Annotated in this window: 50 protein-coding genes and 2 tRNA genes (2 of these 52 running past the window's edge); 45 read left to right on the top strand and 7 right to left on the bottom strand. The window is 50.4% G+C overall.

Annotated features, from left to right (window positions below; all coding sequences use genetic code 11):
• From citZ to IEW11_RS20940, 7 genes are all read left to right on the top strand, one after another.
• On the top strand, positions 1–613 hold the 3' portion of the coding sequence (citZ, locus tag IEW11_RS20970; RefSeq protein WP_188533033.1) for a citrate synthase. The gene continues 500 nt to the left of window position 1, outside the view; the window shows 613 of its 1,113 coding nt (coding positions 501–1,113); its start codon lies beyond the left edge, outside the window; it ends in the stop codon at positions 611–613.
• 156 nt (positions 614–769) lie between these two features.
• The gene (icd, locus tag IEW11_RS20965) at positions 770–2,065 is read left to right on the top strand and encodes an NADP-dependent isocitrate dehydrogenase (protein ID WP_188533032.1); all 1,296 of its coding nucleotides are present in this window, start codon (positions 770–772) and stop codon (positions 2,063–2,065) included.
• 211 nt (positions 2,066–2,276) lie between these two features.
• Entirely contained in the window at positions 2,277–3,218 is a 942-nt protein-coding gene (gene mdh / locus IEW11_RS20960) for a malate dehydrogenase (RefSeq protein ID WP_188533031.1), read from the top strand.
• Between the two features lie 87 nt (positions 3,219–3,305).
• A complete protein-coding gene (recQ, locus tag IEW11_RS20955; RefSeq protein WP_188533030.1) occupies positions 3,306–5,447 on the top strand; it encodes a DNA helicase RecQ in 2,142 nt (713 codons plus the stop codon).
• 72 nt (positions 5,448–5,519) lie between these two features.
• A complete protein-coding gene (locus IEW11_RS20950) occupies positions 5,520–5,954 on the top strand; it encodes a hypothetical protein (protein WP_188533029.1) in 435 nt (144 codons plus the stop codon).
• 51 nt (positions 5,955–6,005) lie between these two features.
• On the top strand, positions 6,006–6,962 hold the full coding sequence (locus IEW11_RS20945) for a sugar kinase (protein WP_188533028.1): 957 nt from the start codon (positions 6,006–6,008) through the stop codon (positions 6,960–6,962).
• Position 6,963: 1 nt separating this feature from the next.
• Positions 6,964–7,752: a DeoR/GlpR family DNA-binding transcription regulator gene (locus tag IEW11_RS20940; protein WP_188533027.1), complete on the top strand. Its 789-nt coding sequence runs from the start codon at positions 6,964–6,966 to the stop codon at positions 7,750–7,752.
• A gap of 37 nt (positions 7,753–7,789) precedes the next feature.
• Here the strand turns inward: IEW11_RS20940 and nagA are convergent, their stop codons facing one another.
• Both nagA and nagB read right to left on the bottom strand, forming a co-directional pair.
• Complete coding sequence (nagA, locus tag IEW11_RS20935; protein WP_188533026.1) at positions 7,790–8,968, bottom strand: N-acetylglucosamine-6-phosphate deacetylase; 1,179 nt, start codon at positions 8,966–8,968, stop codon at positions 7,790–7,792.
• Positions 8,937–9,695, bottom strand: coding sequence for a glucosamine-6-phosphate deaminase (gene nagB / locus IEW11_RS20930; RefSeq protein WP_188533025.1), 759 nt, complete (start codon positions 9,693–9,695; stop codon positions 8,937–8,939). The genes nagA and nagB overlap by 32 nt, the downstream gene beginning before the upstream one ends.
• 206 nt (positions 9,696–9,901) lie before the next feature.
• Here nagB and IEW11_RS20925 point away from each other — a divergent pair, with 206 nt between their 5' ends.
• From IEW11_RS20925 to IEW11_RS20880, 10 genes are all read left to right on the top strand, one after another.
• A complete protein-coding gene (locus IEW11_RS20925; protein ID WP_188533024.1) occupies positions 9,902–11,470 on the top strand; it encodes a phytoene desaturase family protein in 1,569 nt (522 codons plus the stop codon).
• The gene (locus IEW11_RS20920; protein WP_188533023.1) at positions 11,467–13,011 is read left to right on the top strand and encodes a phytoene desaturase family protein; all 1,545 of its coding nucleotides are present in this window, start codon (positions 11,467–11,469) and stop codon (positions 13,009–13,011) included. The genes IEW11_RS20925 and IEW11_RS20920 overlap by 4 nt, the downstream gene beginning before the upstream one ends.
• Positions 12,996–13,880 carry a phytoene/squalene synthase family protein gene (locus tag IEW11_RS20915; RefSeq protein WP_188533022.1) on the top strand — a complete coding sequence of 295 codons (885 nt, stop codon included), beginning with the start codon at positions 12,996–12,998 and terminating at the stop codon, positions 13,878–13,880. Before IEW11_RS20920 ends, IEW11_RS20915 begins: the two co-directional genes overlap by 16 nt.
• Positions 13,877–14,692, top strand: a complete 816-nt coding sequence (locus tag IEW11_RS20910; RefSeq protein WP_188533021.1) for a carotenoid biosynthesis protein — start codon at positions 13,877–13,879, stop codon at positions 14,690–14,692. The genes IEW11_RS20915 and IEW11_RS20910 overlap by 4 nt, the downstream gene beginning before the upstream one ends.
• Positions 14,661–15,413 (top strand): lysophospholipid acyltransferase family protein, encoded by a 753-nt coding sequence (locus IEW11_RS20905; protein ID WP_188533020.1) that lies wholly within the window; start codon positions 14,661–14,663, stop codon positions 15,411–15,413. Before IEW11_RS20910 ends, IEW11_RS20905 begins: the two co-directional genes overlap by 32 nt.
• On the top strand, positions 15,386–16,531 hold the full coding sequence (locus tag IEW11_RS20900) for a glycosyltransferase family 2 protein (RefSeq protein ID WP_188533019.1): 1,146 nt from the start codon (positions 15,386–15,388) through the stop codon (positions 16,529–16,531). The genes IEW11_RS20905 and IEW11_RS20900 overlap by 28 nt, the downstream gene beginning before the upstream one ends.
• Complete coding sequence (locus IEW11_RS20895; RefSeq protein ID WP_229725531.1) at positions 16,528–18,021, top strand: phytoene desaturase family protein; 1,494 nt, start codon at positions 16,528–16,530, stop codon at positions 18,019–18,021. Before IEW11_RS20900 ends, IEW11_RS20895 begins: the two co-directional genes overlap by 4 nt.
• Positions 18,022–18,070: 49 nt before the next feature.
• Complete coding sequence (fni, locus tag IEW11_RS20890; RefSeq protein WP_188533018.1) at positions 18,071–19,156, top strand: type 2 isopentenyl-diphosphate Delta-isomerase; 1,086 nt, start codon at positions 18,071–18,073, stop codon at positions 19,154–19,156.
• A 95-nt stretch (positions 19,157–19,251) separates the two neighbouring features.
• Positions 19,252–19,995, top strand: coding sequence for a class I SAM-dependent methyltransferase (locus IEW11_RS20885; RefSeq protein WP_188533017.1), 744 nt, complete (start codon positions 19,252–19,254; stop codon positions 19,993–19,995).
• Positions 19,992–21,008 carry an MBL fold metallo-hydrolase gene (locus tag IEW11_RS20880; RefSeq protein ID WP_188533016.1) on the top strand — a complete coding sequence of 339 codons (1,017 nt, stop codon included), beginning with the start codon at positions 19,992–19,994 and terminating at the stop codon, positions 21,006–21,008. The genes IEW11_RS20885 and IEW11_RS20880 overlap by 4 nt, the downstream gene beginning before the upstream one ends.
• A gap of 163 nt (positions 21,009–21,171) precedes the next feature.
• On the opposite strand, the gene IEW11_RS20875 is transcribed toward IEW11_RS20880, so the two are convergent.
• Positions 21,172–21,711 (bottom strand): phosphatidylglycerophosphatase A family protein, encoded by a 540-nt coding sequence (locus IEW11_RS20875; RefSeq protein WP_188533015.1) that lies wholly within the window; start codon positions 21,709–21,711, stop codon positions 21,172–21,174.
• 129 nt (positions 21,712–21,840) lie between these two features.
• Here IEW11_RS20875 and IEW11_RS20870 point away from each other — a divergent pair, with 129 nt between their 5' ends.
• From IEW11_RS20870 to IEW11_RS20860, 3 genes are all read left to right on the top strand, one after another.
• Positions 21,841–22,896, top strand: coding sequence for a GerMN domain-containing protein (locus IEW11_RS20870; protein WP_188533014.1), 1,056 nt, complete (start codon positions 21,841–21,843; stop codon positions 22,894–22,896).
• A gap of 81 nt (positions 22,897–22,977) precedes the next feature.
• Positions 22,978–23,718 carry a ribonuclease PH gene (rph, locus tag IEW11_RS20865; RefSeq protein ID WP_188533013.1) on the top strand — a complete coding sequence of 247 codons (741 nt, stop codon included), beginning with the start codon at positions 22,978–22,980 and terminating at the stop codon, positions 23,716–23,718.
• 2 nt (positions 23,719–23,720) lie between these two features.
• On the top strand, positions 23,721–24,365 hold the full coding sequence (locus IEW11_RS20860) for an XTP/dITP diphosphatase (RefSeq protein ID WP_188533012.1): 645 nt from the start codon (positions 23,721–23,723) through the stop codon (positions 24,363–24,365).
• A gap of 53 nt (positions 24,366–24,418) precedes the next feature.
• On the opposite strand, the gene asnB is transcribed toward IEW11_RS20860, so the two are convergent.
• Entirely contained in the window at positions 24,419–26,263 is a 1,845-nt protein-coding gene (gene asnB / locus IEW11_RS20855; protein WP_188533050.1) for an asparagine synthase (glutamine-hydrolyzing), read from the bottom strand.
• Positions 26,264–26,442: 179 nt separating this feature from the next.
• Here asnB and IEW11_RS20850 point away from each other — a divergent pair, with 179 nt between their 5' ends.
• Positions 26,443–26,784 (top strand): hypothetical protein, encoded by a 342-nt coding sequence (locus IEW11_RS20850; protein WP_188533011.1) that lies wholly within the window; start codon positions 26,443–26,445, stop codon positions 26,782–26,784.
• 37 nt (positions 26,785–26,821) lie between these two features.
• Positions 26,822–26,953 carry a hypothetical protein gene (locus IEW11_RS25170; protein WP_268237428.1) on the top strand — a complete coding sequence of 44 codons (132 nt, stop codon included), beginning with the start codon at positions 26,822–26,824 and terminating at the stop codon, positions 26,951–26,953.
• Between the two features lie 74 nt (positions 26,954–27,027).
• Here IEW11_RS25170 and IEW11_RS20845 read toward each other — a convergent pair whose 3' ends face one another.
• On the bottom strand, positions 27,028–27,921 hold the full coding sequence (locus IEW11_RS20845) for a YihY/virulence factor BrkB family protein (protein WP_188533010.1): 894 nt from the start codon (positions 27,919–27,921) through the stop codon (positions 27,028–27,030).
• A gap of 529 nt (positions 27,922–28,450) precedes the next feature.
• Here IEW11_RS20845 and IEW11_RS20840 point away from each other — a divergent pair.
• A complete protein-coding gene (locus IEW11_RS20840) occupies positions 28,451–29,917 on the top strand; it encodes a sensor domain-containing diguanylate cyclase (protein ID WP_188533009.1) in 1,467 nt (488 codons plus the stop codon).
• 121 nt (positions 29,918–30,038) lie between these two features.
• On the opposite strand, the gene IEW11_RS20835 is transcribed toward IEW11_RS20840, so the two are convergent.
• Both IEW11_RS20835 and IEW11_RS20830 read right to left on the bottom strand, forming a co-directional pair.
• Positions 30,039–30,115, bottom strand: a tRNA-Arg gene (locus tag IEW11_RS20835).
• A 97-nt stretch (positions 30,116–30,212) separates the two neighbouring features.
• Positions 30,213–30,286: transfer RNA gene (locus IEW11_RS20830), tRNA-Gly, on the bottom strand.
• Between the two features lie 212 nt (positions 30,287–30,498).
• Between IEW11_RS20830 and IEW11_RS20825 the strand changes: the two genes are divergently transcribed.
• The 22 genes from IEW11_RS20825 to murC form a co-directional block, all read left to right on the top strand.
• Entirely contained in the window at positions 30,499–31,368 is an 870-nt protein-coding gene (locus tag IEW11_RS20825) for a hypothetical protein (RefSeq protein ID WP_188533008.1), read from the top strand.
• Positions 31,369–31,454: 86 nt separating this feature from the next.
• A complete protein-coding gene (gene tig / locus IEW11_RS20820; protein ID WP_188533007.1) occupies positions 31,455–32,756 on the top strand; it encodes a trigger factor in 1,302 nt (433 codons plus the stop codon).
• 220 nt (positions 32,757–32,976) lie between these two features.
• Positions 32,977–33,564, top strand: coding sequence for an ATP-dependent Clp endopeptidase proteolytic subunit ClpP (gene clpP, locus IEW11_RS20815; protein ID WP_188533006.1), 588 nt, complete (start codon positions 32,977–32,979; stop codon positions 33,562–33,564).
• Between the two features lie 25 nt (positions 33,565–33,589).
• The gene (gene clpX / locus IEW11_RS20810) at positions 33,590–34,846 is read left to right on the top strand and encodes an ATP-dependent protease ATP-binding subunit ClpX (RefSeq protein WP_188533005.1); all 1,257 of its coding nucleotides are present in this window, start codon (positions 33,590–33,592) and stop codon (positions 34,844–34,846) included.
• Between the two features lie 95 nt (positions 34,847–34,941).
• Positions 34,942–36,048 carry a flavodoxin-dependent (E)-4-hydroxy-3-methylbut-2-enyl-diphosphate synthase gene (gene ispG, locus IEW11_RS20805; protein WP_188533004.1) on the top strand — a complete coding sequence of 369 codons (1,107 nt, stop codon included), beginning with the start codon at positions 34,942–34,944 and terminating at the stop codon, positions 36,046–36,048.
• 131 nt (positions 36,049–36,179) lie between these two features.
• Complete coding sequence (lonB, locus tag IEW11_RS20800; protein ID WP_188533003.1) at positions 36,180–37,886, top strand: ATP-dependent protease LonB; 1,707 nt, start codon at positions 36,180–36,182, stop codon at positions 37,884–37,886.
• A 36-nt stretch (positions 37,887–37,922) separates the two neighbouring features.
• Positions 37,923–40,262, top strand: a complete 2,340-nt coding sequence (gene lon / locus IEW11_RS20795; protein ID WP_188533002.1) for an endopeptidase La — start codon at positions 37,923–37,925, stop codon at positions 40,260–40,262.
• A 20-nt stretch (positions 40,263–40,282) separates the two neighbouring features.
• Entirely contained in the window at positions 40,283–40,885 is a 603-nt protein-coding gene (gene yihA, locus IEW11_RS20790) for a ribosome biogenesis GTP-binding protein YihA/YsxC (protein ID WP_188533001.1), read from the top strand.
• Between the two features lie 184 nt (positions 40,886–41,069).
• Entirely contained in the window at positions 41,070–41,660 is a 591-nt protein-coding gene (locus IEW11_RS20785) for a non-ribosomal peptide synthetase module (protein ID WP_188533000.1), read from the top strand.
• Positions 41,661–41,986: 326 nt separating this feature from the next.
• Positions 41,987–42,385, top strand: a complete 399-nt coding sequence (gene speD, locus IEW11_RS20780; protein WP_188532999.1) for an adenosylmethionine decarboxylase — start codon at positions 41,987–41,989, stop codon at positions 42,383–42,385.
• Between the two features lie 216 nt (positions 42,386–42,601).
• Positions 42,602–44,011 (top strand): glutamyl-tRNA reductase, encoded by a 1,410-nt coding sequence (gene hemA / locus IEW11_RS20775; protein WP_188532998.1) that lies wholly within the window; start codon positions 42,602–42,604, stop codon positions 44,009–44,011.
• A 103-nt stretch (positions 44,012–44,114) separates the two neighbouring features.
• On the top strand, positions 44,115–44,942 hold the full coding sequence (ccsA, locus tag IEW11_RS20770) for a cytochrome c biogenesis protein CcsA (RefSeq protein ID WP_188532997.1): 828 nt from the start codon (positions 44,115–44,117) through the stop codon (positions 44,940–44,942).
• A gap of 21 nt (positions 44,943–44,963) precedes the next feature.
• Positions 44,964–45,617: a precorrin-2 dehydrogenase/sirohydrochlorin ferrochelatase family protein gene (locus tag IEW11_RS20765; protein ID WP_188532996.1), complete on the top strand. Its 654-nt coding sequence runs from the start codon at positions 44,964–44,966 to the stop codon at positions 45,615–45,617.
• Positions 45,617–46,561 (top strand): hydroxymethylbilane synthase, encoded by a 945-nt coding sequence (gene hemC, locus IEW11_RS20760; RefSeq protein ID WP_188532995.1) that lies wholly within the window; start codon positions 45,617–45,619, stop codon positions 46,559–46,561. Before IEW11_RS20765 ends, hemC begins: the two co-directional genes overlap by 1 nt.
• Positions 46,562–46,565: 4 nt before the next feature.
• Positions 46,566–48,128 (top strand): uroporphyrinogen-III C-methyltransferase, encoded by a 1,563-nt coding sequence (gene cobA, locus IEW11_RS20755; protein ID WP_188533049.1) that lies wholly within the window; start codon positions 46,566–46,568, stop codon positions 48,126–48,128.
• Entirely contained in the window at positions 48,125–49,114 is a 990-nt protein-coding gene (gene hemB / locus IEW11_RS20750) for a porphobilinogen synthase (RefSeq protein ID WP_188532994.1), read from the top strand. Before cobA ends, hemB begins: the two co-directional genes overlap by 4 nt.
• 22 nt (positions 49,115–49,136) lie before the next feature.
• A complete protein-coding gene (hemL, locus tag IEW11_RS20745; RefSeq protein ID WP_373289359.1) occupies positions 49,137–50,423 on the top strand; it encodes a glutamate-1-semialdehyde 2,1-aminomutase in 1,287 nt (428 codons plus the stop codon).
• A gap of 19 nt (positions 50,424–50,442) precedes the next feature.
• Entirely contained in the window at positions 50,443–51,387 is a 945-nt protein-coding gene (locus IEW11_RS20740) for an RluA family pseudouridine synthase (protein WP_188532992.1), read from the top strand.
• 93 nt (positions 51,388–51,480) lie between these two features.
• A complete protein-coding gene (locus IEW11_RS20735) occupies positions 51,481–52,749 on the top strand; it encodes a LysM peptidoglycan-binding domain-containing protein (RefSeq protein WP_188532991.1) in 1,269 nt (422 codons plus the stop codon).
• A gap of 676 nt (positions 52,750–53,425) precedes the next feature.
• A complete protein-coding gene (locus tag IEW11_RS20730) occupies positions 53,426–56,086 on the top strand; it encodes a valine--tRNA ligase (RefSeq protein WP_188532990.1) in 2,661 nt (886 codons plus the stop codon).
• 24 nt (positions 56,087–56,110) lie between these two features.
• Entirely contained in the window at positions 56,111–57,478 is a 1,368-nt protein-coding gene (locus IEW11_RS20725) for a bifunctional folylpolyglutamate synthase/dihydrofolate synthase (RefSeq protein ID WP_188532989.1), read from the top strand.
• 7 nt (positions 57,479–57,485) lie between these two features.
• Positions 57,486–57,671, top strand: partial view of a UDP-N-acetylmuramate--L-alanine ligase gene (gene murC / locus IEW11_RS20720; protein ID WP_188532988.1) — the 5' end (the start) only. 1,215 nt of this gene lie beyond the right edge of the window; only the first 186 of its 1,401 coding nucleotides appear in the window; it begins with the start codon at positions 57,486–57,488; its stop codon lies off the right edge, out of view.

Raw genomic sequence — 57,671 nt, 5'->3', positions numbered from 1 at the left:
CGCGGTGAAAGCGCTTGACCAGGCACTCGTTCTGCATGCCGACCATGAGCTCAACGCATCCACCTTTGCTGCTCGTGTAACCGTGGCTACACTTTCCGATATTTATTCCGGAGTCACTTCGGCAATCGGCGCACTCAAAGGACCTTTGCACGGCGGCGCTAATGAAGCTGTTATGGTTATGCTGGAAGAAATCGGTTCGTTTGAAAACGTCGAGTCTTACATCAATGATAAATTAAACAATAAAGAAAAAATTATGGGCTTCGGGCATCGCGTATATAAAAACGGCGACCCGCGTGCAAAACATTTGCAAAAGATGTCCCGTGAACTGGGCAAATTGACCGGTAACATGGAACTGTACGAAATGTCCGTAAAAATCGAAGAGCTCGTTACCGGCCAAAAAGGCTTGAAGCCGAATGTGGATTTCTATTCCGCGTCCGTTTATACAACCTTGAAGATTCCGCGTGATTTGTTTACACCGATCTTCGCGATCAGCCGTCTGTCCGGATGGACCGCGCATATCCTGGAGCAGTATGAGAATAATCGTCTCATTCGTCCGCGCGCTGAATACACCGGACCAGCCAGCCAAAGCTATGTTCCGATTAATGAGCGCTAATTTTTACCAAAACACAACTCGGCGGAACGGTCTTCCAAGCACCATTAATGCCGAACTATGACGGGTTGCCGGGCAGCGTGATCACGACCGTTCCCTTGGCTCCCGTCAAACTATGTAATTAGGTTATATTATTGAATACGAGGAGGATTATCATCTATGTCAACATTTGAAAAGTTCGCAATGCCAACCGAAGGTGAAAAAATCACGATTGAGAACGGTCAGCTGCAGGTTCCAAGCAACCCGGTTATTCCGTTTATCGAGGGAGACGGTACAGGCCGCGATATCTGGCGCGCTTCCAAACGCGTATTGGACGCAGCGGTGGAGAAAGCTTATAAAGGCGAGAAGAAAATTGCGTGGTATGAAGTATTTGCCGGCGAAAAAGCATTCAACGAATATGGAGAGTGGCTGCCTGCTGATACATTGACAGCAATTCGCGAGTACATCGTAGCTATCAAAGGACCTTTGACTACGCCAATCGGCGGCGGGATCCGTTCCTTGAACGTGGCCCTTCGTCAAGAGCTTGACCTGTATGTTTGCCTGCGTCCGGTTCGTTACTTTGACGGCGTGCCTTCCCCGGTAAAACGCCCTGAACTGGTCGATATGGTTATTTTCCGTGAGAATACGGAGGATATCTATGCAGGTATCGAGTATCAAGAAGGTTCTGCAGAAGTGAAGAAAGTGCTCGAATTCCTGCAAAAGGAAATGGGCGTAAACAAAATCCGCTTCCCTGAAACATCCGGTATCGGCATTAAGCCAGTATCCGCTGAAGGATCCAAGCGTTTGGCCCGCGCGGCAATCGAGTATGCGATCCAGCACGGCCGCAAGTCGGTTACTTTGGTACACAAAGGCAACATCATGAAGTTCACAGAAGGTGCATTCAAAAACTGGGGTTACGAAGTGGCTGAGCAGGAATATGCCGACAAAACCTTTACATGGGGCCAATACGACCGCATTAAAGACGCAGAAGGCGTAGATGCGGCTAACCAGGCGCAGAAGGATGCAGAAGCAGCAGGCAAGATTATCGTTAAAGATGCGATCGCTGATATCGCGCTGCAGCAAGTATTGACCCGTCCAACTGATTTTGACGTTATCGCAACATTGAACCTGAACGGTGACTACTTGTCCGACGCACTGGCTGCTCAAGTCGGCGGTATCGGTATTGCTCCAGGCGCGAACATCAACTACCTGACTGGACATGCGATCTTTGAAGCAACACATGGCACAGCGCCTAAATATGCCGACAAAGACGTTGTTAACCCAGGTTCGGTTATCCTCTCCGGCGTTATGATGCTTGAGCATCTTGGCTGGTTGGAGGCTGCTGAGCTGATCTATAAAGGAATGGAAACTTCCATTAACAATAAAACCGTTACTTACGACTTTGCCCGCCTGATGGAAGGCGCGACCGAAGTAAAATGCTCGGCATTCGCTGACGAAATCATCAAAAACATGTAGTTTATGAAAGTTTACTCTGATTGAATTTGGAACTGCGAGTCGGAAAGCTGCTTCCACCTGCTCTTGAACTCGTATCCTTTGATTGAAATTACGGTTGCGATACGAGTTCAAAGGCAGGACGTAAACTTTTCAGCAGCTTTTCCGCTCTCCGTTCCGTTTATCAGAGTTACCTGTTTTTCAACACATATCAGTTGGGAGGCAAGGAATCAAAATGGCTATCAAACGGCATAAAATTACTGTAGTAGGCGCTGGATTTACAGGGGCGACAACAGCGCTGATGCTTGCGCAAAAAGAACTTGGCGACGTTGTACTCGTCGATATCCCGCAGCTCGAGAATCCTACAAAAGGTAAAGCGCTGGACATGATGGAATCCACTCCGGTACAAGGTATTGATTCCAGAATTACCGGCACTTCCGATTACGCTGATACGAAAGATTCCGACGTTGTCATCATTACGGCCGGTATTGCACGCAAACCGGGCATGAGCCGCGATGATCTCGTGAACACCAATGCGGGCATCGTGAAATCCGTATGTGAAAACATTAAAGCGACAAGCCCTAACTCGTATGTTATCATCTTGAGCAATCCGGTAGATGCAATGACTTACGTTGCCAATGAGACCCTTGGCTTTCCGAAAAACCGCGTTATCGGGCAATCCGGCGTATTGGATACGGCCCGTTACTGCACATTCATCGCGCAAGAGTTGAATGTTTCCGTTGAAGACGTTCGCGGCTTCGTACTTGGCGGACATGGCGATGACATGGTACCGCTTGTGCGTTACTCCAACGTTGGCGGCATTCCGATCGAGAAGCTCATTCCGGCTGACCGGATCGAAGCGATTGTACAGCGCACACGCGTTGGCGGCGGCGAGATCGTTAATTTGCTCGGCAACGGCAGTGCATACTACGCACCGGCTGCATCGCTTGTGCAGATGACAGAAGCGATCTTGAAAGACAAAAAACGGATTATTCCTGTTATCGCCTTGCTGCAAGGTGAATATGGTTACGATAACCTGTTTATGGGCGTTCCGGTTATTCTGGGCGGCGACGGCATCGAGAAGGTTTTCGAGCTGGAGCTGACGGAAGATGAGAAAGCCGCACTGGAAAAATCCGCTCAATCGGTTCGCAATGTCATTAAAGTTATTACTGGCTAATACAGTTTACTGAAAAAAAGCTTAGAGCGAGACCCTGACATACGCTGCCAGGGTCTTCGTTTTTTGTGAATGGAGAAAGGGGAACCTATGCTTGAACAGGCAAAACAACTGCTAAAACGCGTTTACGGTTACGACGCCTTCCGAAAAGGCCAAGAGGAGATCATATTGGGATTATTGGAAAGCAGAGATACGTTGGCCATTCTGCCGACAGGCGGAGGAAAATCGATATGTTACCAGATTCCCGCGATGCTGCTGGAAGGTACGACATTAGTCGTTTCTCCGCTTATTTCCTTGATGAAGGACCAGGTTGACGCTTTGGACAGGTTAGGCATTCCGGCGGCTTTTTTGAACAGCTCCCTAGGGGCCGCCCAGTACCGTGAGGTGATGCGAAAAGCGGCGGCAGGAGATTACAAGCTTCTTTACATTGCACCGGAGCGGCTGGATGCACCGATGTTTACCTTGCTGATGGATCAAATGCGAATCCCGCTCATTGCGATCGATGAAGCACACTGTGTATCCCAATGGGGACATGATTTTCGCCCCAGCTACAGGCAGCTTGCAGGCTGGATCGGCAGGCTGCAAGACCGGCCGATGGTCGCGGGTTTTACTGCGACGGCGACGCCGGAAGTGGCCCGTGATATATCCGGCATGCTGGCACTCCGTTCGCCGAATGTTTTCGTTACCGGCTTTGCCCGTTCCAATCTTGCATTATCTGTGGTCACCGGTGTGGATAAGAAACGGTTCCTGCGGGATTTTCTGGCTGAGAGGCCTGACCAATCCGGCATTGTCTATGCTGCGACACGCAAGGAGGTGGATCAGGTATGCGCGGAACTGCAGCGTCAGGGTGTGGCGGCCGTTAAGTATCACGGCGGTCTGAGCGATGATGAACGGATCGAGGCGCAGGAGCGCTTCCGCTTTGATGAGGTGCGCGTGATTGTCGCGACGAATGCGTTTGGCATGGGAATTGATAAACCGAACGTCCGGTTCGTCATCCATTGGCAAATGCCAGGCGACATTGAATCGTACTATCAGGAAGCCGGACGGGCAGGGCGAGATGGCGAAGAGAGTGAATGTGTGCTGTTGTTCGGCCCGCAGGATATTCAGGTACAGCGTTTTCTGATCGAGCAGGGCACAATGGACCCGGACCGCAAGGCGATCCAGCTTAGCAAGCTTTATACGATGATGAATTACGGCCGGACGGAGCGATGCCTGCAGCAATTTATCGTCGAGTATTTCGGGGAAGCGGATGTGGCTCCTTGCGGGAAGTGCAGCAGCTGCTTGGATGATACCAAGGCAGTGGATGTTACCTCTGAAACCCAGAAGGCGCTGTCCTGCGTGGGAAGAATGAAAGGGCGATTCGGCATTACTCTCGTTGCGAAAGTGCTGAAGGGATCAAGAGAAAAACGGATCATTGAATCCGGGCTTGACCGATTGACGACGCATGGTTTATACCGGGACTGGAATGAGAAAGACATTGTGGAGTGGCTGTATTGGCTCGTGGCTGAAGGCTATTTGCGTGTCAGCGATGGCGCGTATCCTACGGTCTCTTTAACCGAGCTTGCCTTACCCGTATTAGAGGGGAAGGAGGCCGTATTCCAGAAGCGCAAGCCGCTGAAGAAACGCTTCCATGCGGCGGCAGACCAGCATCATTCTCCTCTGTTTGAAGCATTGCGGTTATGGCGCAAAGAAGCGGCTGCCCGGGAAGGGGTACCTCCATTTATCCTTTTCTTTGATGCAACCCTTAGAGAAATGGCGGATAAACAACCGAAGAACGAGCAGGAGCTGCTCTCGATCAAAGGGGTTGGTGCGGCAAAAGCAAAAAAATATGGCACACAGCTGCTTGAGGTCATCCAATCCGCAAATAACACTGCGTCATCGACCAACAGATCGGCTCCGGTCAAAGGTCAGGATGCGATGGCTGACTATGGTGACAGGCCGAGTCATCTTGTGTCATTTGATATGTTCGACTCCGGTTATTCCGTGGAAGAGATCGCGGCCGAACGCGCGATGGGAAAGGTTACGATCGAAGGCCATATTATCCGCAGTGCGGAGGAAGGTTATATCCCGGATTGGTCGCGTATCATCCCAGCCGGTCAGGAGGAACAGATTGTCGAGGCCGTAAGGGAGCTCGGCGCTGAGAAGCTTCGGCCGATCAAGGATGCGCTGCCCGATGAGGTCACTTATTTTGCCATCCATGGCGTCATATGCAAGCACCGCTTGAAGGGGTAAGCGGACAATCTTTTTGTGTTTAGTTCATGGTTTTAGTATACTAAAGGATAAATAATTAATGGAGGTTTGATCATGGTCGATTTTTTGTTGTTTCTTCATGTGATTGGTGCTATCGGAATGGGGTTTTATCTCGTGCTGCCTTTCCTGCTGGGCCGTGCCTCAAGATTGGCCGGATCAGGGCAGGAAGGCCTTGCTGAAGGCTTGATTAATGGTAACCGGATCGCGCAATATTTTCTTATCTTGCAGTTTCTGACCGGGGGTTATCTCATTTCCCAGAACGATTATACGGTCGTGTGGATTGTACTCGTTATTCTTCTGTTTCTTGCTATTGCGGCGCTTGCCGGCATCATGACTAAGCCTCTGAAACGGATCGTCGCATCCATTCAAGCGGGTCAAAGCGCGACCAGCCATATCAAGAAAGCACAGACGATGAGCTTTATTATTTTGCTGCTCTTTCTAATTACGATCTATTTGATGAAATATCCGTTCTATCAAGAGCTTCCGTAACTCGATAACGTTAAATCAGCTAGTCACGTTAACTTTCAGGGGGGAAAGATAATGGGTCTGCAATCACCGGATTTAATTACATTTGGAGAGACAATGGCATTGTTTATGCCTAGTGAAGACCGCAGCCTTGAGCGAGCGGGGAATGTAAGCCAGGGCTTCGGCGGAGCGGAGAGCAATGTAGCCATTGGTGCTGCCAGATTAGGCTGTTCGGTCGGATGGTTCGGGGCCCTTGGAGATGATCCCTTCGGCACAATGATCTACAAGACATTGCGTGGCGAAGGGGTGGATGTCTCCCGTTCCCGGTTAATCCGGGGCGAATCAACCGGATTGATGTTCCGCGAACGCGTTGCCGGTAAAGTTGCCGTGCATTATTACCGTAAGCATTCTGCGGCAAGCCGGATGAAGCCGGAGGATTTGGATGAAGCATACATAAGAGGAAGTAAGATTCTTCACGTAACCGGGATTACGCCAGCGCTTAGCGGCAGCTGTCTGAATACCGTGCGGCGTGCGATAGCCATCGCTAAGGATGCGGGGGTGAAGATTTGTTTTGATCCGAATCTGCGCCTTAAGCTGTGGTCAATTGAAGATGCCAGAGAGGTGCTGCTTCCACTTGCCTTAGAAGCGGATTATTTTCTGCCGGGCTGGGATGAGCTGCAGCTGCTGTATGAAACCGATGATTTTGAAGCAATCGTGCATGAACTTTCGCAGCTAAAAGCGGTTTCGGTTATTAAAGGCTACGGTGAGCAGACGATCATTCTCGAGCAAGGCAAACGGACCATGGTGCCATTCTACCCGGCTGATGAGGTTGTGGATACAGTGGGTGCCGGTGACGGATTCTGCTCAGGATTCCTTTCGGGCATCTTGAAAGGAATGGAGACGGCGGAGGCCGTGCGATTAGCCAGCATTAACGGCTCTTTGGTCGTTCAGATGCGCGGCGATTGGGAGGCTCTGCCTGTATGGCAAGCCGTGGAACAGCGATTGAATAATACAGCGTGGGTGGAACGGTAGGATGAGTGATATTAACCTCTCAAAAGGACAACGGCGCCGGGAACAATTAATGATGCTTCTTAAGCAGCAGGGACGTATTACGATTCAAGAGATTGTGGATCGTTTTGGTTGCTCTGAAGCGACTGCCCGCCGCGATTTGGAAGCCATGGAACGGACGGAGCCGATCATCCGTACCATCGGAGGCGCGATGTACGGCGGAGGCATGAGCGCTGTTCGCGATGTTACTTTTGCTGAAAAAACAGGGATTTCATATTTGGAAAAAGAACGGATCGCATTGAAGGCTGCTTCTTTGATCGAAGAAGGAGATGTGATCGGCCTCTCCGGAGGGACGACTAATTATTTATTGGCTAAGTTGATCCGGGACCGAAAAGGGATCACAGTCGTTACGAATGCGGTAAATATTGCGATGGAGCTGGCCGGGAGCGACATTCAGGTTCTCGTTACCGGAGGCATCATGCGGCACAACAGCTTCGAGTTATGCGGACCACTGGCGGAAGGTATGGTCGGAAATCTGCATATCGGAAAAATGTTCATTGGCGTGGATGGGGTATCGGCTGATAGCGGGATCACAACGTATTCCGAGCAGGAAGCGCAGATTGCCAAAGCATTGATATCACGATCCCGCGCTTCCTATGCTGTATTTGATCACACCAAGGTTGGAAAGACATCTTTATTCTCCATTGCAGCCCTCGAGCAGCTGCAGGCGTTCATAACGGACGAGCCGCTGCCGGACGAATTAAAGCTTGCGGCGGAGGTTTATCACATCGAAGTGCATATCGCGAAAAATTAAACGGGGCGATCCATTAGGAAGCCCCGTTTTTGCTTATCTAATTCATGATTTGACGGCCCTTTACCCAGGTTTGCTGAATATTCAGGTCCTCGTCGGTCCATACCAGATCGGCTTGCTTGCCGGCTTGAATGCTGCCGGTCCGATCCCATATGCCTAATCTTTTGGCAGGATTGCTACTAGCCAGACGACTGATTTGAGAGATGGATAAGTCCGTGTTGTCCCGCATATACCGGACAGCGCCAATCATCGTCAGTGTGCTCCCGGCAAGGTTGCCGCCCTCCTGCAGCCTTGCTATGCCTTTACTCACCGTAACCTCAAGACCGCCTAATTGGTAATCGCCATCTCCGAGTCCGGCTGCCGACATCGCATCGGTAATAAGAACCAACTGATGCTCAGGCTTGGCACGTGCGAGCAGTTGGATTGCAGCAGGATGAACATGATGACCGTCCGCGATTAATTCGGCGCATATGGAATCGATTGTCAGAACAGCCCCTACGGTTCCAGGATGCCGATGATGCAGCGGAGTCATGGCATTGTATGTATGCACCGCCTGTGTCAATCCATGGGCGGCTGCCTGTTTGACCGTATCATAATCTGCATCGGTATGACCTGCCGCCGCAATAATCCCGTTTTCCTTGAGCCAAGCGATCATCTCTAATGCCCCTTCAGATTCCGGCGCCAACGTAAGCTGCCGAATCAAAGCAGGCCAGCGCCGGTTCCAGCTTTGTATCCAGTCTTTCTGTGGCGTAACGATGTATGCAGGATTTTGCGCACCCGGCCACTTGGGGCTAATAAACGGCCCTTCCAGATGTACGCCAAGCAGCGCGGCATAAGGCATCTGCTTGCTTTGATACTCCGCTACGCATGCCAGAACAGCTTCGATATCTTCCTGTGGAGCGGTCATTGTTGTCGCAAGCATTCCCGTTGTTCCATGCTGGGCATGGAAACGGGTAATGGTATCATATGCGTTATGCTCCGCATCCATAAAATCACTGCCGAAACCGCCATGTGCATGCATGTCGATAAAGCCGGGCAGAAGATACCCTCCTTGGCCGTCATAGGTTGGAATATCCTCGGCGTTTGCCTCGTTCGTAACAGGATGACCTGCTTCTAAAGCTGTAATAAGACCATTTTCAACCGTAACCGTGCCCTCGATTACTCTATCTTCAGAGACAATATTAACGTTATTGATGCGCCATGAAGAGGGTTGGATCATTCGCTATCAATTCCTTTCCCGCGTCCTGATCGAGCAGGACGATAACATTTGCGTGGGTTTGCAGCAAGGAGGCAGGGCACTCTGTCGTGATTGGACCCGTTAACGCCTCCCGCACAATTGCCGCTTTGTCTGCGCCGCGTACGGCGAGCAGAATAGTCTTTGCTTTGAGGATCGAGCCCACGCCCATTGTGATTGCTTGCTTGGGCACCTCTTCCAAATGATTGAAAAATCTCGCATTCGCAAGCCGGGTTGATTCTTTCAACGGAGCGACATGCGTCCCGCTTGTCAGAACATCACTTGGCTCATTGAATCCGATATGGCCGTTGTGGCCGAGGCCGAGCAATTGAAGATCGACCGGCTGCTTGGCCAGCATGTCATCGTAACGACGGCATTCGGATTGCAGATCAGAGGCCATTCCGTTTGGCAAAAACGTTTGTGCCGCAGGTATATCAATATGTTGGAAGAGGTTATCCTGCATATAGTAGGCATAGGTTTGCTCATGTCCGGATGGCAAGCCGACATATTCATCCAAATTATACGTCGTCACGCTGCGAAATGAAACCTCACCGCTCCGATATTTCTCCACCATTGATTTATAAATGCCGATCGGCGTGGAGCCAGTAGCCAGACCTAAGACCGGACGGTCTTTTTGTTTCACGGTTTCCACGATCAAATCCGCTGCATAATGATCCAAATCTGTCTGCTTCTCGAAGATTTTGATATTCATATCTGCTTCCTCCCTCTAATTACCTGCTTTCATTATATTCACTATTTGAAGATTAGACAACATAAAATGATTGAAAAATTCATTATTATGAAAAAATGAGTCAAATAAAACTAAAGTTTTCTTTCGTTTACACATGGTTGGATAGTATGTATAATGATTGTATAATATTTGTATAATGATATGTCTAACAATGAGGAGTGCCATCCATGGGACAGATCAAGCAAATCGCCGTCATCGGAGCAGGTCCAGGCGGATTAGCTGCCGCAATGCTTTTATCCTCGCAGGGTTATAAGGTAAAAGTACTGGAGAAGCAAGCGTATGTCGGAGGACGAACTTCCAGACTGAGCATAGGGGAATACCATTTCGACCGGGGCCCGACGTTTCTGATGATGCCTCAATTGATTGAGCAGCTGTTTAAATCTGCGGGAAGGTCTATCCACGATTACATACAACTGATCGAAATTGATCCATTGTACCGTCTGCAATTCGGAGATGTGAAGTTTGAGCCGACACGCAACAAGGAATTGATGGCGCAGCAAATGAAAACAATGTTTCCCGGCGAAGCAGACGGGTACTTCCGGTTTATGGAGGAGGAGAGGATTAAGTTTGAACGGGTAATGCCTTTGCTGCGAAGGCCGTTTACACGTTTGAGCGATTATATAAAGGCTGATTTGGCGAAGGCTCTGCCTAAACTTCATTTGACAGATACAGTCTATGGACGATTATCGCGTTATTTTAAGGATGAACGGCTGCGCTACGCCTTCGCATTTCAGTCCAAATATTTGGGCATGTCGCCGTGGGAATGTCCAGGCACATTTACGATGCTGTCTTATATCGAGCATGCGTATGGGTTATGGCATCCTGTCGGAGGCGTCAATCGGATTTGTGAAGCGATGGCAGAAGTGATTCGTGAATGGGGCGGTGAGATTTCATTATCCACAAGCGTTAAATCGGTCATCACGAAACATGGCCGCGCCGCAGGAGTGCTGCTTGAGAACGGCGATAAGCTGGAAGCCGATCATGTGGTGATCAACGCGGATTTCGGAACGGCTGTGACACAGCTGTTTCAACCCGAAGATCTGCACAAATACCGCCCTGAGAAGGTGCAGAAGTTAAAATTTTCATGCTCCACGTATATGCTGTATTTAGGTGTAAACCGCAAAATTCAAATGCCGCATCATACGGTAATGTTTGCCGATGACTATGCGGGCAACGTATCGGATATGATGCAGGGCCGACTATCCGAAGACGCGTCCATCTATCTCCATCATCCCGGTGCCGTTGATTCCACATTAGCCCCCGAAGGAAAATCGGCGCTTTACGCGCTCATGCCGGTCCCTAATCTGGACAGCGGGATTCCTTGGAACGAGGAGGGGCAGCGAATGGCTGTTCGTGAGCAGGTGTTAAACCGGCTGGAGCGTGAACCTGAGCTGCGGGGGCTGTCCGGGGATATTGAGGAGGAATCTGTCATTACGCCTTTGGACTGGCAGCAATCCATTCATGTGTATAAAGGAGCTGCATTCAATCTTGCGCACTCTGTCGATCAAATGATGGCATTCCGTCCGCATAACCGCTTTCAGGATGTTGGCAACTGCTGGCTGGTTGGCGGCGGGACGCATCCGGGCAGCGGGCTTCCGACGATACTGGAGTCGGCTCAGATCAGCAGCCGTTTGCTGATGGAGCAGGACGGACGGGTATTTAACAACGCGACAATGACAGCAAGAGCAGCCGACCCGAACATGGCTGAATCATGGATAAGGGAAGGTGCCTTATGAGTGTCGGAATTATCGGCGGCGGAGTAGGCGGCATGATGAGCGCTCTGATGCTGGCCAGGAAAGGACTGCCTGTTCAGCTATATGAGAAGAATGAAGAGCTGGGCGGACGGCTTGCCTTTGAAGGAAATGGGGGTGAATACCGTATCGACCGCGGACCGACGATCGTGCTGCTACCCGAAATGCTTCAAAATCTGTTGTCGGAGGCAGGGATTGATTCGTCCATGTATTCGCTTCTCGAATGTGATCCGATGTACCGCATTCATTATCCCGATGGCATGACCATCACGAAGTGGAGAGATCCGCAGCGGATGGCGGAAGAGCTTGAGCGCTTTTCACCCGGAGACGGAATGGGATTAGCGCGTTATATGCGGGATATGCGGCCTGCTTTTCTCGAAGGGAAAGCAAAGTTCCTGGAACGGCCCTTTTTGCGAAAACGCGATTTTTTTACGGTTGATCATTTAAGATTGCTTGGCCGGCTGCGAATCTATCTAAATGCTAGACAGCTGGCATCCCGATATTTCAAGTCGGAAAGGGCGATAGACGCGTTTTCGCTGCAAACGTTATACGTCGGCGGCATGCCGAGCGGTTCTCCTTCACTCTATTCCTTCATTCCTTATGCGGAACATGCATTCGGGATCTGGTATTGGAAGGGCGGGTATGCAGGGCTTGCCTCGCTGCTGAGCGAGCGGCTGCAGCAGGCCGGGGTTCAAATGATTACCGGAACGGCCGGCAAAATCAAGGAGATTATAACCGAGCAGGGGAAAGTGAGCGGAGTCATCACCGAGGGCGGGACATTTCACAGGCATCAGTCTATTGTTTTCAATGGCGATTTTCCTCATTTATCATCCATGATCAAATCGGAAAACCTGCCGGGCAGAAAGGGCTATAAACCATCCTGCGGCAGTATTCTTATCTATCTAGGTACCGATCGGCGATGGAATAGGGATACGAATTCATCGTACAATCAACCGACCGACCAGTCGGTCATTACGCATCAATTCTTTTTGCCGGATGCATTGAATGACAGCCTGCGCAGCATGGCGGAAAGCGGGAAATTCCCAAGTGATGATCATGAACTGCCGGCTTATTATGTTTTCAATCCGTGCGGAATCGACCCCGATGCCGCTCCCGAAGGGCATTCGGTGCTGTATGTATTGATCCCCGTGCCTCTTCCGGCAGCAGGCGATGACAGCCAATCCCTCGATTGGGAACGAGAAGGGAACCGGCTCGCTGATCGGGTGATCCGTGATCTTGAGGCAAGAGCTTTTCCCGGACTGCGGGTATCGATCCGCTGGAAAAAGGTACGAACGCCTGCCGATGGCGCAGCAGAGGGATGGTATCAGGGAGGAAGCTTCGGTATCGCGCCGACATTGGCCCAATCCGGTGTCTTCCGTCCGCAGATCGTTCCTTATCCTATTAAAGGACTTTACAGCGTTGGCGCATCGATCCATCCTGGCGGCGGAGTGCCGATCGTTATGCAGGGAGCGAAATTAGTAACCGATCAACTTGTAAGGGAGCGGGATAGATGGACAGGGACGTAAAAGAAGTGTTGAAGGCTTGCGAGGCGATGATCAAGGAAGGCTCGTCGACGTTTTATAAAGCGTTCGGATTTTTGCAAAGTCCTAGAAGGGAAGCTGTATTCGTCATCTATGCGTTTTGCCGCTTGATTGACGATGCGACCGATGAACCTGAACGCTCCTGTTACACACCGGAAGAGCTGGCAGAGCGCTTTGATCAATTGGAGACAGCGGAAGGACATTTTATCTGGCCTGCGCTGCGCTGGCTGTTTACTTCATTTCCGGTATCAAAGGCGCCCTTCTGGAAGCAAATGGAGGGGCAGCGGTTGGATAGCCATTTGACCCATTATGAATCGATGGAGCAGCTCGAGAGGTACTGTTACCTGGTGGCGGGAACGGTCGGTGAAATGCTGCTTCCTGTCCTGCACGGCCATCCGGACCGTTATGTAGCGGAATCAGGGATCTGGCTCGGGAAAGCGATGCAAATTGTCAATATTGTACGGGATGTGGGAGAAGACAGGGACCGCGGCCGCCGATATATCCCGCTTGAATTATTGGCGAAGCACAATTATACGCTGCAAGATTTTCAAAGCGGTGTAATGAATTCGTCTTGGACATCATTGATCGAGGAGCTCTGTTTGCTGGCTGGAGACTGGTTCGAGAAAGGGCTGTGCAATCTGGAGGCATATCCTCGTCAAAGCGCATTCTGTGTCGAGCTGGCCGCGCGCATGTATGGAGCCATTTTAGAGGATGCCGCCCGGCATCATTATGATGTGTTTACAAGACGTGCCCATGTGCCCGCCTGGAGAAAAATGACGCTGCTGCAGCAGCTGCTGAAAAAACACGGCATGCCGCTGCCGAAAGAACGTGAAGAGAGCACTGCGGTATCATGAACAGGGAACTGGCTTATCGAATCGAGAAAGCCCCTGGGCAGGCGGGAAAGATCATTCGAGTCGTCTTTTGGTCCTGGCTTGCGATCGGATTAGTGCTGATGCTGTTTTATCAAGTGCCGGAATGGCTGCATTTCAGCAATGGATTGTTTCTTGTGTTCTATGCCGCATACGCCGCATCGTTAGTTTGGAGAATGCAATGGCAATCTCAAGCCTCGAACACCGGGCGCAGCTCGGGGCTCTCAATAGGCTTCCGGCTGTTATTGGTTGGCGTTATTACTTTTGTAGTTGAATGGATCGGTACGATAAGCGGTTATCCGTTCGGCATCTATGAATATACGGATACGCTCCGGTTCTGGCAGGACGGCGTTCCGCTTGCGATTGGCTTTGCCTGGATCGGCGTGGTCGGCAATGCCGTTCTGCTCTCGGCAGCGCGAAGCCGCCTGGGCCGCGCACTTCAAGTTGGGGCGCTTGCGCTTGCATTTGATCTGATTCTCGATCCGGTAGCTTACGCGCGGGAGTTCTGGATATGGAACGATCCGAATGTGCTTGGCGCTTATTACGGCATTCCGCTGCAAAATTTTGTGAGCTGGTTCATGCTTGCCGCACTTTTATCCTTGTTGTTTCCGCTCCGAGCTCCGGAGGAAATGCTGCGGTTAGAGGCGGCGAGATTGTACCAAGGCATGTGTTTGATGTTCGGATTGCTCGCTGCTAAAGAAAGCTTATGGGGAGCGTTTCTGATTGCGATAACAATCGGACTGTTGGTGGAGGGGAGGCTGCGAATTGATCGAGGCCGTCAAAAGCAGATGGTTTGACACCGTATTCTTTCATTATAATAAGCATTGTCTGCTGCGGCGGCATTTTCACTCGATCGGGCTGCAGGGCAGTTTGGATCCGCAAGAGCAGCAGGGGATACTATATGTCATGAACCATAGTTCATGGTGGGATGGACTCATTGCCTATCATCTATTCCGAACTTGCTCCCGTGGTGACCACTACGTTATGATGGACGAAAAGCAAATGCGACAATATCGTTTTTTCCGTAAGCTCGGAGCCTTTTCCATTGATAAATCGTCATCCAGAGGTTTAACGCAATCATTGAAATACGCCGTCTCTCTGTTGGACGCCGGGAAGCAGGTATGGATCTACCCGCAAGGCGATATTCAGCACCTGGAGAAACAGCCGCTTGTATTTCAAAACGGAATCGGCTTTCTGCTTGAACGTTCTCCTAAGACGGCAGTTATTCCTGTCACGATTTACTATACAATGGGACATTACCAGAAGGCAGAGGTTACACTGGCTGCCGGTGAGCCTATCCGCTATCCATGGAATGAGCTTGGGAGAGCTGAGGCAGTCCGTCTCATTTCGGACCATTTCAATGTGCAGCTGCTTCGGCACAAGGAACTTGTAGTGTCAGGCACAGCAGCCGGTTCGGATTTTGCACAGCTGCTGAGGCCGGGGCGTTCCACAAGCGATAGATTCGATGCCGTGAAAAAGAGGGTGGACGCATGGAAATCATTCTTTGGATCGTCTTAGGCCTGCTGCTTGCGCAGCTCGGTTTCTCGCTTTGGAATGTGCGCCAGCTCCCCAAGCTGGAGGACATCAAACCGGAACAGCGACCGGCTGATGGCTCTTCCGCAGAGCAACTGCTGTCTATCCTCATTCCGGCTAGAAACGAAGCCGCCAATATCGAAGCATGCCTTCGATCTGTGATGAGCCAAGCAATAGATAGGGAGAGCATTGAAATCATTGTCTTGAATGACCGTTCGGAGGATGAGACAGCCGGGATTGTGCAGCGTCTGGCGGCAATTGACGAGCGGGTGCGGTTAATCGAAGGCACAGCGGTTCCTGTCGGGTGGGTAGGTAAATGTTACGCCTGCCATCAGTTATCGGAAGCGGCGAAGGGAGATTGGTGGCTGTTTCTGGATGCTGATGCAAGGCTGGAGCCGGGAGCTGCCGCGGCGCTGCTTGCAGCAGGACAGCGCCAGCAGAGCGGTCTGATCACCGGCTTTCCGCTGCAAAACACCGGCACATGGCTGGAGAAGCTCGTCGTACCGATGATGGGATTTACGATCGGCTGCCATCTGCCGATCCAACTGGTAAGCCGATCAAGCGATCCGAAATTTGTAGCCGCTCATGGGGCATGTTTGCTTATCGATGCAAAAACCTATCGCCAGGTTGGCGGTCACGAGGCGATCCGCTGTGAGCTGGTGGATGATATGGCGCTTGCCCGGGCGGTAAAGCGTGCGCGCGGCAGGGTAACGCTTGCGGATGTGCGCGGCGTTGTTCATATGCGCATGTACCACAATGCTGCCGAAGTGTGGGCGGGCTACAAGAAAAACATGTATGCCGGTCTAGGCAGAAATCCGCTGCTGCTGGCAGTGGTCTTCATGATGTACAGCCTGCTCTATTTATTGCCGGCGGCAGCGGTCCTCTTGTCGCCGTGGCAGCCGCAGCTCCTCGTCCCCGGGCTATTGGGGTATGCCGCGGGAGCTGCGGTGAAAATGGCCATCGACAGGATGCAGAGCCAGCCGGTGTGGCTTGGGCTGTTTCTCCCCTTCAGTATTGCAGCCGTTATCGCGATCGGAATCGCGTCATGGGCTGCCTCTGCTTTTGGGAAAGGTTACGCCTGGAAAGGGAGGGCGTACCGATGAGAAACGGATATACAAAGAAGGTCATTGTCATCGGGGCGGGCCTTGGCGGCTTATCCGCGGCGATTCGGCTCGCGCATGCCGGATTTGATGTGACCGTGCTGGAACAGCAGGCGACTACCGGAGGGAAATTGCAGCGGATTGAAGCCGACGGCTACCGCTTCGATCGGGGACCCAGCACGATCACGATGATTTCGCGTTTTGAGCAGGTATTTGCATCCGTTGGCAGACAACTGCATGACTATGTTTCGCTCTATCCCCTAGTTCCACGAACCCGCAATATTTTTGCGGACGGCTCAGTGGTAGATTTGAGTGACACACCGGAATCGATGGAGGATCAAATTGCCTTGTACTGCCCGGAAGATGCCATCGCGTATCGGTCCTTCCGAGCGGAAGCGGCGAGATTATATCACATCTCCGAACAGCGGTTTTTGAACCAGCTGCCTCTGCGCTGGCAGGACAAATGGAATCCGGCGATGGGAATCGCTTTTGCAAGCATTAGACCGTTTACTTCACTCCATCAGCTGCTGAAGCGTTACTTCCGCCATCCCAATACGCTTGCGATGTTTGGGAGATATGCGACCTATGTCGGTTCTTCTCCATACCGCGCGCCGGCAATCTTCGCCATGCTGGCGCATGTGGAAGCCGAGCTCGGAGTTTACGGCGTGAAGGGCGGAACATACAGCCTTGCTGAGGCATTCGTTTGCTTGGCGGAGGAGCTCGGCGTCCGGATTCAAACCGGTGTTCGGATACAGCGGATCATGATTCGTCAGGAAAAAGCGGTTGGCGTGGAGACGGAAGCGGGAGAACAATCAGCCGATCTCGTGATCGCCAATTCAGACGTGCTTACCGTATACAGCGAGCTGATCGAAGATCAGGTACGGCGTTTGGTGGACGCGCAGACCATTGCCAAATTTGAACCTTCTTTATCCGGGTATGTACAATTAATAGGCATACGCAGACAGTATAAGCAGCTGCTTCATCATACCGTTTTTTTTCCTGCGGATTACAAGAAGGAGTTCGAGGCGATATTTTCCAAATGTTTGACGCCTGCCGATCCGACAATCTATATATGTAATCCTGCCATGTCCGACCCGGAGGTTGCTCCGGCTGGCGGCAGTAGTCTGTTTGTACTTGTCAACGCACCTTACATATCCGATGCCTGGAACTGGGCGGAGCAAGAGCAGGGTTATTCGGAGCTTGTGCTGTCTAAACTGGAAACACTGGGGATTGAAGGCTTGCGACAAGCCGAAGTTCGCCTCAGCTATACCCCCCGGCAGCTTCAGTCGGATACATCTGCATTTAGGGGAGCGATCTACGGTATCTCCTCCAATTCGGCGAGACAGACGTTTTTTCGGCCGGGCAACCGCGATCGGCATATCGATGGATTGTGGTTTGTTGGAGGAACGACGCATCCCGGCGGAGGAACGCCGGTCGTAACCCAGTCCGGACAACTGGTCGCGGCACAAATAATCAAGCTTTATAAAGAATAAACATGTTAATGAAGCGGATTTCTTGAGGAGATCCTGAAGGAGGAGCATGATGACGGAACACCAAAGCACGCTGCATAATAATGACGCGCTAACCGCGAGACGCAAGGGAGAGCATATTCGAATTTGCTTAGAGGAACAGGTGCAAAGCGTGGGAATCCAAACCGGATTCGATTCGTTTCGGTTTCGTCATTGTGCGCTGCCTGAGCTTGCTTTTAAGGATATTTCTTTAAAAAGCGAATTTCTTGGCAAACGGGTCCATGCTCCACTGATTGTCAGCTCCATGACAGGCGGAACGGTCGAAGCGGAAACGATTAACCGCAGACTGGCCGAAATTGCGCAAAGCAGAGGCTGGGCGATGGGGCTTGGATCGATGCGGGCTGCGATCGAGCAGGAGGCGCTTGCTTCCACTTTTTATGTGCGAAAGGAAGCGCCCGATATCCCGATCATAGCGAATATAGGAGCTGTACAATTAAATTACGGTTACGGAGCAGATGCGTGCAGAAGAGCGGTGGAGCTGGCTGAAGCCGATGCGCTTGTGCTGCACCTGAACAGCATGCAGGAAATTTTTCAGCCGGAGGGGGATACCGATTTCCGCGGGCTGCTGAAGCAAATTGGAGTGGTATGCCGAGAATTAAACGTACCTGTAGGCGTTAAAGAGGTAGGCTGGGGTATTGACGGCGAAACAGCAGCAGCGCTGATCGGTGTGGGAGTCTCCTTTGTGGATGTGGCCGGCGCCGGAGGCACCTCTTGGAGCCAGGTTGAGAAATACCGAAGCCGCGATCCGTTAAGAAAGCAGGCGGCTGAGGCGTTTGCCGGTTGGGGCAATTCAACGGCATATTGTGTTCGGGAAGTCAGGCGGCATGCGCCCGATTCGGTTGTCATCGCCAGCGGCGGGCTTCACAACGGGATCGATGCTGCCAAGGCGCTTGCGCTGGGTGCGGATCTGGCCGGTTTTGGACGCGTGCTGCTGCCACGTGCGGCAGCAAACGGCGCGCTGTCCAAAGAGACTGTGCTCGCTCAAATCCGCGAGCAATTTGAACGAATCGAATTCGAGCTGCAGGCTGCGATGTTCGGCATCGGAGCGGCCTCCATTGAGGAGCTGAAGAGGACAAACCGGCTGATGGAAATGAGGTAATCGGCCATCTGAAGCGATTATATCAGCGCTGCTTTGCCCTGCCGCCGTTAATCAAGTAATATAAAGAAAAGAATGGTAGAGCAGGGGGAGCAAGAATGGGCGAATGGTATGAGAAGAGCTTTGGAACCGATTATATGGTCGTATATAAACATAGGGACTGGGAAAATGCATATCGCGAGGTTAGCAATATGGTGGGTTGGCTAAAGCTTCCTGCCGGTGTTCCGTTGCTTGATGTGGGCTGTGGAATGGGAAGGCATGCTTTGGCGCTGGCCGGGTTCGGCTATCAAGTGACCGGCATAGATCTGTCCGGGCCGCTGCTTGAAGAAGCTAAGCGCAAGGACGAGTCGAAGCAGGTACGATGGGTACAGGGAGACATGCGCCAGCTTCCCTTTGCTGCGGGTGAATTTAAGGCGACGGTCAATCTGTTTACTTCATTCGGTTATTTCGAGAAGGAATCGGATAACAAGCAGGTGCTGAAACAATTGCGCCGGGTCCTGGCCGAGGACGGACAATTTCTCATCGATTATCTAAACCCTGCTTATGTTGTGCAGCATTTGGTGCCGCATTCGCAGCGAATAGATGAGGAAACAGGCTGGACAATTGATGAGACCAGGATGGTCGATGAGAATTGGGTGAAAAAGGAGATCGTCATCCAATTGGCTGCGGGTGAGAAGCGCCATTATTCGGAGCGGGTAAGACTGTATGACCGAACCTGGTTCGAGCAGGGACTGTCCGAGGCGGGGCTTGAACTGGATGTTATCTACGGGGATTACGACGGTTCAGCATATGATGAGCTGCGTTCCAAACGGATGATTATGACCGGGAGGGTGCGGAATTGACAGAAGCAAATACAGATTCAATCGTATGGGATGACGGCTGGATTCAGGTGAAGGTGCCTCTTCCGTTCTCTTTGAAATGGGTGAACAGCTACCTCCTTCCTGAAGACGATGGGTACACATTGATCGATCCGGGCCTGCATACAGCTCAGGCGGTGGAAAGCTGGAAGCACATTTTTAGCCGTTACGGCATCCGGTACTCGGATATTAAACAGATCGTACTGACACATCATCACCCGGATCATTATGGATTGGCAGGGTGGTTCCAGGAACAGACCGGCGCGCCGGTCTATATGTCGCAGTTATCGTATAACTATACGCAACGGCTGTGGGGAGCGCATCGTGACTTTGGTGACGCATTAGCCGGTATCTATGCTCAGCATGGGATGCCGGATGCGCTGCTGGAGCAAATTGAACCGCATTTTGAAAGCTTCGTTCAGATGGTGTCTCCACAACCGAGCATCCGGCCTTTGGAGCTGAGCGGGATATTCCGGTTAGGGAAATTGGACTGGCAGATCATTCACACTCCCGGCCATGCCAATGGGCATTTGTGCTTTTATCATGGCGCTTCGAGGAGAATCATTTGCGGGGATACGGTGCTGCCGGATATTACTCCGAATGTCAGTATTATGCCGGATGAGGATGAAGATCCGCTGCAAACGTTCATGAATAGCTTGGAGGCGCTGGCCAAGTACGAAGTGTCGATGGCGTTTCCGGGTCACCGCAATCCATTCCCGGATTTTGCCGGACGCATCGGGGCACTGCTGGCCCATCACGACAGGCGGCTGCAGCTTATGCTGGATTGGCTTGAACGCCCGGTTACGGCATTCGAAGTATGTGAGCTGCAGTTCGGTGAACGCATCAAGGGCAATATACATAACCTGCGCTTTGCCATGTCGGAGACGCTGGCGCATTTACAGCATCTTGTTAAGCGTGGTCAAGCAAGAGAGGAAGGGCAAAACGGCGTGATCCGTTTTGTAAAATCAGCAAGGGGCTATCCCATAAGTCATCTATGATGATGACATGGGGAGCCCCTTGTTTCATTGAGGTTCAACAGAGAACTGCGCATTCCCATCTGGAGAAAGTGGTTCCTTTCATTACCCTTTTTTGGGACTGCCCTTCGTATGTTCTCCGTCTGGTTCGGCTCGCCGCCAGCAGCACTCTATGCTGATGCTGCTGTTAGTCGAGCGGCGGTGCCGTAATGCCTTCGCGCTCAGCTTGCTTGCGGTGGGCGATCCGGCTGCTTGCCGACGCGGCGATCGCGCCGACAATATCATCAAGGAACGTGTGGATCTGGTCGTCTGTTTTATCATTTAGCTGTTTCAGCACGCCCGGCTTTAATTTATCGACATAACCGAAATTCGTGAAGCCGATGCTGCCATATACATTTACGATCGATAAGGCGAGAATCTCATCACAGCCGTAAAGCCCCTCATCATTTTCGATCATCTCCTGCAGCGGCGACAGCAGCTTACCCTCCTCCGCGAGGATATCGAGCTGGATCCCGGTCAGTACCGCATTTTGTACCTCACGCTTGGACAATACCGCATCGACATTCTCTTCGCACTCTTCAATCGTCAGATTCGGAAAGTAGTCTTTCTGAAGAACCATAACCAGGTTGGCAATTTCTCTTTTGGTAACGCCCCGTTTATGGAGCCATTGCTCGGTTGCTTTCGCTACTTTTTGGCTGTTTAAGCTGTATACACTTGGATCAGACATGGAACACACCTCTTTGCTAGCGATTGTGGACAAAACTGGTCTAAAAAAAAGTAGGGCTCGTATACATAGTACTACAAAACAGAAGCTGTACCAAATGCCTATCATCATTGACGGGGAGGAACGTTCAATATGGTTCATTATCAACAGATTCGCAAGGCTGGGTTCATTACATTCATGTCATTAACGCTTTTGGCAACAGCGGGGTGCGGGATCTTCTCTAAGCAAGCGGCGCAGGAGATCGATCCACCGCCTGCCGAGTCCCAAGGCGGCACCAGCGCGATAGACGACGGACAGGCCATGCAGCAGGGTGAGGGCAGCCAGATGACCGTGTACTTGAAGGATCGCAATAATTATATCGCACCGGTAACGCTGCAGGTGGCGGTAGACGAAAATCGGAAGGCGGAGCAGCTGGCACTGGAAATGATGGTGGACAGCTCTGAATATGCCAATCAGCTTCCGGAAGGATTTCAAGCGATTCTTCCTAAGGGGACACAGGTGAAAGGCTTTAATTATGTCAAAGACCAGAAGCTGGCGATCGTGGATCTCTCTGCATCGTTCACAGATTACAGCCTTCAGGATGAGCGGCGTATTGTCGAAGCCATTACCTGGACATTAACGGGCTTCCCGGACATTGAACGCGTTGTATTGTGGAATGAAGGCGAAAAGCTGCGGGAAATGCCGGTTGACGGGTTTCCTTTGGATGAGCCTCTAACACGCAAGATTGGCATCAATCTGGAGAAAGCCGATGGAGTAGATTTTAGCCGGTCGATGCCTGTCACGTTATACTTCTCCTCTGTTACGCCAGATGATCTGCAGTATTATGTTCCCGTAACCCGCTTGGTGGACCGCAGCGAAGATGTCGCCAAAACGGCCATGCAGCAGTTGATAGCCGGCCCGCTTCATCACAGCTCTTTGACAGGCGTGATGACACCGGACATTGAAGTCCGCAGCATTGCCATTGAGGATGACATCGTAACGGTTGATCTTCTGGATGACAGTCATCAGGCAGGCCAAAAAACGCCGGCCGAGATGATTCAGGCCGTCATTCTATCGATCACTGAAAATACCGGTACGGACAAAGTACAGATCCAGATGAACGGTCAAACGGATGTGACGGATACGAATAATCGCGCATACGATCAGCCGGTGAATCGGCCGGATTATGTGAATCCGTTAAAGCTGTAACAATCGAGGGTGCTTTTCCGGTTTTACTTTGGTAAAATAGTGGAGATTGCGTAAAATTCGATTGATCAGGAGGCCACAAACATGAGAACAGAAGGACGGCTAACCAACCAATTGCGGCCGGTTAAGATCATGTTGAATACAAATAAATATGCGGAAGGCTCCGTATGGATTGAGATGGGCGACACAAAGGTGTTATGCACGGCTACAGTCGAAGACCGTGTGCCGCCCTTTATGAAAGGCCAGGGCAAAGGCTGGATCAACGCAGAGTACTCCATGCTGCCGCGTGCGACGCAAACCCGCAACCAACGTGAATCAGCAAGAGGCAAGCTGACAGGCAGAACGATGGAAATTCAACGGTTGATCGGCAGAGCCCTGCGGTCGATTGTCGATTTGCAGGCCCTCGGAGAGCGAACGATTACGATCGACTGCGATGTCATCCAAGCGGATGGTGGTACCCGCACAACTTCGATTACCGGCGCATTTGTCGCCATGGCTCTTGCTATTCACAAGCTTAGCCAAAACGTGCAGTTTGCCCGTTATCCGATTAGGGATTACTTGGCTTCGGTCAGCGTAGGCGTCATTCAGGAGAAGGTGCTGCTGGATCTTAATTACGAAGAGGATTCCAAAGCCAAGGTGGATATGAATGTTGTCATGACAGGCAGCGGCAAATTTGTCGAGGTACAGGGCACCGGAGAAGATGCGCCATTCTCGCGAAATGAGCTGAATGCATTGCTGGAGTATGCCGAGGCGGGCATTCAATCCCTTATCGTACACCAGAAGGAAACGCTCGGTGAGATCGGGAAGCGGATCGGAGCTGTATAGGTATGAAGCTGGGTACGGACGTCGTAGTTGTTGCAACAAAGAACAAAGGCAAGGTAAGGGAATTTTCGCATGCCTTCGGCAAGCTGGGCATCACCGTTCAAAGCATGTTTGATTTTACCGGTTTGCCGGAAATCGTGGAGGACGGGCCGACCTTTGCAGCCAATGCATTGATCAAAGCGCGTATCGTTGGGGAAACGCTTCGTATTCCGGTGCTTGCCGATGATTCGGGATTATGCGTGGATGCTCTGGACGGAGCTCCGGGTGTCTATTCGGCAAGATATGCGGGAGAAGGAGCGGAAGATGCGGCGAACAACGCCAAGCTGCTGAAGGAATTGGCAGGGGCTTCTGTAGACCAGCATGCGATCACGGGCGACCTTCCCTCAGATGTGAAGCTGTTAAGCAGCGCTCAATTCGTGTGTGCGTTGGCGTTGTATAATCCGGCCGATGGGACCGCTCTGCATGCTGAAGGCGCTGTGAGCGGCTTTATTATCGATCGCATGTTTGGTGAGGGCGGCTTTGGCTACGATCCGTTATTTTGGGTGCCGGCATTACGCCGCACAATGGCGGAGCTATCGACAGAAGAAAAACAGCGCATAAGCCATAGGGGAGAAGCTTTGTCCCGATTAATGAACCAATTATCCTCGTAACGAATGAAAGCCCCGTCACGCCTTGTACAGCGCAGCGGGGCTTTTATTCCTCCTTAACGGATGGTGACTTTGTACATTTTTAACCAGGTGTTGACCTGCGTTAGATAGGCGAACAATTGCGGGCCTGACATTAATTGACCGAACCACGGAAGGTTAGAGGAAGCGTCCGCCGAGTGGATGAGCTCCCGAATCTTCTTCACATTAACGAGCGGAAGCAGCGGTGACGAAGGATCATCAAGCACCTCCAGCAGCCTTTGCCGCACAGCTGCTAAATAGTTCGGGTTATGCGTTTTGGGATAGGGGCTTTTTTTGCGGGTAAGTACATCATCCGGCAGAACGCCGCGCAGCGCCCGGCGGAGTATTCCTTTCTCCCGGTCACCGGCGGTTTTGATCTCCCAAGGGATATTCCATACGTACTCTACCAGGCGATGGTCGCAAAATGGAACCCGCACTTCCAATCCAACCGCCATGCTCATTCTGTCTTTGCGGTCAAGCAGCGTCGGCATGAACCGGGTAATGTTCAAATAGGACATCGTCCGCATCTTATTTTCTTCCTCCGTTTCGCCCTTTAGACGCGGAACCTCCGCAACGGCATCCGAATAACGGTCGCCAATATAATCCAGCGGTTTAATCCAGGCCGCTAAATCGGGGGACAGCAGCTCAGCACGCATCTTGGATGCTAGCGCCCATGGAAATGTGCCGGCATTTAACGCCTCCTCGCGATGAAACCAAGGATAACCTCCGAAGATCTCATCGGCCGCCTCGCCTGACAGGGCAACCGTCGCACCTTTCTTAATTTCACGGCAAAACAAATACAGTGAGCCGTCCACATCGGCCATACCCGGCAAATCCCGTGCCGCTACGGCGGCATCCAGCGCATCCGCCAATTCGGGTGTATCGAATTGAACGGGATGATGAATCGTGCCCAGATGACTGGTCATCCGTGTTATCCATGGCGCATCGGAATTTGGCTGAAAGGCATTCGCCTTAAAATGCTTGTCATTGTCCACGTAATCGACGGAATAGGTGTGAACACTACCTTGGCCGGTTTGCTCATAGTAATGTACAGCCAGAGTGGTCAAGGCGCTGGAATCAAGTCCGCCCGACAGCAGCGTGCAGATTGGAACATCCGATATGAGCTGCCTTTCAACTGTATCCTGCAGCAAAAATTTCACCTGCGCTGCAGTCTCCTCAATACTCTCCGTATGCGGCTTGCTCTCTAATTGCCAATAGGTCCGGATACGGACGCCCGAACGGTCGGCGATCAAGCATTGTCCGGGCCGAAGCTCCGACAGATGACGATAAACGCCATGGCCGGGAGTTCTGGCCGGTCCCATCATGAACACTTCGGCGAGTCCCTCGGCACCTACCTCAGGCGGGCAAGCAGGATGGGCAAGAATCGCTTTGGGCTCTGATCCGAATAGAAACAGCTGATTGGCGCGGCTGTAGAACAACGGCTTGACACCCAGCCGATCCCTCGCAAGAAACAAGCGTTCATCCTTGTTATCCCATATAGCAAAAGCAAAAATGCCGTTAAAACGGTCCAGACAATCCATCCCCCACTCAATATAAGCGACCAGCAGCACCTCGGTATCGCAGTTGGTTGTAAATCTCCGCCCGCGGTTTTCCAGTTCTCTCCGCAGCTCCAAAGCATTATATAACTCCCCGTTATATACGATGACATACGTATCGTCACCGGATATTCGAACCATCGGCTGAGCTCCATTCTCCGGATCGATCACGCTAAGCCGGCGGTGTCCGAGTGCACAATGCTTCGTTATCCAGGCTCCTGAAGCATCCGGACCGCGGGGAGCAAGGGTTTCCGTCATTTTCTCCAAGCTTTCACTTTGATGGGTTAGATCGTGAGTCCAATCTATCCATCCGGTAATTCCGCACATAGTATTCATTCCTCTCTCCTGTCGATTTTGCAGGGCGTTAAACTGGGTCTATGAGGTATATGCGCGAAAGAGGCATAAAATGTCTGTCTATGGGGGGAAGCTAAAGCAGGATGCCGCATGAAGCTAGGCAGAAAGTCCCGTATTTTTACTTCATTGTTTTTGATAAGGGGGTTGATGGAATGAATGTGGTTGGAGCACATGTACGCAGGGCGGTAAATAAGGATGGCGCGCGCTGTGGAGAGGTCGAAGTGAGAACGGATGATCCGGCCAGAGCGGAGATGCTTGTCTATTTCAGCGCTTCACAGGACAACGATTACGATATGCACTCGATTGTCCATAATGATGCAGCTGCCGAAATCGATTGGTACGACAACAACATGCATAACGCCTTTGAGGAAATTAGCGGCAATCTGTTTGAAAGCGATGAAATGAAGACCAAATGGGGAGAGCGGGAAGTCTTCAAGGAAGCCATCTTGTCATTCGGCAATGTTCGGGCTGATCTGGCTGAAATCATTCATTGATTCAAGGCGGTTTTTGTAAGGAAGGAGGTGAATGGAAATGGTGAAGACAAAAGATAACAAAGGTCGTCACTATGATGAGGATCAGGACTACGCGGAAGGCGTGGTGGAGAAAAATGTTAAACATCCCGCACAGAACAACGCTTCAGTAAGTGTGAGATCTCCTAAGTGAGAAAGACTCCTTGCGGAGTCCCTCGAGCATAAGTATAATGCCTCTCTATTGCCTTTTGAACGGCATAGAGAGGTTTATTTTTTCTTTTTAAAGAAAGGCAGCTCGAGCCCGTAGGTTTTACATTCCGTTTTGTTTTTTCCTTCGCGCACAAAGGCCAAAGCTGCATTGATTTCCCCGCCCAGCAGAATAATGATGGAGCTCAGGTACAGCCAGATAAGCAGTACGATCACACCGCCGATACTGCCGTAGGTTTTGGTGTAGCTGCCGAACTGGCTGACATAAAAGGAAAACAGCATGGATGTCGCAATCCAGCCCAGCGTTGCAAAGACCGCACCAGGAACGACTTCTTTAAACGTTATGACCCGATTCGGCGCAATCCGGTAAAGCAGCATGAATACACCGATCATAATAATCAACGGAATCAAATACTGCGCAGCTCTCCATAATATTTCGAAGCCGCCGGGATAATCAAGGGCCTTAAAAATTTGCTGTCCGATCATATGGCCAAAGATAAGCATGAACAAGGAGGTAAGAATAATTAATGCCAATACCAATGTTGCCAATATCGAAATTCCCCGGACTTTCCAGAAAGGACGGTTCTCTTCCTCGTCATAAGCTTTGTTCAGCCCTTTGATGATCGCATTGATCCCATTGGACGCGGCCCAGATGGTTGCAAGCATACCGAAGGAAAGCAGGGCTCCGCTGCGGCCTGTCCTTATTTCGTCCAGAATGGATGTCACGATGCTTCCGGATTCATCCGGCAGCATACGGGTGATCGCGTACATTAATTCCGCTTCGGACAGCTGTACGAAACTGATGATCGTAATCAGAAAAATGAGAAAAGGAAAAAATGATAAAATCAAATAATACGTCAGTTGGGCTCCAAGCGCAGGCACTTCGTCATCGCGGAAGCGGCAGTACAGCTGTTCTGCGAACGTTTTAAGTTGAAAGCGGCGTTGGGAATTCATGGCATCCCTCCGTATCTTGATAGGTTATGGTTCAGTTCATTAGTATTGTAATAACCGGATGCAGAGCACCTTGAAACCTGGTACTGCCGATATCGCCATAATCCGTCTTGAAAGAAAAGGAGAGCCATTTTACAGGCTCTCCTTCGACGGTGTTTGATTGTTGAGTCGCTTCAATATCACACTTAACGTTGTAAGAAAAACTTGGGCACCGCTTGCTCACCAAGACCTAGAGGGCCTCCACTTCGTAGCGGATCGGGTGATGGGCGTGTGTGTATCAGAATGACTCTGCAGCACAACCCCTCGCTTTCTTTGCTGAGTGTTTAGATCAGTTCCTCCTGCAGTCCTTGCACCAAATGGCCCAATGGAACCACACCTCTCTTCACACCGTCAAAAACTATTATGGACAACAATGACGCGGATTATACAAATAATTTTAAGCAGAAAAATTTTCCCTGATTTATAATAGTTCAGGGACCTGTACATGCAGCCAGAATAAATTGTAAGCATTTTCATTTGAGGGGGATCACCCATGGAGACAAATAATGGTGTCGTATTTTATTCTGAGGACGACGAAACAAACCGGTTACAGGAACTTTATTCCTTGGATATCTTATTTTCTGAACCGGAGAAATCATTTGACCGCATTACGGAGATGGTCTCGAAGATTTTTCGAATGCCTGTCGTTTTGATCTCTTTAATTACTTCCGACCGTCAATGGTTCAAATCCTGTATCGGCTTGTCCGGCCAATTGTTATCGGAACGAGGCTCGGAGCGGGAGGCCTCCTTCTGTCAATATGTCATTGCTCACAAAGAAGCCCTCATCGTTCATGATACGCGGCTTGATGAGCGTTTTAGCCACAATCGTCTGGTTGTTCATGAGCCGCATATCCGGTTTTATGCAGGAGCCCCGCTACGCACGAATACATCGAACATTTTAGGCACCCTCTGTGTCATCGATTCCGAGCCGAGGGTGTTTGAACAATCCGACATGGATCTCTTGCAGCAATTTGCGGATATCGTTATGGATGAGATTGAATACCGTGAAGAAATCATTCAAAGAAGGCTGGCAGAGGAACAATTGAGATTTAGCGAGGAACGTTATAAAAATTTGGTGGAGCTTTCACCGGATCTTATATTGGTTTTCCAAAACGATGAATTCGTGTACGCTAATCCGGCTTCTACACGAATGTTCAGCCTGCCGGACAACAGCGCTCCATATGATGCTGAATACCTGAACTCTTTTTTATCTTCAGAGCATAACGATCCGCTGTTAAAGTATCTGCCTCGTTATCTCACCCGGGATCAACCTGGCCCCTTACGTTTGGAATATGTATTGGCGGCAGATAATCATACGGATTTGGATATGATGATTACGATAACCAAGATCAAGTTTAATGCTGAAGAAGCGGCCATGGTCGTTGCCCGTGACATTACCTATCAGAAGCAAGCGGAGCGGATGGTTCGGGAAATGAACCAGAAGCTGAAAGAAATTTCCCTTAAAGACGGCCTGACCGATATTCCAAACCGCCGCTGGATGGATGAGTATTTGGGATCAGCATGGAAAAGGGCGGAGCAATCGAAATCCGTATTTTCCATTCTTTTAATCGATATCGACTTTTTTAAGTTATATAATGACGCCTACGGCCATTTGACCGGGGACAAGTGCCTTATTGAAGTTGCAACCTGCATCAAGAACAGCTTTTCACGACCTTCCGATTTTGTGGCCCGTTATGGCGGCGAAGAGTTCGCTGTGTTCCTGCCCGATACGGAACAGGCTGAAGCACTCGAATTGGCGGAAAAAATCCGCACCGCAGTCGAATCGCTGAACATAGCTCATTCCTGTTCGCCGATCAGCGATATTGTTACGATAAGCCTCGGTATTTACAGCGTCTTCCCTACGAAGCAAATGAGTGCTTTAGAAGCTTTCTCTTACGCGGATCTGGCATTATATAAATCGAAACAAAACGGGCGGAACTGTACATCCGTTTATGAATAGCAATCGTACAGCGCTCCGTTAATAAGAAGACATAAAAAAACCTCCGGAGGCAGAAGTCTCAAAGGAGGTTTTGGCGTTTAAATAAATGAAATGAAGTGTAAACCATTCTTAATGGATAAAATGGCGTCCCAGGAGGGATTCGAACCCCCGACAACTCGCTTAGAAGGCGAGTGCTCTATCCGACTGAGCTACTGGGACAAGATAACGGAGACAGAAACATGAATCATCTTATCATGGCATGAATCAAATTGCAATAACGAAAATCAGTTTTTTACAGTCCATCTTAAAAACAAAATGGAGCGGGTGAAGGGAATCGAACCCTCGCCTCAAGCTTGGGAAGCTGGCGTTCTGCCATTGAACTACACCCGCGCTTCATTCAAGCATGGATTATAATAGCACAGCCAGTTTTTTAAAGCAACAGGCACGCCCGGTTTTTCTCTTTTTACTCTCGTATGATATAATCGAACCGTACATAAGGACTAACAATGCGGATGTCGGCATAAAAAGGCGGTGTTATCATTACAACTTCCAATCCTCCTCAAGATGATTCATATAAGGATAACGTATTTCTCTTTCCTAAAATGCTGGATCACTATCAAATTCAGTTAACCCGCATGCTGGAAGCGGAGCAATATGACGATGCGCGCGAGCTGCTGCAGTTTTTGCTGCATTGTCAAGGAGAGGATGAGCGTCACTACGAAGAATGGAGAAATTTATTGAATTGGCTGGATATGGCGTTTCCCCAAGGACAAGGGAATGCTGATGCCGGCCTGGGAGACGATGAGGAATCCATTCGCCGGCAGGTGTTAGATCCCGGGGAACAAGACGAGGCTTACGTCCAACAGGTGCTTTATATAATGAAGCATCATCCGATGATCGAGCAGCAGATGCTGGCGCTCGAACGTGCGGTTCTGCTGCGCCATCCGGGTGTGGATGAAGAGATTTTGGATTGGCTTACCGGCAATGAACTTCATCCGGTCGTACAGTTTAAAGCATTACAATGCTTGCGCAAGCGGGGGCTAAGCGGGCAGATTCATTTGAACCGCTTGGGAGAGCAAGTGGAACTGGAGATCGAGATGACCCCGTTGACATTGGAAGATTTTCCGGGGCCCGTCATTCGAATTCTCGAGAGAGTGGAGCAGGTTACGGAAGTATTCGATCCTACGCTGCCTCATTTTGCAAGAGAGATGTGGAAGGAATGCCTGCAATTTCTGTACGGCACTTCGACCTATGCTTGGATGCTGCGTGAGGACGATGATACCGTGGATTGCTTCGCCGCTTCACTGCATTTAACGCTGCTTCTGGCCGCATACGGCTCAGCCAATGATGATGAAATCCGCGAAACGTACGGGATTACGGATGCGCTTCGTTTCCGTTATGAACAGGCCTGTCGTGTCATTCGGCAAGTGGGAGAAGCAAGCCGAGGGCAGGGAGATGATTCTGAGCCTTGAAATCCTGTGCGATGTTGTTTATAATGGAATGGTTTATGATCGGAAAATAAGTTACGGAAGCGTATTTCTGGAGGGGAAAGCATAAAATGAAAGCAACATGGGAAAAGATAGAAAAGAACCTTGGGGTTCTTGAAGTAGAAGTGGATGCGGCTCAAGTATCCGAAGCATTGGACAAGGCGTTTAAGAAAGTCGTTCAAAAGGTTAACGTACCTGGTTTCCGCAAAGGCAAAGTGCCGCGGGGCATCTTTGAATCACGTTTTGGCGTAGAAAGCCTGTATCAAGACGCGATCGATATTCTTCTGCCTGAAGTGTACACGGCTGCAGTTAAGGAATCGGGCATTGAGCCTGTTGACCGCCCTGATATCGATATCGAGCAATTTGCCAAAGGCGAATCATTCAAGTTCAAAGCGAAAGTACTCGTTAAGCCGGAAGTGGCTTTGGGAGAATACAAAGGCCTTGAGGTACCGGTTGCCGACGTGCAAGTAACGGAAGAAGAGCTGAATGCTGAACTGGAGCGTTTGCAGCAGCGCCATGCCGAGCTGGTCGTCATTGAAGAAGGCGAAGCGCAAAACGGCGATACAACCGTTATCGATTTCGATGGTTATGTGGATGGAGAGCCGTTCGAAGGCGGCAAGAGCGAGCGTTATTCGCTTGAACTGGGATCCGGTTCGTTTATCCCCGGGTTCGAAGAACAGGTTGTCGGCATGAACATCGGCGATTTCAAGGACGTTGAAGTAACGTTCCCGGAAAACTACCAAGCAGAGAACCTTGCTGGTAAAGCTGCCGTGTTCAAAGTGAAATTACATGAAATCAAACGGAAAAATCTGCCGGCACTTGATGATGAATTCGCAAAAGACGTAAGTGAATTTGATACGTTGGACGAGTTCAAACAAGACCTGGAACAAAAACTAAAAGAGCGTAAGCAAAACGAAAACGAACAAGCGCGTGAAGTCGCTGTCGTTGATAAAGCAACAGCTGCTGCTGAGGTAGAAATTCCGGAAGTGATGATCGATACAGAAACGGACTTCATGCTGAAAGATTTCGAAAACCGTCTTCGCATGCAGGGTATGAATCTGGATCTGTACTACCAATTCTCCGGTCAAGACGAAGCCGCACTTCGCGGACAAATGCGCGCTGATGCCGAGAAACGTGTACGCAACAATCTCGTATTGGAGCAGATTGCCAAAGTTGAGAACATTACAGCTGGCGAAGAAGATCTGAATGAAGAGCTGGAGAAGCTGGCTAAGTCTTACAACCGTCCAGTGGAAGAGCTTCGCGATATCTTCACTCGCAACGGCAACCTTGATAACTTGAAAGAAGATTTGGTCCTTCGCAAGACGATTCAATTTTTGCTTGAGAACAGCAAAGCAGTGACTGAAGTAGCATAACATAGTTGGCTAAACCTTAAAGATAAGGCACGTGTTCTTGATACGTGCCTTATTTTACCCTTACATAACTTTTTGGTGTATTTTGCCCGGGATGCCTCGCCGTATTAACCTTCGAAGTTCGGACGTATACTGGTATAGTACCGGAAAAATGACATCGTTATCTGAACATGGTAAAATAAAAGATGCAGTAATAAGCCCAAAATGAAAAGAGGTTGGTCGCATGAATCTTGTACCCATCGTGGTTGAACAAAGCAGTCGGGGAGAACGATCCTACGATATTTACTCCCGGCTCTTGAAGGATCGTATTATTTTCCTGGGGAGTGCCATTGATGATGACGTCGCCAATCTCATCATTGCTCAGCTGCTGTTCCTCGCAGCGGATGATCCCGAGAAAGACATCCATCTCTATATTAACTCGCCCGGCGGTTCGGTTACCGCAGGAATGGGGATTTTCGATACAATGCAATTTATCAAACCGGATGTATCGACAATATGTGTCGGTATGGCGGCAAGCATGGGGTCTTTGCTGCTGACAGCCGGGGCCAAAGGAAAACGCTTTGCGCTGCCGAACAGCGAGGTTATGATTCATCAACCTCTGGGCGGGGTAAGAGGGCAGGCGACGGATATCAAAATCCACGCGGACTGGATTCTTAAGACAAAGCGCAAGCTGAATGAAATTTATGTGGAACGAACGGGTCAACCTTATGACAAAATTGATCGGGACACCGACCGGGATTATTTTATGAGTGCGGAAGAGGCACTGGCATATGGTTTGATTGACAAAGTCGTTTCATCACCGGTACTTTAACCATTTCACATGAAGGGGTGATACAATGTTTAAATTCAACGATGAAAAGGGACAATTGAAATGTTCCTTCTGCGGCAAATCGCAGGATCAAGTTCGGAAATTGGTCGCCGGACCCGGCGTGTATATATGTGACGAATGTATCGAGCTTTGCACTGAAATTGTGGAAGAGGAACTCGGCCACGAAGAAGAGCTTGATATGAAAGACATTCCAAAACCAAAGGACATCCGTTTGATTCTGGATCAATATGTCATCGGACAAGAGCAAGCTAAAAAATCGCTATCCGTTGCCGTATATAACCATTACAAACGGATTAACTCGCAGAGTAAAGCTGAGGATGTCGAACTGCAAAAAAGTAACATCATGCTCGTAGGCCCAACAGGCTCCGGTAAAACGCTGCTTGCTCAAACAATGGCCAAAATTTTGAACGTTCCTTTCGCGATTGCCGATGCCACCTCGCTGACAGAAGCGGGTTATGTCGGTGAAGACGTGGAGAATATTTTATTGAAGCTTATTCAAGCGGCTGATTATGATGTGGAGAAAGCGGAACGCGGCATCATTTATATCGATGAGATCGATAAAGTGGCCCGCAAATCCGAGAACCCATCGATTACCCGTGATGTTTCCGGCGAAGGGGTGCAGCAAGCGCTTCTTAAAATTCTTGAGGGCACTGTCGCCTCCGTTCCTCCTCAGGGTGGACGGAAACACCCGCACCAAGAATTCATTCAGATTGATACGACCAACATTCTGTTTATTTGCGGCGGGGCATTTGACGGGTTGGAGCAATTGATCAAACGCAGAATCGGCAAAAAGGTAATCGGCTTCAACACTTCGGGTGAAGGTCAAAAGGATTTGAAGGCAGGGGAATACTTATCCCTGGTACTGCCTGAGGATCTGTTGAAGTTCGGCTTGATCCCAGAGTTCGTCGGCCGCTTGCCGGTCATTTCCACTTTGGAGCCGCTCGATGAGCAAGCGCTCGTACGTATTTTGTCCGAGCCGAAGAACGCGCTTGTCAAGCAGTATCAAAAGCTGCTCGAAATGGATAACGTCAAGCTTGATTTTGAACCGGCCGCGCTGGAGGCAATTGCCAAAGAAGCGATCAAACGGAATACCGGTGCCCGCGGTTTGCGTGCGATCATCGAGGGAATCATGCTGGATGTCATGTATGAAGTGCCTTCACGTGATGACGTCAACAACTGCGTGATCACCGAGAAGGTTGTACAGGATAAAATCATGCCGGAGCTGTCCTTGAAAAAAGGAAAGAAAAAAGAGGAAAGCGCCTAAATTATACTATTGTCACTGTGCCACCCCAGCCCAAGGCTCTCACAAGCTCTGGATGAACTTGGGTGGACTTTGACGTTCATGGGAGAGATTACCCAATGTACTTGCGCAAAGACACGGTACCGGTCAAAGTAGGCGGTTTAACGATCGGTGGAAGCAATGAAGTGATCATTCAAAGCATGTGTACGACCAAAACGGCGGACGTCGAAGCGACGGTTGCTGAGATTTTGCGGCTTGAAGAGGCTGGATGCCAGATTGTTCGCGTAACGGTGAACAATAAGGAAGCAGCGGATGCGATAAAAGAAATTAAGAAACGGATCCATATTCCATTAGTCGCAGATATCCATTTCGATTATCGTCTTGCATTGGCTGCAATTGAGAACGGTGTCGACAAGGTCCGGATCAATCCCGGCAACATCGGCCGCCGCGAGAAGGTAGAGGCGGTCGTCAAAGCCTGCAAGGAGAGAGGCATTCCGATCCGCATCGGTGTAAATGCCGGCTCGCTCGAGAATCATCTTCTTGAAAAATACGGCTATCCGACACCGGAAGCAATGGTCGAGAGCGCTTTGTTCCATATTGGAATTTTAGAAGAGCTTGATTTCCATGACATTATTGTGTCGCTTAAGGCATCCGACGTCCCTATGGCGATTGCAGCTTATTCGATGGCAGCGCAAAAAATCCGCTATCCGCTGCACCTTGGCATCACCGAAGCAGGAACTCTGTTTTCGGGAACGATCAAGAGCTCGGCCGGCATCGGGGCGCTGTTATCCATGGGGATCGGCAGCACGGTTCGGATCAGCTTAAGCGCAGATCCCGTAGAAGAAGTAAAGGTAGCCAGAGAGCTTTTGAAAACCTTCGGGCTAATTACCAATGCAGCTACTCTTGTTTCCTGTCCAACCTGCGGCAGATTGGATATTGATTTGTTCTCCATCGCCAACGAGGTGGAAGAGTACATTTCAAAAATTAAGGTGCCGATTAAAGTATCCGTTCTTGGCTGCGCGGTGAATGGTCCGGGAGAAGCCAGGGAAGCTGATATCGGCATCGCAGGGGCCCGCGGTGAAGGCATGCTGTTCCGGTACGGGGAAATGATCCGCAAGGTTCCGGAAGCTGAGCTTCTGAATGAGTTGAAAAAAGAAATCGACGAGATTGTCAGCGTATATGAAGCGACCGGAGAAATTCCCGGCCGCAAGCATATCCATGCATAACTCCGCTAAGCCTCCCTATAACCGGGAGGCTTTTTAACTTTCCGACTAATTCGCGGTTATTCCATCCGGCAAGGGGCAATACTACCAAGTATTAGGAAGGATAAAAGGCTGACTGGGAGGAGCGGATAGAAATGAGTTTGAGTGTTGTGTTAATGATGATTCAAGTATTTTTTGCTATTGTGATCGGCTTGTATTTTTGGAATTTGCTGCGTAACCAGAAGACAAACCGTTCCGCCGTCGATAGGGAATCACGTAAAGAAATGGATAAGCTGCGCAAGTTAAGATCCATCTCCCTTACCAAACCGTTGGCGGAGAAAACAAGGCCGCAAACGATGCAGGATATTATCGGACAGCGTGATGGCCTGCGCGCGCTGAAAGCGGCGTTGTGCAGCGCTAATCCACAGCATGTCATCATATATGGGCCTCCTGGTGTCGGTAAAACAGCTGCGGCGCGGGTTGTGCTCGAGGAGGCCAAGAAGAATCCGACCTCCCCTTTTCTGCCGGAGGCGAAGTTCACGGAGATCGATGCGACGACTGCCCGGTTTGACGAGCGGGGGATTGCCGATCCGCTAATCGGATCGGTTCACGATCCGATCTATCAGGGTGCGGGGGCGATGGGAGTCGCAGGCATTCCGCAGCCGAAGCCGGGTGCTGTAACGAAAGCGCATGGCGGGATTTTATTTATTGATGAGATCGGTGAATTGCATCCGATTCAAATGAATAAGTTATTAAAGGTACTCGAAGACCGTAAAGTGTTTCTGGAGAGCGCCTATTACAATTCTGAAGATAACAACATTCCGTTGTATATTCACGATATCTTCCAGAATGGCTTGCCCGCTGATTTCCGCTTAGTCGGAGCTACTACGCGTTCACCGCAAGAGATACCGCCTGCGATCCGTTCCCGCTGCATGGAGATTTATTTCCGTCCTTTGCTTGCAGAGGAAATTGCGTTGATCGCAACCAATGCGATTCGGAAAATCGGATTCGGCCCCTCTCAGGAGGCGGTTGATGTAGTGAAGCGGTATGCGACAAATGGCAGAGAAGCGGTCAACGTCATCCAGCTCGCGGCTGGACTGGCTCTGTCGGAGAAACGGGACAGCATTACAGCGGCCGATATCGAATGGGTAGTGAACAGCAGCCAAATTCCGCCTCGCCCTGACCGCAAAGTGCCTGCGATTCCACAAATCGGTTTCGTTAACGGTCTGGCTGTTTATGGACCTAATATGGGGACGCTCCTGGAAATTGAAGTGAGTGCGATTCCTGTCCGTAACGGAAACGGACGATTTACGATTACAGGCGTAGTGGATGAGGAGGAGCTTGGCGGAGGCTCGCGGACATTACGGAGGAAAAGTATGGCCAAAGGGTCGGTGGAGAATGTGCTGACCGTTCTGCGCCGGATTGGGTTACAGCCTGAAAATTATGATCTGCACATCAACTTCCCGGGCGGAACACCGATTGACGGCCCGTCAGCAGGCATAGCGATGGCGACTGCTATAGCCTCGGCGATCAAGAATGAAGCCGTCGATAACAAGCTTGCAATGACGGGTGAGGTCGGCATCCATGGCAATGTCAAGCCGGTAGGCGGTGTGCTTGCCAAGGTTGAAGCGGCCTTCCAGGCGGGAGCGGAGACGGTTATTATCCCAAAGGAGAATTGGCAGGCAATATTCACCGATCTGCACGGGCTGAAGGTAATTGCGGTTGAACATATTGAAGAAGTGCTTGGATACGCCCTTCCGCACAGCAAAATAACAGTTGCGGAAGCTGATTCTGACGTTGTGCAAGGCGATATTTTTGCGCCTACTGGGGTCTCCTATTTGCAGGCTGATTCCGCGGAGTGATAAAATAGGGATAGATAGATAATTGGAGGTGCTGGTATGGGACCTGGTAAATGGAAAGGTCGTCGGCTGCCCCTGCTGCCTTTGAGGGGGCTCCTGGTTTATCCCAGCATGGTGCTCCACCTCGACGTTGGCAGGGAAAAATCAATTAGGGCGTTGGAGCGCTCAATGGTAGAAGACCACATGATACTGCTTTGTTCTCAATCCGAGGTCAACATTGAAGAGCCGACTCAAGAAGATATTTATAGAGTGGGAACGATTGCTCGCGTCCGCCAAATGTTAAAGCTTCCCAACGGCACGATTCGTGTGCTCGTTGAAGGCGTGATGAGGGCGGAGATTATTGATTACTTGCCGGGTGACGAATTTTATGAAGTAAACGTCAAAGAACTGCCTGAGGAAGAATCAACCGATCCGGAGACCGATGCGCTCATGAGGTCGGTGCTCAGCCAGTTTGAGCATTATATTAACCTCTCCAAAAAAGTAACGCCGGAGACGCTGGCCGCTGTATCCGACATTGAAGAGCCGGGTCGTTTGGCCGATGTCATCACAAGCCACTTGTCGCTCAAGATCAAAGACAAACAGGAGATTCTTGAAACTGTCGGTGTCAGGCAGCGCTTGGAGAAGCTTCTCGACATTCTTAATAATGAGCGTGAAGTGCTGGAGCTGGAGCGCAAAATTAACCAACGTGTCAAGAAACAGATGGAAAAGACACAGAAGGAATACTATTTGCGCGAGCAGCTGAAGGCGATTCAAAAAGAGCTTGGCGAGAAGGAAGGCCGTGCCGGCGAGGTGGAAGAGCTGCGGAATCAGCTTTCTGAATCCGGCGTTCCGGATCCCGTGAAAGAAAAGATCGAAAAGGAAATCGACCGCTTGGAGAAAATGCCCTCCACATCGGCTGAGGGCGGCGTCATTCGCAATTATATCGATTGGTTGCTGTCATTGCCTTGGAAGAACAAGACCGAAGACAAGCTGGATATCGCAAGAGCGGAAGCGATTCTGAATGAGGATCATTATGGATTGGAAAAACCGAAGGAACGTGTGCTGGAGTATCTGGCGGTTCAAAAGTTAGTCCAGAAGCTGAAGGGTCCGATTCTTTGTCTTGTCGGTCCGCCTGGCGTCGGCAAAACGTCAATGGCGCGCTCCATCGCGAAATCGCTGGATAGAGAATTTGTGCGGATTTCGCTTGGCGGCGTACGCGATGAAGCGGAGATCCGCGGTCATCGCAGAACCTACGTGGGTGCGATGCCCGGAAGAATCATCCAAGGAATGAAGACGGCGGGATCGGTCAATCCTGTATTCCTGCTGGATGAAATCGACAAGATGGCGATGGATTTCCGCGGCGATCCTGCATCAGCGCTGCTTGAAGTGCTTGATCCAGAACAAAATAATACGTTTAGCGATCATTTTATCGAGGTGCCGTTTGACTTGTCTAACGTGATGTTTATCACGACGGCAAACGTTGTGCATAATATTCCGCGTCCTCTCTTAGACCGTATGGAGGTGCTTTACATTCCAGGCTACACGGAGCTGGAGAAAATGCAAATAGCGCAGCGGTACTTGATACCGAAGCAAAAGCGGGAGCATGGCCTTGCAGATGAACAGCTGCAAATCGGTGAAGATGCGACGCTGCAGATCATCCGGGAGTATACCCGGGAGGCAGGCGTGCGGAATTTGGAGCAGCAAGCCGCAGCGGTTTGCAGGAAGGCAGCCAAAGAGATTGTGGGCGATCCGGAGCGTGAGCCGATTGAGGTCAATTCCGAGCAGCTTAAGGAGTGGCTTGGACCTCCGAAATTCCGATATGGCCTGGCTGAGGTGGAGGACCAGATCGGAGCGGTGACCGGTCTTGCGTGGACAGAGGTCGGCGGCGACACGCTTGTCATCGAGGTGACCGTCATGCCAGGCAGCGGGAAACTGACGCTTACAGGCAAGCTCGGGGATGTCATGAAGGAGTCCGCGCAGGCTGCATTCAGTTATACGCGTTCGAAAGCGGAGGAGCTTAATATCGATCCCGCTTTTCATGAGAAGAATGACATCCATATCCACATTCCGGAAGGCGCGATTCCGAAGGACGGTCCGTCTGCCGGCATTACGATGGCAACTGCGCTGATCTCGGCGCTGACGAACCGTTTTGTATCCAAAGAAGTGGCGATGACCGGAGAGATTACACTGCGCGGCCGGGTTCTGCCCATTGGCGGGTTGAAGGAGAAGTCGCTTGCTGCTCACCGGGCGGGAATTAAGAAGATTTTGATGCCAAAGGACAATGAGCGCGATCTAAGGGATATCCCTGAAAGCGTCCGCAGCGATCTCGACTTTATTCCGGTCGCTCATATGGATGAAGTGCTGCGCCATGCGCTCACATCGGCTGTCGACGTGCATTAAGAAAGCGGGGAATATTCCAGATGAAAATTACAAACGCCGAATTCGTGATCAGTGCGGTAAAACCGCATCAGTATCCCGAAGACGCCTTGCCGGAGGTTGCTCTGGCAGGGCGTTCTAATGTCGGTAAATCATCCTTAATTAACAAAATGATTATGCGCAAAAATTTGGCGCGCACGAGCTCACAGCCGGGAAAAACCCAGCAGTTGAACTATTATCGGATCAATGAGCAATTATACTTTGTCGATTTTCCGGGTTACGGTTATGCACGGGTTTCCAAAACGGAGCGCCAGCAGTGGGGCGTCATGATTGAAACGTTTTTAAAGGACCGCGAGCCGCTTAAGCTGGTATTGCTGGTTGTGGATTTGCGACATGCGCCGTCCAAGGACGATCAGATGATGTATGACTGGCTGAAGCATTATGAGATGCCGGTTTGTATCGTTGTGACCAAAGCAGATAAGTTACCGCGCAGTAAATGGGACAAGCACATTAAGGTCGTCAAAGAAACGCTGCAGGCCGATCCACAGGATCCGGTCGTGCTCTTCTCGTCCGAGACCGGCAAGGGAAGAGATGAATTGTGGCAGATTATTTTGCAAAAGATCGATAATAACGAAGAAACTCGCTAAACATTCACTCGAAAAGAGAGAATACAGTGAAAAAGGCAATGCTCATCGTGGATTCTTCCCGATTTTTCAGGAATATGCTGAAATATAAAGGCTGGGCGGCAGGAATAAAACATATAAATGGCGTATAATATACTTAGGCAGAAAGTCATCCAACGTGTAAGTTTAAAGAATTGAGGAGATTTTTATGGCTCAGCGGTTAGCCACAGAGTATGTGAAAGCCAGTCTGCAGTTGACGGAAGAAGAGATGTCAAGGTTCGTACGTTTTTTTGGCGAACAGCATGTACGATTACATGTACGTGTGCTTGATGGAGGAAATCAAGAGCTAGTCCTTGAAGATGATACCGGGAAGGAAGAAATCCGGCTCACTTTCGAGCGTCAGCATGGTCTCTACGTATGTGTACTTTCCTGCCGCTTAGTACACCCGAAATTAACGAACGCGTTGCGTAAGGCTGTATCGATGTTCAAGGGCGATGCAATCGTCAACCGTATCTATCCTAACTATACGATGATTTATCATTATGTTAAGGGTGCCGTCCATAAGATCATGGAGAACTCGGGAGGAGAAACCCGACTCGTATTCGAATGGAAGGATACTCTTGGACAGCTGGAGAAACAGTTCAATAACCGAACGGTTGAGCGGGAGATCGAAAGGGCACAAAATGCGATCAATGAACTGCTTGATTTACGTAACCAAGCAAAGCATGCTGCCGAGATCCAAGCGATTGATGAACGTTTAAAACAGCACACACACACATTATTCGTACTGGAAGCCTAGCTTCCAGCCATGTAGAGCCGCCAATGTGCGGCTCTTTTTATTTTATGCGAGCATATCACAGGACGAGCGGTTTCAACATAGTTTGGATATGTAAGTTTACAGCTTCCGCAATAAATTGGATAACAATTTATATTGTTTTCAAAAAAACTATTGCATTTCTTCGCGATAGATGTTATTTTTATTTTCGTTGAAAAGAATATTAGGAACCAGGATTCACTCAGGACATGGAATGTTGCGAGAGATTATTCCCTCGGGTAGTGAATGACGTAGGTCCTAGCGGATGAAATTTTTTAAACATTTTATTCCTAGGAAGGGGGAACCGGAAGATGGAATACTCAACTTTCGGAAGACACGTAGCTGTTGATACTTGGGGTGTAGATTTTGATCTCCTGAACAGCGCTGAATTTTTGCAAGCCCAAATGGTGGAGGCTGCCGAAAGCTGCGGCGCTACCGTACTCTCTGTACAAGCCAAACAGTTTGAGCCTCAAGGGGCAACCGTACTTGTATTGCTGTCGGAAAGTCATCTCTCCATTCATACGTATCCTGAAAGAGGATTTGCCGCACTGGATTGCTACACATGTGGCGAAACCGTGGATCCGCAATTAGCCATCGATTATATGTTGGCTGTATTGAAACCAACAACCACGCATGCGAAGAAGCTGGTGCGCGGAATGGGCGAATTGAAAGTGGAAGAACCGCAATTGAAACAAGTTGAGCTGGTTTAATCATTACTAGCGTGTTTATATTAAAGCCATGGAGCAAATCCATGGCTCTTTCTTTTACAAGATCACATTTATGGAGAAAATTGTGTATAACGTGAAAGCGATCCGCTCACAATAAGGGAGTGAGGTTTTCATACTTTTTTCATAAATGTAGGCGTACAGGCTTCCTTACTATGCTATAATGTTGTTGTAAAACTTAAAACAGGCAGGTGATTGCGCGTGCACATTATTGTTGTTGGTCTGAACTATCGGACGGCACCCGTTGAGGTAAGGGAACGCTTTACATTTGAAGAACGGGATTTGCCGCTGGCACTAAAACAATTGAAGCAGACAAAAAGCATATTGGAATGTGTTATCGTCGCGACCTGTAACCGGACGGAGTTATATGCGGTCGTAGACCGTCATCATATGTGCGGGCATCACATTCGAAGCTTTATGGAGCAATGGTTCAAGCTTCCGCGCGAAGAATTTACAAATCATCTTTATATGTATGAGGACGATCGTGCGATTGAGCATTTGATGCGTGTTACTAGCGGATTGGATTCGATGGTGATTGGTGAAACGCAAATTCTCGGACAGGTACGCAATGCGTTCTTGTTGGCGCAAACATATAAAACGACCGGCACATTGTTCAATATGCTGTTCAAACAGACGGTCACGCTTGCTAAGCGCGCCCATTCCGAAACGATGATCGGTGAAACGGCGGTTTCGGTAAGCTATGCGGCTGTTGAGCTGGGGAAACGTATATTCGGACAATTCACCAATAAAACCGTCATGATTCTGGGCGCAGGCAAGATGAGTGAGCTTACGGCAAAGCATCTGTATGCGAATGGGGCTGACCGGGTAATCGTTGTTAACCGCACCTATGAGCGCGCAGTGCAGCTGGCCGATAAATTTAATGGCATTCCTTGTTCGATGGATGAAGCGATCCGCAGACTCCATGAAGCGGATATTATCATCAGCTCTACTGGATCTGCCGGTTATGTGCTGACTAGAGAACAAGTTGACCAGGCAATGCAGCGCCGCAAATCGCGGCCGCTTTTTATGGTTGATATTGCTGTGCCGAGGGATCTGGACCCTGCGATCGCTTCGGTTGAGAATGCGTTTTTGTATGATATTGATGATTTAGAAGGCATCGTGGAGACGAATTTGGAACAGCGCCGTAATGAAGCTGCCAAAATCGAAGTGATGATTGCCCAGGAGTTGGATGAGTTCAAGCAGTGGTATAAGACGTTAGGAGTCATACCGTTGATTCGAACGCTTCAGGACAAAGCGGCCTCCGTTCACGAAGACACGATGGTAAGCCTGATGAATAAGCTGCCGGATCTAAATGACCATGAGAAGAAAGTGATTCGTAAGCTGACGAAGAGCATTGTTAACCAGCTGATTCATGATCCGATCCTGCGAATTAAAGAAATGGCTGACGATAAGCATTCTAAAGAGGCAATGGACATGTTTGTAAAGCTGTTTGCGCTCGAAGAACGCCTTGCCCTTGCAAAGCAAGCGGAGCGATTGGCTGATGAAGAAGCGGCTTCGGCAATGAAATCAACAAAGCCGAATCATGCAGCACAAGGCATGGCCCAGACTGCCACTGCAGCGGTTAATGGAATTGCAGCTGTAACGCCGTAACTTTTAGTGGACATGCTGCAGCACCTTCATGATGTGTGCAATAACGTGACGTGCCGCAGCTATACTGTCGCTAGACAGGCGTGTATGCAATTGGGAGGCGCCTATGGTCACACAAAATTTAGTATATGACATGATGATTTATGTTTACGCCCTGAGCCTTCTGTTTTATTTCTCCGATGTTGTCGATGCAAGCGGGAGAGCAAAACGGACAGGAACAGGGCTGCTTATTTTCGTCTGGATCATGCAAACCGTTTTTTTTGTTCATCGAATGATCTCGCATATCAAATTGAATGAGAATGTCATTACGATGTTTGATTATTTATTTTTTATTTCTTGGCTGCTTGTTACGATATCGCTTGTCATGAGCCGTTTCTTTCGAATCGAGTTTCTTGTGTTTTTTGTAAATGTGATCGGATTTGCCATTCTTACGCTGAATATATTCAGCCATCCAAGCGATGAGATACCGCTCGTTACGTCGGACCTTGTTCGCGAGCTATTATACGTTCATATCAGTTTGATTACCTGTGCTTATGTCGTTTTAACGATCAGTGCGATTTTTTCGGGCATGTATCTATTTCTGCACTGGAAGCTGAAAAGTAAAAAGTGGTCGAAAGCGATGCGCCGTCTGCCCAGCCTGGAGACGATCGACCGGTATACGTTTCGAACAGTCCTTATTGGGACGCCTTTGCTGATTTTATCATTGGCTGTGGCCATTACATCCATATTGGCGGCAAGCGAAGCTTGGCTGCTGTTGGATTGGAAGATATTCACCTCTTTTGTTACAGTCGGCTTTTACATTGGTTATATTTTACAGAGGACAGTGCTGAATCAGCCGGGATGGCGTACGGCAAAGTTGAATCTTATTTCATTTGCTGTGCTGATCCTGTATTTACTGTTAAATTCGACCTTACAGTTCCATCATTGGTCTTGAACAGGAGCAGGGGGAGCGGAAGTGAACCGTTATTATCCAATCATGCTTAATGTGGAAGAATGTAAATGCGTCGTTGTCGGAGGCGGGAGCGTAGCGGCCCGGAAGGTTGAAGGCCTTCTGGAGTCCGGTGCGGAGGTCGTCGTGGTGAGTCCGGCAATTAGCGCTGGATTGCGTGATTTAGCGAATGTGGGGGCTATTCGCGTAATTGAAAGGGAATACCTGGAGCAGGATATTGATGGGGCGCAGCTGGTGTTTGCGGCAACGGATCAACGGACGACCAATGCCAAAATTGCCAAAGATGCACGAAGCAGGATGATTCCGGTAAACGTTGCCGACGCCGCTGATACCGGGTCATTCATCATACCGTCCATCGTTCGCCGGGGTGGCCTTCTGCTTGCGGTTTCCACCTCAGGGGCGAGTCCGGCGCTCTCCATAAGGATTAAGAAAGAGCTTGAGCAGCGCTACGGTCAAGAGTACGAGTCATATACGAAGTGGCTGGGTAACCTTCGGATACGTATCAACAAGATGGAGATCGATGAGCGGAAACGTCGCGAGCTTCTGCGGGAGGCGCTTGACATACCGCCGGACAGTTGGAACAATGATCAAGATGAGGAAGCTTGGGAACGGCAGATTGCCGTACTAATGCAAAGGCTGCACGGGAGGGATTGTACATAATGAGCAATACAAAGAAGCGGACGATCATCGTCGGAACCAGACAGAGCGCACTGGCGTTAACGCAGACAGGCCAGGTTATTGAAGCGCTTGAACGCATCAGCAATGATTATGGGCTGAGATTATCGTTCGAGATTCGAAAAATCGTGACCAAAGGCGACCAAATTCTGGATGTCACTTTATCAAAGGTTGGCGGCAAGGGACTGTTTGTTAAAGAAATCGAGCAGGCCATGTTGGACAAGGAGATTGACATTGCAGTGCATAGCATGAAGGATATGCCTTATGAATTGCCGTCCGGATTAATGAATGGTGCAGTGCCGACCCGCGTCGACGCGAGAGATTGCTTGATCACGAAACAGGGCCTTACGTTTGAGAATTTGCCAAAAGGTGCCAGAATCGGGACAAGCAGCTTACGCCGCGCCTGTCAACTGAAGCATGCGCGTCCGGATTTGCAGCTGGAATCAATACGAGGAAATATTGACTCCCGGATCCGCAAGCTGGATACCGAAGGCTTCGATGCTGTTGTGCTTGCATCAGCGGGCCTGTCACGCATGGGGTGGCTGGATAAGGCATCGGAATATTTGCCTGTCGAGTTGTGTGTTCCTGCTGTCGGTCAAGGGGCATTGGGGATTGAATGCAGGGAAGACGATCTAGAGGTAAGGCATCTGCTTTCATTGTATAATGATCCTGTTTCAGAGCGCGTCGTACGCGCCGAGCGCAGATTTTTAGGAGCATTGAACGGCGGCTGTCAAATTCCGATAGGGGCATACGCGGTAGTGAATGATCAGGGAGTCATCACGTTAACCGGCATTGTCGGTTCGCCTGACGGAGACCTGCTGCTGAAGGAAACAAGAGAAGGGACCGATCCGGAAGCGCTGGGCCTGGAAGTTGCAGCAGCGCTATCGGAAAGAGGCGCAGATCGGATATTGGCAGAAGTTAGGGGATGAGCAGGTGGAGAAGGGGAAAGTATTTCTAGTAGGGGCCGGGCCTGGCGATCCAAGGCTGATTACGGTTCGGGGCTTGGAGTGTATCACCGCATGCGATGTTATTGTCTATGACCGCTTAGCGAGCCCGCGGCTGCTGAAATATCTGAAGCCGGGCGCGGAAAAGGTTTATGTCGGCAAGCTGCCTGACCGTCATACGATGAAGCAGGAAGAGATTAACCAACTGCTGGTGGATCTTGCTCTTGAAGGGAAAACGGTAACTCGATTAAAGGGCGGTGACCCGTCAATATTTGGAAGAGTCGGCGAAGAGGCGGAGCTGCTGGTTGACAACGGTATCGAGTTTGAGATCGTACCGGGTATAACATCTGCGATAGCGGTACCAACCTATGCCGGCATTCCGGTCACACATCGGGATCTGGCATCTTCCATTTCAATCATTACCGGTCATGAGAGTCCGGAGAAGCTGGACCGGTCGATTCATTGGGACAAGGTTACCAATGCAACGGGAACACTGATCTTTCTGATGGGCGTTGCCAAAATCGGGTACATTGCCGAGCAATTAATGAAGCACGGCAAGGCGGGAAGTACACCGGTTGCTCTTGTGCGCTGGGGCACCCGGGTAGAACAGGAAACGATTGTCGGTACATTGGAAACGATTGAAGAGCTGGTTCACAAGGCGAATTTCCAGCCGCCGGCTGTCATTGTAGTCGGAGAGGTAGTAAAGCAGCGCGAGAAACTGAAGTGGTTTGAACGTAAGCCGTTATTCGGCACCCGTGTTCTTGTCACACGCGCTAGAGCGCAAGCTAGCGATTTGGCGGATCGAATCGAAGCACTGGGCGGGGAGCCGCTGGAATTTCCGGTTATTGAACTGCGTGAGCCGACGGGGGAAGCAGCACTCTCCCCGATTAGAGAAGCGCTGCTTACAGCTGAATCTTACGATTGGCTTATTTTTACAAGCACCAATGGTGTTGATTATTTTTTCCGCTCACTGATCAAGCTGGGCATCGATATTCGTCGTTTCCATAAAGCGCGCATTGCTGCGGTAGGTCCGAAAACTGCGGAAGCTCTGCAGAAGCTTGGGCTTCAGGTTGATGTACTGCCTGTGAAATTCCAAGCGGAAGGCCTATTGGACACGCTGCAGGATGTTCTACTCCCTGGTCAGCGGGTGCTGCTGCCTAGAGGGGATTTGGCGCGCGAGGTGCTGCCTAAAGAACTGAAAGCCCGCGGGTTGATACCGGTAGAGATTGATGTCTATGAGACGGTTATTGCCGATACGCAGGATGATGAAGTGATTGACATGTTGAAAAATAAAGAAATTCATGTCATCTCCTTTACGAGCTCATCAACGGTAACGAATTTACTGGAATTGCTCCGAAGAAACGGAATCGAGCATCCCGCAGAGCTTCTTAACGGGATTGATACTGCCAGTATCGGGCCTGTTACAACGAAGACCGCTTCTGAAGCCGGTCTGCATGTGACGATTGAGCCTGAGGAAGCAACAATAGATGCATTGATTGAGGCAATAGTACACCATCGAAGAACGATTCGAGAACAGGAGGAGCTATTATGAGTTTCCCGCTCGTCAGACACCGGCGCTTACGCCGTACCGCGGCGCTGCGCAGTTTGGTTAGAGAAACAGTGCTTAACCGGGAGGATTTGATCTACCCTATTTTTGTAACGGAAGGATCGAATGTAAAGGATGAGATTGCTTCTATGCCGGGCGTTTACCACTTTTCACTGGATCGCCTGGAAGAGGAAGTCCGCGATGTGGTTGACACAGGAGTTCAAGCGGTCCTGCTGTTTGGTGTTCCTGAGAGCAAGGACGCCGAAGGCACACCTGCTTATGATCCGAACGGAATCGTGCAGAAAGCGATCCGCAAAGTAAAAGGCTGGGCGCCGGAATTGGTTGTCATCGCTGATACATGCTTATGCCAATTCACCGATCATGGTCATTGCGGAGTGATACATCACCATGCTGTCACAGGCGATGCCGAGGTGGCCAACGACGCATCACTGGAGCTGCTTGTTAAAGCGGCGGTCTCGCAAGCAGAAGCCGGTGCGGACATTATCGCGCCTTCCAATATGATGGACGGTTTCGTTCATGCGATTCGCGAGGGACTCGATGCCAACGGCTTTGAGCAGATCCCGATTTTGTCGTATTCCGTGAAATACGCGTCGGCTTTTTATGGACCATTCCGTGATGCCGCTCATTCCACACCGCAGTTCGGAGACCGTAAAACGTATCAGATGGATCCGGCTAACCTGCGCGAAGCATTGCGTGAAGCGGAGTCGGATATTCAAGAGGGTGCGGACATGCTGATGGTCAAGCCTGCGCTTGCCTACCTTGATGTGATCCGGATGCTGAAGGAAAATTTTGATCTCCCTCTTGCCGCGTACAATGTAAGTGCGGAATATTCAATGGTCAAAGCGGCTGCCGCGAATGGCTGGATCGATGAGCGTGCCATCGTGATGGAGCTGCTGACGGGCATGAAGCGGGCGGGTGCTGATCTGATCATTACGTATCATGCCAAGGATGCGGCACGCTGGATCAAATGAGAAACGGTGGGTGATAGATATGGTGGATAACAATCGAAATCGTTCGGAAGAAGCATTTGCAAGGGCAAAGCAATTCATACCCGGCGGTGTCAACAGTCCGGTACGTGCGTTCAAATCTGTAGGATTGACTCCGGTCTACGTAGAGCGGGGAGAGGGTTCCCGCATTTATGACATTGATGGCAACAGCTATATCGATTATGTCTTGTCATGGGGACCGCTTATTATGGGGCATGCCCATCCGGAGGTTGTTGAGGCGATCAAGCGGACTGCCGAGAAGGGTACCAGCTTTGGAGCGCCTACGGAGCTCGAAACGCTGATGGCAGAGCTCGTCGTGGAGAGGATGCCTTCGGTAGAAATCGTTCGTATGGTTAACTCCGGCACAGAAGCGACGATGAGCGCGCTTCGCCTAGCCAGAGGGTATACGAAACGGACTAAGATCGTCAAATTTGAAGGCTCTTATCACGGTCACGCCGACAGCTTGCTGATTAAGGCAGGCTCGGGGGTTGCGACGCTGGGATTGCCGGACAGCCCGGGCGTTCCAGAGAGTGTAGCAAGCCATACTATTACTGTGCCTTACAATGATTTGGAATCGGTCAAGCTCGTATTTGAACGGTTTGGCGAGGAAATTGCCTGTGTGATCGTAGAACCGATCGCCGGCAACATGGGTGTTGTACCGCCGCTGCCGGGTTTTCTGCAGGGCCTGCGTGAGGTGACACAGCAGTATGGAAGCCTTCTCGTGTTTGATGAGGTCATGACCGGTTTCCGTGTTCATTACAACAGTGCCCAAGGCTTGTATGGCGTCACGCCGGATCTCACATGTATGGGCAAAGTCATTGGCGGAGGCCTCCCTGTCGGCGCTTACGGAGGCAAAAGAGAGATTATGGAGATGATGGCGCCAAGCGGGCCGATCTATCAGGCGGGTACATTGTCCGGCAATCCTCTGGCTATGGCAGCCGGATACACGACATTGAAGCTGATGACGCAGGAGGTTTATCATCGGTTGGAACAATTGTCTGTCCAGCTGCAGCGCGGATTTGAAAAAAATGCAGAAAAGCACGGTATTCCTTGCACTATAAACCGGGTAGGATCGATGGTGTGCCCGTTCTTTACAGAAACACATGTCATTAATTACGAGACGGCCAAAACGGCGGATTTGAATCGGTTTAAAGGTTATTTTGCCAACCTTCTTCATCTCGGCGTTAATATTGCCCCATCGCAATTTGAAGGCATGTTCGTGTCAGCCGTCCACAAGCAAGCGGATATTGATGCGACAATCGCAGCGCATGACGAGGCGCTGCGCAGATTATAAAAAGAGAGGCGGTCCTTTCATGATCGACCTTAAACAAGCAGTACGCAAGGGGGAGTGGCTTGAAATGCCGCTCCCTTTGTTTTCGGGTCAGGATACTTCCGATATGCCAAAGAACGGTGACCATCCTTATACCGTAAAACAGTGGCTGCTGACGTTAGAGCAATTTCCGGAGAAGTGGATCAACCGATTGTTCTCCGTGGGCGGTATACGGCTTGAGAACGGCGTTTTGCGGCTTCGGGCATTTCCGGAGGCAGACCTTCGCGTTCATCTTTTATACAAAGCCGCAGCGGCAACCGTTAGGCAGCCGGTGCCACCGGTTTTATTTGAGGATGATCATTGCCTTGTATTTGATAAGCCGATCGGCATGCCGGTTCATCCTGCTTTCCCCGGGCAGTCCGGAACACTCGATGAAGCGTCCATCCGTTATATGCTGCAGACCGGACAATCGGCACCGGTCCGGCATATCCACCGCCTGGATGAGGATACGTCCGGACCTGTGCTGTATGCCAAGAACGATTTGGCGCAATGGCGCCTGGATGAAGCGATGCGGAGCAAGCAGATCGAACGCCGTTATATTGCCTTAGTGCAGGGAATAATCAGTCAAACACAGGGGACCATTGATGAACCGATCGGACGCGACCGCCATCACTCGGCAAGGCGGCGGGTCTCTCCAACAGGTGATCAAGCCGTCACGCATTACGAAGTGCTGGAGCGATATGACCGGGCATCTCTAGTCCGGATTCAGCTGGAAACCGGCAGAACCCACCAAATTCGTGTGCATTTTAGTTATCTCGGGCATCCTCTTATCGGCGACAAGCTTTATGGAGGAGATCAGCGGCTGCTGGACCATCAAGCGCTTCATGGGGAACGGCTTTTTTTCAGCCATCCGTGGGATAAGCGAGGCATGGAAATTCATTCCCCTTACCCTGCTTGGCTATCAAAGCTGATTCAAAGGCTGTCGTAACCCGCAAATTCATAGTCATGCTCCTCTTCCTTATCCCATATAGATAGATAGTGAGTCAGAACTGTTATGGAGTATGAGAAGGGAGGATGGATCGTGCTGGATCAATCAAGCGGTCTGCGATTTGATGTATACGAACGTGTACATTTGCCCGAGCATGTAGCGGCCATTGAAGAACTGGAAGAGATCGAGCTTACACCGCATATTCAAGTTGAGCAACATGGGGAGCAGGTGCTGCTTCGCGGCAATTTGCTATTAAGCGGTGTATATAGCTCCCAAGCAGAGAGACAAGTGCCGCAAGCACTGGAGCATTGGATACCGGTGGAAATCACTCTTCCATTGAACCGGGTTCACCGGCTGGAGGATATCGCTGTCGAAATCGATAACTTTGATGTTGATCTGCTTTCCTCGAGAACGTTGAACATTACCGGAGTGCTTTCGTTGAAGGGCTTGCAGGCCGAGCCGGCGCAAGCGCCCGCAGCATGGCAAGAAGAGGCAATAACCGTCGTCCACCGAATTGATCGGAACCGGCAGCATGCTGATGAAGAGGAGCCGCAGCAAGTGGAGCAGCCGCAGCAGGCATTGCAGCAGGAGCGGGAGCCTATGGCGCAGCCGGAGGATGCTGAACAGCCAGGGGAATCAGTGTTCAGTCAACCAACTGCTTCCGAGCCCGCGCCGATTCCACAGACAGTCACTTGGTCGAGCTTTATCGGACAGGACGAGCGTGAACAAGAAGTGAATGAGCCCAAGCCCGTGGAGCGGGCAGAATCACAAGCTAAAAGCGAGAAGGAAAGCCCCCAACCAGCCGTATCATCAAGCAAAACACCGGAGGCGGTACAGGAACAAGCGGAATCAAAGCAGCCTGCGGCTGAAATTGAACAGCCCAAACTCGAGCCCGAGTCAAAGCTTGATACTGTATTAGAGCCTCTATCTGCGCCTCAACCTGAACCGGAGCCGCCAGAGCAGGCGAAAAAGGAAATGAAAATCGCTTTCTCCGGCAAACAACCCGAGCCGGAACATCCGAAGAGCGGTGTCGGGATCATGACACTTCTTCATTCCAATCGAAGAGAGCAGGAAGCCAGGTATGTGGCAAGACAGCAGGAGCTCCAAGCCGAGGAAAAGGAGGCCGCCGCTTCACGTCCGGCACCTGGCGATGAAGTGGAGTGGAAAAAGCTTTTCTTGAGCAAGCAATCGGAACATACGGAGTTTCGCAAGCTGCGGCTGTGCATTGTGCAGCGGGAAGAGACACTCGAATCAATCGCAAGCCGATACGCGATTAACCCGCGCGAAATCGTGCTCTATAACCGTCTCTCCGACCAAACCGTCAGTGAAGGCCAGGTATTATACATCCCGAAATCGGGGTAACCTAAAAGCCGGTGGTTTTCCTGGAAGCCTGTTTTCGAGCCCGATAAGCATATGCTTACGAAGCGAGTTTTCCTTTGGAAAACTTTCAAATGACAATGATGGCCTTGTGGTCCTCCCTTCCTTTCATTTAACCCGTATATTCAGGGAAGGTAGGACCACCGCCACGGAATCGGATCCCCCACCCCAAAAAAATTCTAATTCTCATCATAGGGGTTTATCGACAAGCTCAAAGCCCCATTTACGGGGCTTTATTTGTATTAGGGGAAATCAATACAAGTGCGGTAAGGCACGAATGGCGCAGGCGGTATCAAGATTTCCCCTCCGCCCATTGACTCTGGCCTGCAAGACGGTTATCATAGAAATTAATGATTTTAATCGAGATCAACGTTGAAGGGGAATGTTCGCAGCCAAGCCTTCAGAGAGCGGAACTGTCTGCGCTGAGAGGTTCTGCAGGATGTAACTGCGATGAGTCGCCCTGGAGTTGCCTGTGCCAAGCAATGTATGTTGCCAATACAGGCCGGCCACAGCCGTTATCTGTTTGAGTGTCGCATGAGACAAGACGACGTTGTTGTCTTCTTTGTGCGAAACAAAGGTGGTACCACGGAAGCAGAAGCTTTTCGTCCTTTGGGGCGGGAGGCTTTTTTGTATTTCATTGATTAATGGAGGGTTACTGACAATGGTTGAAAAGAATTCAACAACCGAGATGCCAACAACTTATGATCCGAAAGCTGCGGAACAAAAATGGTATGAATATTGGATAAAGGGCAACTATTTTGAAGCAGGCAAACGGCCTGATGCGCCAACTTACACGATTGTTATCCCGCCGCCGAATGTGACGGGCATGCTGCATATCGGCCATGCGCTTGATTTTACGCTGCAGGATATTATGATCCGTACCAAGCGGATGCAGGGCTATGATGCGTTATGGCTGCCGGGAAGCGATCACGCGGGGATTGCGACCCAAACCAAAGTAGAGCAGAAGCTGCGCGAGGAAGGAATCTCGCGATATGATCTCGGCCGTGAGAAATTTTTGGAGAAGGTGTGGGAGTGGAAGGAACTTTACGCGAATACGATTCACGAGCAGTGGGCCAAAATGGGCTTTTCTTTGGATTACAGCCGTGAGCGCTTTACACTCGACGAAGGGCTCTCGAAGGCTGTTCGTGAAGTATTTGTGCAGCTCTATAACAAGGGCTTGATTTACCGCGGCAAAAAAATCATTAATTGGGATCCCGCCGCTCGTACCGCTTTGTCGGATATCGAGGTGGAATACAAAGAAGTTCAAGGGAATCTGTACCATCTTCAATATCCGCTTAAGGAAGGCGGAGGCTCGATTACGGTTGCGACTACCCGTCCGGAGACGATGCTTGGCGATACGGCGGTAGCTGTACATCCGGAGGATGACCGTTACAAACACCTGATCGGGCAAATGCTCGTCCTGCCGATTATTGGCCGGGAAATTCCGATTATTGCAGACGAATATGTTGAAAAAGAGTTCGGAAGCGGGGCGGTTAAGATTACACCAGCTCATGACCCGAACGATTTTGAAGTTGGGCTGCGCCATCAGCTGCCGCAAATCATCGTTATGGACGAGAAGGGCACGATGAATGAGCAAGCCGGACCTTACGAGGGCTTGGACCGCGCTGAATGCCGAAAGCAAATCGTCAAAGATCTTCAGAATCAAGGCGTTTGCGTCAAAATCGAGGAGCATGTCCATCAAGTCGGCCACAGCGAGCGCAGCGGCGCCGTTGTTGAGCCCTACTTGTCAACGCAATGGTTTGTATCGATGAAACCGCTGGCGGAGAGAGCAATCGAAGCGCAAAAGTCAGGTAAGGGCGTTCAGTTTGTGCCGGATCGCTTTGAGAAGATCTACTTGAATTGGATCGAGAACGTTCGCGACTGGTGTATCTCACGGCAGCTCTGGTGGGGACACCGCATTCCGGCATGGTACTGCGAAGCCTGCGGTGAGCTGCACGTCGCGCATACGGATGTGCAAAGCTGCTCGAAATGCGGGTCGACTTCGCTTAAACAGGATGAAGACGTGCTTGATACCTGGTTCAGCTCGGCATTATGGCCGTTCTCCACACTCGGGTGGCCGGAGGAGACCGAAGATATGAAACGCTTCTACCCGACAAATGTGCTTGTCACGGGTTATGACATTATCTATTTCTGGGTAGCCAGAATGATCTTCACCGCATTGGAATTTACGGATCAAATTCCGTTTAAAGATGTTCTTATTCACGGCTTGGTGCGGGCCGCTGATGGACAAAAAATGTCCAAATCGCTCGGCAACGGGGTAGATCCGCTTGAAGTGATCGAGAAGTACGGCGCTGATGCGATGCGCTTTATGATTTCTACAAGCAGCACGCCTGGGCAGGATTTGCGGTTCCGCTGGGAGAAGGTCGAGCAGGCGAGAAACTTTGCGAACAAGATTTGGAACGCCTCTCGCTTTGCGCTTATGAATTTGCAGGGTGTTCAGGCGAGCGATATCAATATTCAAGTCCAGCTCAGCACAGCCGATCGTTGGATTCTTCATCGGTTAAATGAAACGTCGCGCGACGTGACAAGGCTGATTGATAGCTATGAGTTCGGAGAAACCGGCCGGCTGCTTTACAATTTTATATGGGACGACCTGTGTGACTGGTATATAGAATTTGCCAAATTAAGCCTGTATGGCGAGGATGAGCAGGCGAAAAAGGCTACCCAATCGGTGTTGGCTTACGTGCTCGATCGGACACAGCGGCTGATCCATCCGTTCATGCCGTTCATCAGTGAGGAAATATGGCAGCACTTGCCTCATACAGGCGAGACGATTGCCCTGGCGGAATGGCCGACCTTTGATGCGGCTCTGGAATCGGAAGATGCAGCCCGGGAAATGGAGCTTCTTATGGATCTTATTCGTGCGGTCCGTAATATACGCGCGGAAGTGAATGTTCCGATGAGCAAAAAGATTGAGCTATTGATCAAGCCGTCGGATTCGTCATCCGCTGCGATCTTGTCCCGGAACGAAGAGTATATCCGCCGCTTCTGTGGTACCTCCAAGCTGGAGATCGGGCAGGACTTAGCGGCTCCGGATAAAGCGATGAGCGCGATTGTAACAGGCGCGGAGCTATACTTCCCGCTTGCCGGATTAATCGATATTTCTCAGGAAATATCCCGATTGGAGAAAGAGCTGTCGAACTTGAATGCCGAAGTTGAGCGGATCGAGAAAAAATTGGCCAATCAAGGCTTCGTAGCAAAAGCTCCAGCGAAGGTAATCGAAGAAGAGAAGGCCAAAATGAGCGACTATGCAGATAAACGGGATAAAGTGCTGACAAGGATTGCTGAGCTGCGCGGATAGTGCCCGAGAAAAGGAATGACGACGATGAAGGAAGCAACCGAACAACAAGCTTCGCCGTTTACAACATATGATGAGGCAAGGCAGTGGATCGAAGGGTTAATCCCCTTCGGCATCCGCCCGGGCCTGGAACGAATCCAACTTTTGCTCGAGCGATTCGGCAACCCGCACCGGCGGTTAAAGTTTATACATGTGGCAGGAACGAATGGGAAGGGCTCGGTATGCGCCTATCTCACGCAGGTTTTAAGACAATGCGGATATGATGTCGGTACCTATACCTCCCCATATATCACTAAGTTTACGAATCGTTTTCAGTATAACGGGAAAGACATTGAGGAAGATACGCTGCTGCAGCTAGTTAATGAGCTGAAGCCGCATGTGGAAGAGATCGCCGGGAGTGAGCTGGGATCGCCGACCATGTTCGAGGTTTCAACGGCGTTAGCTATTCTGTTTTATGCGAAAGTAACGTATCCCGACTTTGTTGTATGGGAAACAGGGCTAGGTGGTCGGATGGATGTTACGAATATCGTAACTCCGCTCGTATCCGTCATTACGAATGTCGGACATGACCATATGGACATTTTGGGCGATTCGCTGACTGACATTGCCCGTGAGAAGGCTGGGATTATTAAGCCGGGTGTGCCGGTCGTCAGCAGTGTCCTGCAGCCGGAAGTACAAGCCGTCATCCGTGAAGCGGCGGCGGAGCGCAAAAGCAGCTTGTACTTGCTCGGCGAGCAGTTCCGTGAATTGCCGCTCTCCAGTCAAGAAGATGAGCAGGTTTTCCGCTTTGAAGGCTTATTTCGATCCATCGAGCCGCTTGCGATTACGATGAATGGCAGCCACCAACGGCAAAATGCCGCTGTCGCCGTGATGACGCTGGAAGTGCTGCGCCAGTATTACGCCTTAATCATGGAAGATGAAGACCTGCAGGAGGGTCTTCGCAAGGCTGCATGGCCAGGACGGCTTGAAATGGTCTCGAAATCGCCTAGAATTCTGCTTGACGGTGCGCATAATCCGGAAGGCGCGGCATCGCTTGCCGAAGCTCTGACGGATACTTATCAATACGAACGGTTGCATCTTATGCTCGGTATGCTCTCAAATAAGAATCATCAGGAGACATTGCGGCATATACTACCACTAGTGAACACGCTTATTGTAACCGAGCCTGATTTTCGCAAAAAAATGGAGGCGGACACACTTGCCGATGTGGTTCGGGAAGTGGGAGAAGGCCGTTCGTTTGAGCTCATTGTTGAGCCGGATTGGCAAGAAGCGCTCCGTAAACTGCAGGAAGCGACAAAGCCTGCTGACTTGGCCGTTGTTACGGGTACGCTATATTTGATAGCGGATGTTCGATCCCGTTTGTTATACAATTCGGATTCTGAAAAAGGTTGGTGAAACTTCTTTGAATACAGCAGAACACGTTCATTTCATCGGCATCGGCGGTTATGGCATGAGTGCGATCGCCAGGGTTATGCTGGAAATGGGTTACACAGTAACGGGCTCGGATGTCGCCAGTCAAGAGTTAACCGAGAAATTGGCGGCCAAGGGTGTGCGGATTTATATCGGGCACCAAGCTGATCATGTGGAA

The organism is Paenibacillus abyssi (assembly GCF_014640295.1).
Taxonomy (GTDB): domain Bacteria; phylum Bacillota; class Bacilli; order Paenibacillales; family Paenibacillaceae; genus Paenibacillus_D; species Paenibacillus_D abyssi.
This window is presented reverse-complemented; position numbering and strand designations above follow the sequence as displayed.

Bases quoted from the DNA above. Each gene is read 5' to 3' on its own strand.
- icd (WP_188533032.1), top strand. From the start codon at position 770: ATGTCAACATTTGAAAAGTTCGCAATGCCAACCGAAGGTGAAAAAATC.
- mdh (WP_188533031.1), top strand. From the start codon at position 2,277: ATGGCTATCAAACGGCATAAAATTACTGTAGTAGGCGCTGGATTTACA.
- recQ (WP_188533030.1), top strand. From the start codon at position 3,306: ATGCTTGAACAGGCAAAACAACTGCTAAAACGCGTTTACGGTTACGAC.
- IEW11_RS20950 (WP_188533029.1), top strand. From the start codon at position 5,520: ATGGTCGATTTTTTGTTGTTTCTTCATGTGATTGGTGCTATCGGAATG.
- IEW11_RS20945 (WP_188533028.1), top strand. From the start codon at position 6,006: ATGGGTCTGCAATCACCGGATTTAATTACATTTGGAGAGACAATGGCA.
- IEW11_RS20940 (WP_188533027.1), top strand. From the start codon at position 6,964: ATGAGTGATATTAACCTCTCAAAAGGACAACGGCGCCGGGAACAATTA.
- nagA (WP_188533026.1), bottom strand. From the start codon at position 8,968: ATGATCCAACCCTCTTCATGGCGCATCAATAACGTTAATATTGTCTCT.
- nagB (WP_188533025.1), bottom strand. From the start codon at position 9,695: ATGAATATCAAAATCTTCGAGAAGCAGACAGATTTGGATCATTATGCA.
- IEW11_RS20925 (WP_188533024.1), top strand. From the start codon at position 9,902: ATGGGACAGATCAAGCAAATCGCCGTCATCGGAGCAGGTCCAGGCGGA.
- IEW11_RS20920 (WP_188533023.1), top strand. From the start codon at position 11,467: ATGAGTGTCGGAATTATCGGCGGCGGAGTAGGCGGCATGATGAGCGCT.
- IEW11_RS20915 (WP_188533022.1), top strand. From the start codon at position 12,996: ATGGACAGGGACGTAAAAGAAGTGTTGAAGGCTTGCGAGGCGATGATC.
- IEW11_RS20910 (WP_188533021.1), top strand. From the start codon at position 13,877: ATGAACAGGGAACTGGCTTATCGAATCGAGAAAGCCCCTGGGCAGGCG.
- IEW11_RS20900 (WP_188533019.1), top strand. From the start codon at position 15,386: ATGGAAATCATTCTTTGGATCGTCTTAGGCCTGCTGCTTGCGCAGCTC.
- IEW11_RS20895 (WP_229725531.1), top strand. From the start codon at position 16,528: ATGAGAAACGGATATACAAAGAAGGTCATTGTCATCGGGGCGGGCCTT.
- fni (WP_188533018.1), top strand. From the start codon at position 18,071: ATGACGGAACACCAAAGCACGCTGCATAATAATGACGCGCTAACCGCG.
- IEW11_RS20885 (WP_188533017.1), top strand. From the start codon at position 19,252: ATGGGCGAATGGTATGAGAAGAGCTTTGGAACCGATTATATGGTCGTA.
- IEW11_RS20875 (WP_188533015.1), bottom strand. From the start codon at position 21,711: ATGTCTGATCCAAGTGTATACAGCTTAAACAGCCAAAAAGTAGCGAAA.
- IEW11_RS20870 (WP_188533014.1), top strand. From the start codon at position 21,841: ATGGTTCATTATCAACAGATTCGCAAGGCTGGGTTCATTACATTCATG.
- rph (WP_188533013.1), top strand. From the start codon at position 22,978: ATGAGAACAGAAGGACGGCTAACCAACCAATTGCGGCCGGTTAAGATC.
- IEW11_RS20860 (WP_188533012.1), top strand. From the start codon at position 23,721: ATGAAGCTGGGTACGGACGTCGTAGTTGTTGCAACAAAGAACAAAGGC.
- asnB (WP_188533050.1), bottom strand. From the start codon at position 26,263: ATGTGCGGAATTACCGGATGGATAGATTGGACTCACGATCTAACCCAT.
- IEW11_RS20850 (WP_188533011.1), top strand. From the start codon at position 26,443: ATGAATGTGGTTGGAGCACATGTACGCAGGGCGGTAAATAAGGATGGC.
- IEW11_RS25170 (WP_268237428.1), top strand. From the start codon at position 26,822: ATGGTGAAGACAAAAGATAACAAAGGTCGTCACTATGATGAGGATCAG.
- IEW11_RS20845 (WP_188533010.1), bottom strand. From the start codon at position 27,921: ATGAATTCCCAACGCCGCTTTCAACTTAAAACGTTCGCAGAACAGCTG.
- IEW11_RS20840 (WP_188533009.1), top strand. From the start codon at position 28,451: ATGGAGACAAATAATGGTGTCGTATTTTATTCTGAGGACGACGAAACA.
- IEW11_RS20825 (WP_188533008.1), top strand. From the start codon at position 30,499: ATGCTGGATCACTATCAAATTCAGTTAACCCGCATGCTGGAAGCGGAG.
- tig (WP_188533007.1), top strand. From the start codon at position 31,455: ATGAAAGCAACATGGGAAAAGATAGAAAAGAACCTTGGGGTTCTTGAA.
- clpP (WP_188533006.1), top strand. From the start codon at position 32,977: ATGAATCTTGTACCCATCGTGGTTGAACAAAGCAGTCGGGGAGAACGA.
- clpX (WP_188533005.1), top strand. From the start codon at position 33,590: ATGTTTAAATTCAACGATGAAAAGGGACAATTGAAATGTTCCTTCTGC.
- ispG (WP_188533004.1), top strand. From the start codon at position 34,942: ATGTACTTGCGCAAAGACACGGTACCGGTCAAAGTAGGCGGTTTAACG.
- lonB (WP_188533003.1), top strand. From the start codon at position 36,180: ATGAGTTTGAGTGTTGTGTTAATGATGATTCAAGTATTTTTTGCTATT.
- lon (WP_188533002.1), top strand. From the start codon at position 37,923: ATGGGACCTGGTAAATGGAAAGGTCGTCGGCTGCCCCTGCTGCCTTTG.
- yihA (WP_188533001.1), top strand. From the start codon at position 40,283: ATGAAAATTACAAACGCCGAATTCGTGATCAGTGCGGTAAAACCGCAT.
- IEW11_RS20785 (WP_188533000.1), top strand. From the start codon at position 41,070: ATGGCTCAGCGGTTAGCCACAGAGTATGTGAAAGCCAGTCTGCAGTTG.
- speD (WP_188532999.1), top strand. From the start codon at position 41,987: ATGGAATACTCAACTTTCGGAAGACACGTAGCTGTTGATACTTGGGGT.
- ccsA (WP_188532997.1), top strand. From the start codon at position 44,115: ATGGTCACACAAAATTTAGTATATGACATGATGATTTATGTTTACGCC.
- hemC (WP_188532995.1), top strand. From the start codon at position 45,617: ATGAGCAATACAAAGAAGCGGACGATCATCGTCGGAACCAGACAGAGC.
- hemB (WP_188532994.1), top strand. From the start codon at position 48,125: ATGAGTTTCCCGCTCGTCAGACACCGGCGCTTACGCCGTACCGCGGCG.
- IEW11_RS20740 (WP_188532992.1), top strand. From the start codon at position 50,443: ATGATCGACCTTAAACAAGCAGTACGCAAGGGGGAGTGGCTTGAAATG.
- IEW11_RS20730 (WP_188532990.1), top strand. From the start codon at position 53,426: ATGGTTGAAAAGAATTCAACAACCGAGATGCCAACAACTTATGATCCG.
- IEW11_RS20725 (WP_188532989.1), top strand. From the start codon at position 56,111: ATGAAGGAAGCAACCGAACAACAAGCTTCGCCGTTTACAACATATGAT.